General features: G+C 70.3%; 56 protein-coding genes and 1 pseudogene (1 of these 57 running past the window's edge). 19 read left to right on the top strand and 38 right to left on the bottom strand.

Going from position 1 to position 54,800, the window contains the following annotated elements:
• The first annotated feature begins 144 nt into the window (after nt 1-144).
• Nucleotides 145-1,067, top strand: a pseudogene (locus ACYVKZ_RS19560) (NADP-dependent oxidoreductase).
• Between the two features lie 116 nt (nt 1,068-1,183).
• On the opposite strand, the gene ACYVKZ_RS19565 reads toward ACYVKZ_RS19560, so the two are convergent.
• From ACYVKZ_RS19565 to ACYVKZ_RS19575, 3 genes are read right to left on the bottom strand one after another with little or no spacing between them, the layout of a single operon-like run.
• On the bottom strand, nt 1,184-2,530 hold the full coding sequence (locus ACYVKZ_RS19565; protein ID WP_460993951.1) for an ABC transporter substrate-binding protein: 1,347 nt from the start codon (nt 2,528-2,530) through the stop codon (nt 1,184-1,186).
• A gap of 43 nt (nt 2,531-2,573) precedes the next feature.
• On the bottom strand, nt 2,574-3,473 hold the full coding sequence (locus ACYVKZ_RS19570) for a carbohydrate ABC transporter permease (RefSeq protein WP_460993953.1): 900 nt from the start codon (nt 3,471-3,473) through the stop codon (nt 2,574-2,576).
• The gene (locus ACYVKZ_RS19575) at nt 3,470-4,420 is read right to left on the bottom strand and encodes a carbohydrate ABC transporter permease (protein WP_460993955.1); all 951 of its coding nucleotides are present in this window, start codon (nt 4,418-4,420) and stop codon (nt 3,470-3,472) included. The genes ACYVKZ_RS19570 and ACYVKZ_RS19575 overlap by 4 nt, the downstream gene beginning before the upstream one ends.
• 266 nt (nt 4,421-4,686) lie before the next feature.
• Between ACYVKZ_RS19575 and ACYVKZ_RS19580 the strand changes: the two genes are divergently transcribed.
• Together ACYVKZ_RS19580 and ACYVKZ_RS19585 are read left to right on the top strand one after the other, a co-directional pair.
• Nucleotides 4,687-5,748, top strand: coding sequence for a P1 family peptidase (locus ACYVKZ_RS19580; protein WP_460993957.1), 1,062 nt, complete (start codon nt 4,687-4,689; stop codon nt 5,746-5,748).
• Nucleotides 5,749-5,818: 70 nt separating this feature from the next.
• Nucleotides 5,819-6,727 (top strand): SRPBCC family protein, encoded by a 909-nt coding sequence (locus ACYVKZ_RS19585; protein WP_460993959.1) that lies wholly within the window; start codon nt 5,819-5,821, stop codon nt 6,725-6,727.
• An 8-nt stretch (nt 6,728-6,735) separates the two neighbouring features.
• On the opposite strand, the gene ACYVKZ_RS19590 is transcribed toward ACYVKZ_RS19585, so the two are convergent.
• Nucleotides 6,736-7,581 carry a type IV toxin-antitoxin system AbiEi family antitoxin domain-containing protein gene (locus ACYVKZ_RS19590; RefSeq protein WP_460993961.1) on the bottom strand — a complete coding sequence of 282 codons (846 nt, stop codon included), beginning with the start codon at nt 7,579-7,581 and terminating at the stop codon, nt 6,736-6,738.
• Between the two features lie 493 nt (nt 7,582-8,074).
• Between ACYVKZ_RS19590 and infA the strand changes: the two genes are divergently transcribed.
• The 6 genes from infA to rplQ all read left to right on the top strand — a co-directional run bounded on the left by infA (nt 8,075) and on the right by rplQ (nt 11,322).
• Nucleotides 8,075-8,296, top strand: coding sequence for a translation initiation factor IF-1 (gene infA, locus ACYVKZ_RS19595; RefSeq protein ID WP_011775571.1), 222 nt, complete (start codon nt 8,075-8,077; stop codon nt 8,294-8,296).
• Between the two features lie 67 nt (nt 8,297-8,363).
• Nucleotides 8,364-8,477 carry a 50S ribosomal protein L36 gene (gene rpmJ, locus ACYVKZ_RS19600; protein WP_011775570.1) on the top strand — a complete coding sequence of 38 codons (114 nt, stop codon included), beginning with the start codon at nt 8,364-8,366 and terminating at the stop codon, nt 8,475-8,477.
• Nucleotides 8,478-8,663: 186 nt separating this feature from the next.
• Nucleotides 8,664-9,041 carry a 30S ribosomal protein S13 gene (gene rpsM / locus ACYVKZ_RS19605; RefSeq protein WP_066499470.1) on the top strand — a complete coding sequence of 126 codons (378 nt, stop codon included), beginning with the start codon at nt 8,664-8,666 and terminating at the stop codon, nt 9,039-9,041.
• 36 nt (nt 9,042-9,077) lie between these two features.
• A complete protein-coding gene (gene rpsK / locus ACYVKZ_RS19610) occupies nt 9,078-9,482 on the top strand; it encodes a 30S ribosomal protein S11 (protein WP_043120112.1) in 405 nt (134 codons plus the stop codon).
• 187 nt (nt 9,483-9,669) lie between these two features.
• Nucleotides 9,670-10,683 carry a DNA-directed RNA polymerase subunit alpha gene (locus tag ACYVKZ_RS19615; RefSeq protein WP_307004479.1) on the top strand — a complete coding sequence of 338 codons (1,014 nt, stop codon included), beginning with the start codon at nt 9,670-9,672 and terminating at the stop codon, nt 10,681-10,683.
• Nucleotides 10,684-10,740: 57 nt separating this feature from the next.
• On the top strand, nt 10,741-11,322 hold the full coding sequence (gene rplQ / locus ACYVKZ_RS19620) for a 50S ribosomal protein L17 (protein ID WP_307004477.1): 582 nt from the start codon (nt 10,741-10,743) through the stop codon (nt 11,320-11,322).
• Between the two features lie 187 nt (nt 11,323-11,509).
• Here rplQ and ACYVKZ_RS19625 read toward each other — a convergent pair whose 3' ends face one another.
• Entirely contained in the window at nt 11,510-13,174 is a 1,665-nt protein-coding gene (locus ACYVKZ_RS19625) for a sensor histidine kinase (RefSeq protein WP_460993965.1), read from the bottom strand.
• 122 nt (nt 13,175-13,296) lie between these two features.
• Between ACYVKZ_RS19625 and ACYVKZ_RS19630 the strand changes: the two genes are divergently transcribed.
• On the top strand, nt 13,297-14,148 hold the full coding sequence (locus ACYVKZ_RS19630) for a response regulator transcription factor (RefSeq protein ID WP_460993967.1): 852 nt from the start codon (nt 13,297-13,299) through the stop codon (nt 14,146-14,148).
• Here ACYVKZ_RS19630 and ACYVKZ_RS19635 read toward each other — a convergent pair.
• The 9 genes from ACYVKZ_RS19635 to ACYVKZ_RS19675 all read right to left on the bottom strand — a co-directional run bounded on the left by ACYVKZ_RS19635 (nt 14,124) and on the right by ACYVKZ_RS19675 (nt 21,659).
• Nucleotides 14,124-14,531: an Hpt domain-containing protein gene (locus ACYVKZ_RS19635; RefSeq protein WP_460993969.1), complete on the bottom strand. Its 408-nt coding sequence runs from the start codon at nt 14,529-14,531 to the stop codon at nt 14,124-14,126. The genes ACYVKZ_RS19630 and ACYVKZ_RS19635 overlap by 25 nt on opposite strands.
• The gene (locus ACYVKZ_RS19640) at nt 14,528-15,421 is read right to left on the bottom strand and encodes a type II secretion system F family protein (RefSeq protein WP_460993971.1); all 894 of its coding nucleotides are present in this window, start codon (nt 15,419-15,421) and stop codon (nt 14,528-14,530) included. Before ACYVKZ_RS19640 ends, ACYVKZ_RS19635 begins: the two co-directional genes overlap by 4 nt.
• Before the next feature lie 9 nt (nt 15,422-15,430).
• Nucleotides 15,431-16,354, bottom strand: a complete 924-nt coding sequence (locus ACYVKZ_RS19645) for a type II secretion system F family protein (RefSeq protein ID WP_460994065.1) — start codon at nt 16,352-16,354, stop codon at nt 15,431-15,433.
• A complete protein-coding gene (locus ACYVKZ_RS19650) occupies nt 16,354-17,904 on the bottom strand; it encodes a CpaF family protein (protein WP_460993973.1) in 1,551 nt (516 codons plus the stop codon). Before ACYVKZ_RS19650 ends, ACYVKZ_RS19645 begins: the two co-directional genes overlap by 1 nt.
• Nucleotides 17,901-19,136, bottom strand: coding sequence for an AAA family ATPase (locus tag ACYVKZ_RS19655; RefSeq protein ID WP_460993975.1), 1,236 nt, complete (start codon nt 19,134-19,136; stop codon nt 17,901-17,903). The genes ACYVKZ_RS19650 and ACYVKZ_RS19655 overlap by 4 nt, the downstream gene beginning before the upstream one ends.
• Entirely contained in the window at nt 19,133-19,855 is a 723-nt protein-coding gene (gene cpaB / locus ACYVKZ_RS19660) for a Flp pilus assembly protein CpaB (protein ID WP_460993977.1), read from the bottom strand. Before cpaB (ACYVKZ_RS19660) ends, ACYVKZ_RS19655 begins: the two co-directional genes overlap by 4 nt.
• Nucleotides 19,856-19,904: 49 nt before the next feature.
• A complete protein-coding gene (locus ACYVKZ_RS19665; protein ID WP_460993979.1) occupies nt 19,905-20,969 on the bottom strand; it encodes a pilus assembly protein TadG-related protein in 1,065 nt (354 codons plus the stop codon).
• The gene (locus ACYVKZ_RS19670; protein WP_460993981.1) at nt 20,957-21,352 is read right to left on the bottom strand and encodes a TadE/TadG family type IV pilus assembly protein; all 396 of its coding nucleotides are present in this window, start codon (nt 21,350-21,352) and stop codon (nt 20,957-20,959) included. Before ACYVKZ_RS19670 ends, ACYVKZ_RS19665 begins: the two co-directional genes overlap by 13 nt.
• Nucleotides 21,353-21,452: 100 nt before the next feature.
• Nucleotides 21,453-21,659 (bottom strand): Flp family type IVb pilin, encoded by a 207-nt coding sequence (locus tag ACYVKZ_RS19675; protein ID WP_460993983.1) that lies wholly within the window; start codon nt 21,657-21,659, stop codon nt 21,453-21,455.
• 182 nt (nt 21,660-21,841) lie between these two features.
• Here ACYVKZ_RS19675 and ACYVKZ_RS19680 point away from each other — a divergent pair, with 182 nt between their 5' ends.
• Nucleotides 21,842-22,723 (top strand): tRNA pseudouridine synthase A, encoded by an 882-nt coding sequence (locus tag ACYVKZ_RS19680; protein ID WP_460993985.1) that lies wholly within the window; start codon nt 21,842-21,844, stop codon nt 22,721-22,723.
• 43 nt (nt 22,724-22,766) lie between these two features.
• Here ACYVKZ_RS19680 and ACYVKZ_RS19685 read toward each other — a convergent pair whose 3' ends face one another.
• The 11 genes from ACYVKZ_RS19685 to ACYVKZ_RS19735 form a co-directional block, all read right to left on the bottom strand.
• The gene (locus ACYVKZ_RS19685; RefSeq protein ID WP_460993987.1) at nt 22,767-22,934 is read right to left on the bottom strand and encodes a hypothetical protein; all 168 of its coding nucleotides are present in this window, start codon (nt 22,932-22,934) and stop codon (nt 22,767-22,769) included.
• Between the two features lie 233 nt (nt 22,935-23,167).
• Nucleotides 23,168-24,064: a hypothetical protein gene (locus tag ACYVKZ_RS19690; protein ID WP_460993989.1), complete on the bottom strand. Its 897-nt coding sequence runs from the start codon at nt 24,062-24,064 to the stop codon at nt 23,168-23,170.
• A 105-nt stretch (nt 24,065-24,169) separates the two neighbouring features.
• Nucleotides 24,170-24,364 carry a Flp family type IVb pilin gene (locus ACYVKZ_RS19695; RefSeq protein ID WP_460993991.1) on the bottom strand — a complete coding sequence of 65 codons (195 nt, stop codon included), beginning with the start codon at nt 24,362-24,364 and terminating at the stop codon, nt 24,170-24,172.
• A gap of 10 nt (nt 24,365-24,374) precedes the next feature.
• Nucleotides 24,375-25,250, bottom strand: a complete 876-nt coding sequence (locus tag ACYVKZ_RS19700; RefSeq protein WP_460993993.1) for a type II secretion system F family protein — start codon at nt 25,248-25,250, stop codon at nt 24,375-24,377.
• A 9-nt stretch (nt 25,251-25,259) separates the two neighbouring features.
• Nucleotides 25,260-26,201 carry a type II secretion system F family protein gene (locus ACYVKZ_RS19705; protein WP_460993995.1) on the bottom strand — a complete coding sequence of 314 codons (942 nt, stop codon included), beginning with the start codon at nt 26,199-26,201 and terminating at the stop codon, nt 25,260-25,262.
• A gap of 3 nt (nt 26,202-26,204) precedes the next feature.
• Complete coding sequence (locus ACYVKZ_RS19710; RefSeq protein WP_460994067.1) at nt 26,205-27,683, bottom strand: CpaF family protein; 1,479 nt, start codon at nt 27,681-27,683, stop codon at nt 26,205-26,207.
• Nucleotides 27,680-28,873: an AAA family ATPase gene (locus ACYVKZ_RS19715; protein ID WP_460993997.1), complete on the bottom strand. Its 1,194-nt coding sequence runs from the start codon at nt 28,871-28,873 to the stop codon at nt 27,680-27,682. Before ACYVKZ_RS19715 ends, ACYVKZ_RS19710 begins: the two co-directional genes overlap by 4 nt.
• A complete protein-coding gene (gene cpaB / locus ACYVKZ_RS19720) occupies nt 28,870-29,682 on the bottom strand; it encodes a Flp pilus assembly protein CpaB (protein ID WP_460993999.1) in 813 nt (270 codons plus the stop codon). Before cpaB (ACYVKZ_RS19720) ends, ACYVKZ_RS19715 begins: the two co-directional genes overlap by 4 nt.
• Nucleotides 29,679-30,725, bottom strand: a complete 1,047-nt coding sequence (locus tag ACYVKZ_RS19725; protein ID WP_460994001.1) for a pilus assembly protein TadG-related protein — start codon at nt 30,723-30,725, stop codon at nt 29,679-29,681. The genes cpaB (ACYVKZ_RS19720) and ACYVKZ_RS19725 overlap by 4 nt, the downstream gene beginning before the upstream one ends.
• 59 nt (nt 30,726-30,784) lie before the next feature.
• The gene (locus ACYVKZ_RS19730; RefSeq protein ID WP_460994003.1) at nt 30,785-31,204 is read right to left on the bottom strand and encodes a TadE/TadG family type IV pilus assembly protein; all 420 of its coding nucleotides are present in this window, start codon (nt 31,202-31,204) and stop codon (nt 30,785-30,787) included.
• Between the two features lie 77 nt (nt 31,205-31,281).
• Nucleotides 31,282-31,482 (bottom strand): Flp family type IVb pilin, encoded by a 201-nt coding sequence (locus ACYVKZ_RS19735; protein ID WP_460994005.1) that lies wholly within the window; start codon nt 31,480-31,482, stop codon nt 31,282-31,284.
• Nucleotides 31,483-32,026: 544 nt separating this feature from the next.
• Between ACYVKZ_RS19735 and rplM the strand changes: the two genes are divergently transcribed.
• The 3 genes from rplM (at nt 32,027) to ACYVKZ_RS19750 (ending at nt 35,642) form a co-directional block, all read left to right on the top strand.
• Entirely contained in the window at nt 32,027-32,470 is a 444-nt protein-coding gene (gene rplM, locus ACYVKZ_RS19740; RefSeq protein WP_066499416.1) for a 50S ribosomal protein L13, read from the top strand.
• A 38-nt stretch (nt 32,471-32,508) separates the two neighbouring features.
• The gene (gene rpsI / locus ACYVKZ_RS19745) at nt 32,509-33,009 is read left to right on the top strand and encodes a 30S ribosomal protein S9 (protein ID WP_307004443.1); all 501 of its coding nucleotides are present in this window, start codon (nt 32,509-32,511) and stop codon (nt 33,007-33,009) included.
• Nucleotides 33,010-33,299: 290 nt separating this feature from the next.
• Nucleotides 33,300-35,642, top strand: a complete 2,343-nt coding sequence (locus ACYVKZ_RS19750; RefSeq protein WP_460994008.1) for a coiled-coil domain-containing protein — start codon at nt 33,300-33,302, stop codon at nt 35,640-35,642.
• Nucleotides 35,643-35,716: 74 nt separating this feature from the next.
• Here ACYVKZ_RS19750 and ACYVKZ_RS19755 read toward each other — a convergent pair whose 3' ends face one another.
• Nucleotides 35,717-37,120 (bottom strand): phenylacetate--CoA ligase family protein, encoded by a 1,404-nt coding sequence (locus tag ACYVKZ_RS19755; protein ID WP_460994010.1) that lies wholly within the window; start codon nt 37,118-37,120, stop codon nt 35,717-35,719.
• A 105-nt stretch (nt 37,121-37,225) separates the two neighbouring features.
• On the opposite strand from ACYVKZ_RS19755, the gene glmM reads away from it, so the two are divergent.
• From glmM to ACYVKZ_RS19770, 3 genes are all read left to right on the top strand, one after another.
• On the top strand, nt 37,226-38,575 hold the full coding sequence (gene glmM, locus ACYVKZ_RS19760; RefSeq protein WP_460994012.1) for a phosphoglucosamine mutase: 1,350 nt from the start codon (nt 37,226-37,228) through the stop codon (nt 38,573-38,575).
• Nucleotides 38,576-38,591: 16 nt separating this feature from the next.
• On the top strand, nt 38,592-39,134 hold the full coding sequence (locus ACYVKZ_RS19765; protein WP_460994014.1) for a DinB family protein: 543 nt from the start codon (nt 38,592-38,594) through the stop codon (nt 39,132-39,134).
• 120 nt (nt 39,135-39,254) lie between these two features.
• Nucleotides 39,255-40,331 (top strand): methyltransferase, encoded by a 1,077-nt coding sequence (locus ACYVKZ_RS19770; protein WP_460994016.1) that lies wholly within the window; start codon nt 39,255-39,257, stop codon nt 40,329-40,331.
• Between the two features lie 21 nt (nt 40,332-40,352).
• Here the strand turns inward: ACYVKZ_RS19770 and ACYVKZ_RS19775 are convergent, their stop codons facing one another.
• The 5 genes from ACYVKZ_RS19775 to coaA form a co-directional block, all read right to left on the bottom strand.
• On the bottom strand, nt 40,353-41,255 hold the full coding sequence (locus ACYVKZ_RS19775; protein WP_460994018.1) for a glycosyltransferase family 87 protein: 903 nt from the start codon (nt 41,253-41,255) through the stop codon (nt 40,353-40,355).
• 248 nt (nt 41,256-41,503) lie between these two features.
• On the bottom strand, nt 41,504-41,899 hold the full coding sequence (gene mscL, locus ACYVKZ_RS19780; RefSeq protein ID WP_460994020.1) for a large conductance mechanosensitive channel protein MscL: 396 nt from the start codon (nt 41,897-41,899) through the stop codon (nt 41,504-41,506).
• Nucleotides 41,900-41,996: 97 nt separating this feature from the next.
• Nucleotides 41,997-43,130 carry a glutathione-independent formaldehyde dehydrogenase gene (locus ACYVKZ_RS19785; RefSeq protein WP_460994022.1) on the bottom strand — a complete coding sequence of 378 codons (1,134 nt, stop codon included), beginning with the start codon at nt 43,128-43,130 and terminating at the stop codon, nt 41,997-41,999.
• Between the two features lie 80 nt (nt 43,131-43,210).
• A complete protein-coding gene (locus tag ACYVKZ_RS19790) occupies nt 43,211-45,535 on the bottom strand; it encodes a transglycosylase domain-containing protein (RefSeq protein WP_460994024.1) in 2,325 nt (774 codons plus the stop codon).
• Nucleotides 45,536-45,584: 49 nt separating this feature from the next.
• Nucleotides 45,585-46,550 carry a type I pantothenate kinase gene (gene coaA, locus ACYVKZ_RS19795; RefSeq protein ID WP_460994026.1) on the bottom strand — a complete coding sequence of 322 codons (966 nt, stop codon included), beginning with the start codon at nt 46,548-46,550 and terminating at the stop codon, nt 45,585-45,587.
• A gap of 74 nt (nt 46,551-46,624) precedes the next feature.
• On the opposite strand from coaA, the gene glmS reads away from it, so the two are divergent.
• Entirely contained in the window at nt 46,625-48,514 is a 1,890-nt protein-coding gene (glmS, locus tag ACYVKZ_RS19800; protein ID WP_460994028.1) for a glutamine--fructose-6-phosphate transaminase (isomerizing), read from the top strand.
• A gap of 150 nt (nt 48,515-48,664) precedes the next feature.
• On the opposite strand, the gene ACYVKZ_RS19805 is transcribed toward glmS, so the two are convergent.
• The 4 genes from ACYVKZ_RS19805 to ACYVKZ_RS19820 form a co-directional block, all read right to left on the bottom strand.
• A complete protein-coding gene (locus ACYVKZ_RS19805; RefSeq protein WP_460994030.1) occupies nt 48,665-49,588 on the bottom strand; it encodes a polysaccharide deacetylase family protein in 924 nt (307 codons plus the stop codon).
• Nucleotides 49,589-49,652: 64 nt separating this feature from the next.
• A complete protein-coding gene (locus ACYVKZ_RS19810) occupies nt 49,653-50,216 on the bottom strand; it encodes a mycothiol transferase (RefSeq protein ID WP_460994032.1) in 564 nt (187 codons plus the stop codon).
• 192 nt (nt 50,217-50,408) lie between these two features.
• Complete coding sequence (locus ACYVKZ_RS19815; protein ID WP_460994034.1) at nt 50,409-50,630, bottom strand: hypothetical protein; 222 nt, start codon at nt 50,628-50,630, stop codon at nt 50,409-50,411.
• 39 nt (nt 50,631-50,669) lie between these two features.
• Nucleotides 50,670-51,245 carry a hypothetical protein gene (locus tag ACYVKZ_RS19820; RefSeq protein WP_460994036.1) on the bottom strand — a complete coding sequence of 192 codons (576 nt, stop codon included), beginning with the start codon at nt 51,243-51,245 and terminating at the stop codon, nt 50,670-50,672.
• Between the two features lie 478 nt (nt 51,246-51,723).
• Between ACYVKZ_RS19820 and ACYVKZ_RS19825 the strand changes: the two genes are divergently transcribed.
• Nucleotides 51,724-52,515: a dioxygenase family protein gene (locus ACYVKZ_RS19825; RefSeq protein WP_460994038.1), complete on the top strand. Its 792-nt coding sequence runs from the start codon at nt 51,724-51,726 to the stop codon at nt 52,513-52,515.
• Between the two features lie 61 nt (nt 52,516-52,576).
• Here the strand turns inward: ACYVKZ_RS19825 and ACYVKZ_RS19830 are convergent, their stop codons facing one another.
• The 3 genes in view from ACYVKZ_RS19830 to ACYVKZ_RS19840 are tightly spaced (at most 9 nt apart) and all read right to left on the bottom strand, a layout consistent with a single transcriptional unit that may run on beyond the window.
• Complete coding sequence (locus ACYVKZ_RS19830) at nt 52,577-52,789, bottom strand: hypothetical protein (RefSeq protein ID WP_460994040.1); 213 nt, start codon at nt 52,787-52,789, stop codon at nt 52,577-52,579.
• Nucleotides 52,786-54,315 (bottom strand): glycosyltransferase family 2 protein, encoded by a 1,530-nt coding sequence (locus ACYVKZ_RS19835; protein ID WP_460994042.1) that lies wholly within the window; start codon nt 54,313-54,315, stop codon nt 52,786-52,788. The genes ACYVKZ_RS19830 and ACYVKZ_RS19835 overlap by 4 nt, the downstream gene beginning before the upstream one ends.
• Before the next feature lie 9 nt (nt 54,316-54,324).
• On the bottom strand, nt 54,325-54,800 hold the 3' portion of the coding sequence (locus tag ACYVKZ_RS19840) for a class I SAM-dependent methyltransferase (RefSeq protein WP_460994044.1). 307 nt of this gene lie beyond the right edge of the window; only the last 476 of its 783 coding nucleotides appear in the window; its start codon lies beyond the right edge, outside the window; it ends in the stop codon at nt 54,325-54,327.

The following is a 54,800-nucleotide window of genomic DNA, read 5'->3' on the forward strand; positions in this document are numbered from 1 at the left end:
CGGCACCCTCTACCAGCCCCCAACCGCCGCCGCGGCTTGACGAAAACCATAGAGGCACCCCCCGGGGAGGGACCCTGCTGGCGCCCGCCGCAGGACCGCGGCCCGAGGGAATACCGGCCGGTAGCCCCGGCGTTGGCGCCGGGTATGAAGGCCATCGCATACGACCGTTTCGGATCCTCTGACGTCCTGGCGCTCCAGGAGCTCCCCGACCCGCACCCTGGCTCGGACTCGGTGCTCGTGCAGGTGAAGGCCGCGAGCCTGAACCCCGTGGACTACAAGGCCCGCGAGGGCTACCTGCAGGGAGTGATCGACACCGTCTTCCCGGCGGTCCGGGATGGGACGTGGCCGGCGTGATCGTCAAGGCCGGCCTCGACACCCCCGAGTTCGAGGTCGGGGACGAGATCCTCGCCTATGCCCGCAAGGACGTCATCTCGGGCGGCACCCTCGCGGAGCTCGTCGAGGTCCCCGTGCGGACCGCCGCGCGCAAGCCCGAGGGCCTCAGCTTCGAGGACGCGGCCGCGCTCCCGCTCGCGGGCCTCACCGCCCTGCAGACCGTGCGCCGGGCCGGGGTCTCCGCCGGCTCGACCGTGCTCATCCACGCGGCCGCCGGCGGCGTGGGCTCCTACGCGACCCAGCTGGCCGTCCTCGCCGGCGCCCGGGTGGTGGGTACCGCCTCTGAGGGCAACCACGAGTACCTGCGCTCGCTCGGCGCCGAGCCCGTCGCGTACGGCGAGGGCCTGGTCGAGGCGGCGCGCGGCCTCGCCCCGGAGGGCTTCGACCACATCCTCGACTTCGTGGGGAACGGCGCCCTGGACACCGTCCCGCAGCTGCTGCGCGCGGGCGGGACCGTCGCCTCCATCACCGACCCCGCGGCCCGCGACGAGTACGGCGGCCAGTACATCTGGGTCCGCCCGAACCCGGAGGACCTCGCCGAACTGGCCCAGCTCGCCGCGGACGGCAGGCTCAAGGTCGAGGTCGCGGACGTCGTCGAGCTCGCCCAGGCCGCCGACGCCTACCGGACGCTCGAGGGCGGCCACGTGCGGGGCAAGCTCGTGGTCCGCCCCTGACGTAGCGCTGCCTGCCCGACGCACGACGGCGCCGCTCACCGTGGAAGGCGAGCGGCGCCGTCGTGCGTCCCCCGGTGGTGTGGAGAGGCTTCGGGGCCGCTCCACGACTGCCCGGGTCAGGACTTGAGCTTGGGCTTCACGTCCTTGTCGTAGATGCCCTGCAGGGTCTTCTTGAGGTCGCCCATGGTGGACTTCACGTCCGCCTGCTGGGTGACGATCTTCGCGACAGCCTTGGCCATCTCCTGGTCCGCGCCCGGCAGGAACACGCGGGCGTTGTCCTGGACCTTGGTCACGGCGAGCTGGTCGATCGCGGTCTGGATCTGCGGGGTCTTGGCCAGCACGGCGGTCATGTCCGCCGACTTGTTGACCGGCATGTAGCCGGTGGCCCCGGAGAAGGCCGCGGCGTTCTCGGGCTGGCCCACGAACTTGATGAACATGGCCGCGGCGAGCTGCTGCTCCTTGGAGATCCCGGAGGGGATGCCCAGGCCCGCGCCGCCCGTGGGGCACACCGGCTTGGTCGCCTTCGGGCCTCCGGGGAGGAAGCCGACGCCCACGTTGAACTTGGCCGTCTTGAGCACGCCCACGAGGGAGCCCGTCGAGGAGATGGTGGCGGAGGCGATGCCACCGCCGAAGTCCGCCGAGGAGTCCTTCGAGGACACGCCCGCCCACTTGTCCTTGTACACCGAGTCCTGCACCCACTGCATCGCGGCGACGGCATCGTCCGAGTCGCAGGTGATGTCCCAGCCCTTGGACCAGCCCGAGCCCCAGCCCCAGAGGTTGTTCTGCAGGGTCCAGCCCGCGTAGTCGGCCAGCGCCGGGTACATGTACGCGTACTGGGCGCCCGAGGCCGCCTTGATCTTCGAGGCCCAGTCGCCGAACTCCGACCACGTGGCCGGGGCACGGTCGGGCAGGCCGGCGGCCTTGAAGTGGTCCTTGTTGTAGTAGAACAGCGGGGTGGAGCGGGCGTACGGCATGGCCCACTGCTTGTTCGCGTACTGGTAGTCCTGCACGAGCGAGTCGCGGTAGTCGCTGAGCTTGATGTCCAGCTGCTTGATCGCGGAGTCCATCGGGATGATATTGCCGTTGATGTAGTAGCGGAACCACCACACGTCCGAGAGCAGCACGACGCCCGGCAGGCCCGAGTTGGCGGCCTGCGCGGTCTGGAACTTCTGGGCGATCTCCTCGTAGTTCGCCCCGGCCGTGACGAGGTTGACCTTGATGCCCGGGTTCGCCGCCTCGAACTTCGCCACGAGCTGCTTCTCGATGTCCTCGGACTTGCCCGGGTGGCTGGACCAGAAGTCGATCGACGCCGCCGGCTTGACGTCCTTGAAGTCGATGTCCGCGACCGCGGAGGTCGCGCTGCTGCCGGAGGTGTCAGGGCCGCCGCAGGCGGCGAGGGCCGCCACGGACGCGCTCGCGCCGGCGAGGCCGAGGAAGTGCCGACGGTCGAGTCGGAATGCCATTGCTGTGCCTTTCGTAGGTGCTTGAGAGTGGTGGAGCTTCTGCCTAGCCGGTGACGGAGCCCTGGGTGAGGCCGGCCACGATGTAGCGCTGGAGCATGGCGAAGACGATGAGGACGGGCACGATCACGAGCACCGCACCGGCCATGAGGATGCCCCACGACCCGGTGCCGCTCTCCGAGTTCTGCAGGAGCGTCAGGCCCACCGGCAGAGTCATGACCTCGGGCTTGTCCGTGATGATGAGCGGCCAGATGTAGTCGTTCCACTCCGAGACGATGGTCACGAGGGCCACCGTGGCGATCGAGGGGACCGACACCGGGACCACGATGCTCCAGAGCCGCTTCCAGTGGCCCGCGCCGTCGATCTCGGCGGCCTCGAGGATCGAGGCGGGCAGGGTCATGAAGTGCTGGCGCAGGAGGAAGGTGCCGAACGCCGTGCCGAGCCCCGGCAGGATGATGCCCCAGAGGGTGTTCTTCCCGCCGATGCTCGCGATGAGCACGTAGTTGGGCAGGATCGAGACCTGCGAGGGCACCATGAGCGCCACCAGGATGAGGATGAACACGAGGTTCTTGAACGGGAAGCGCACGAACACGAGCGCGTACGCCGTCATGATGGCCAGGGTCACCTTCACGACCGCGCCGACCGCCGTGACGATCGTCGAGTTGAGGAAGAACCGCGCGAACGGGACGGTGGTCATAGCCGTGTTGTAGTTGTCGAGGTTGATCGACTGGGGGAGGACCTTCAGGTCCGTCGTGACGATCTCGCCGGGGCTCTTGAACGAGCTCACGACCATCCACAGCAGGGGCAGCGCCACGATGAGGGTGGCGATGACCAGCGGGACGTAGCCGCCGGCGATCGTGCGGATGAGGTTCTGGGACGAGAACGGGCGCGGGCGCTCGGGCTCGCCGGCGGTCTCCGTGACGGTGACGGGTGCGGGGGCGGTCATGCGTAGTGCACCTTCCTCTCGACGAAGCGGATCTGCACGACCGTGATGACGAGCAGGATCACGAAGAGGATCACCGAGATCGCCGCCGAGTACCCGGCCCGGTTGTAGGAGCCGAACGCCTGCATGTAGGCCTCGTAGATGAGGGTGCTCGTGCCGTTGCCGAGCGGGGTCATGATGCGGATGAGGTCGAACGCCTGCAGGCTCGACAGGATCGTGGTGATGAGCAGGAAGAACGTGGTGGGGGAGAGCAGGGGCAGGCTGATGCTCAGGAAGCGGCGGGTGGCCCCGGCGCCGTCGATCGCGGCGGCCTCCATGACGTCGGCCGGGAGGGACTGCAGCCCGGCGAGGTACACGACCGCGCAGTAGCCGAGGTTCTTCCAGATGTAGACGATGATCACCATGGTCAGCGCGAGCTGGGGGTCGTTGAACCATTGCGGGCTCGCGACGCCGAAGGTGCGGAGGAACCACGCGAGGGCGCCGTAGCCGGGGTCGAAGATGAACATCCACACGAGGCCCACGCCCACGCCCGAGAGGACATAGGGGGCGAACACGGCGGAGCGGGCGAACGTGGTACCGCGGACCTTCGCGTTCAGCGCGAGCGCCACCAGCAGGCCCAGCACCATGGACAGGCCCACGGTGAGGACAGTGAAGATCGCGGTGGTGCCGAGGACGCGCGGGGCGTCGTCGCTGCCGAAGAACGTGGCGTAGTTCTCGAAGCCGATGTTCCTCGCGGTCTTGGACCCGAGGGTCCAGTCGAGGAACGAGTACTGCAGGTTCGCGAACAGGGGCCGGTAGGTGAACACGGCGATGAGGATCAGGTTCGGCAGCGCGAACGCGAGGAAGACGAAGAAGTCGCGGCGGCTGCGGCCGGAGAAGCGCGAGCGCTTCCGCTCGGGCCGGGAAGTGGAGGAGGCGCCCTGGCGACGCTCCAAGGTCGACTCGCTCATGGATGAATCCTGCAAGCGGGATGGGACATTGACAAGCATTCCTTCAAGATCTGGGTATGGGCGTGAAACCCCCGCGTAGTAGTGGACCACGGGCCGGCGGCGGCTCCGGCCGGAATCCGCCCCGCCCCCGGGCGAATTCCGTCCCGCGTATCCAAGAGTTCACACTGCGTTAGCGTAATGAGTGGGACACACCACACCCAAGGGCCGCGCCGGGAGTGTGGCCCCGGCTGTTGAGCCGGGGCAGGGGCCAGCGTTGAATGGGGCCCATGGGTTCCCTTCTCGATGTCCCCGGCCTCCGGGTCGGCCACGCCCAGCGCTCGGAGGACGGGTGGCTCAGCGGAGTGACCGCCGTCGTGCTCCCTCCCGGCAGCGCCGGCGGGGTCGATGTGCGCGGCGGCGGCCCGGGCACGATCGAGACCGACGCCCTCGACCCGTCCACCCTCGTGCAGACCGTGGACGGGATCGCCCTGTGCGGCGGAAGTGCCTACGGCCTCGCCGCGGCGGGCGGCGTGCAGCTATGGCTCGAGCAGCAGGGACAGGGGCACCCCGTGGTGGGCGGGGTGGTGCCGATCGTGGCCGGTGCGGTGATCTTCGACCTCGGCCGCGGCGGGGACTTCGGTGCCCGGCCGGACGCGGCGATGGGCTTCGAGGCGGCGGCCGCGTGCGTGGGCCTCGAGGACGCGCCCGACGGCGGGCTCCGCGGCTGCGTCGGCGCCGGAACCGGGGCGGCGGTGGGCCGCGCCATGTACAAGGGCGGCGTGGGGATGGCGTCGGTGCGGGTGCCCGGCGGCGCCGTGCCCGGGCCGCCCGGCGGCGCCCCGGTGGTCCTGCCCGAGGGGATCGTGGTCGGCGCGCTCGCCGTGGTGAACGCCGCCGGCGTGCCGGTCTTCCCAGGAGCTGCAGGGGCCGGCAAGCTCGGCGACGCCGAGGGCGAGGCGGAGGTTGCCCAGGAGGCGGCCTCGGCCGGCGAAGGCGGTGGCGTGGGAGGGGTCGCCGCTCCGGGCGCGCTGAACACGACCCTCGTGGTGGTGGCGACGAATGCGTCCCTCACCCCGGCCGAGTGCAAGCGCCTGGCCACCGCGGCGCACGCCGGGCTGGCCCGCGCGCTGGACCCGAGCCACACGCTCGTGGACGGCGACACCGTCTTCGGGCTGTCGACCCGCGCAGTCGAGTTCGACCGCTCCTCGGAGGCGGGGCGCGTCGTCGGCCTCATGTCGGTGCAGGTGGCGGCGGCCAACGCGGTCCGGGAGGCCATCCTCGACGGGGTCCGCTCGGCGACGCCGGTGACCACGCCGGCCGGGACATGGGAGCGCTTCCCCGTGCCGTGACCTTCTCCTCTGGGCCGGCCGCGCCCCCGCCCGGTTGACTGGGGGGCAAGGATTCGCGCCGGGAGAGGGGATGGGAACGATGGTCGAGAACCTCGTGAAGACGGTGGAGATCAACGCGCCGGTGGACACGGTCTTCACCTTCCTCAGCGACCCGACGCGATGGATGCTCGCGTTCCCCGGCGACAGCGAGGTCACGGACGTCCAGATCACCCCGGACGGAGTCGGCACGTCGGCGAAATGGGCGGCGAAGATCTTCGGGCTCCACATGTCCGTCACCCACGAGTACCGGGAGGTGGTCCGCAACCAGCGGATCGTCTCGAAGGCCACAGCCGGCCCTGTCCTCACCTTCTCCCTCGAGCCCCGGGGCGCCGGAACGGTGCTGAGTGTCGAGCAGGGCTTCGACATCGAGACGCCGCTCGTGCGGGTCCCGCTCCAGGCGCTCTTCACCCGCTGGGCCGAGGACGACATCGAGGGCCTGGCCGCCAACATCAAGAGCCTCGTGGAGACCGGCCAGAAGGCGGTCCTCGAACCCGAGAAGAAGCTCGTCCACACGCTGACGTGGTCCGGCGCCGTCAGCATCCACGCACCGGTGGAGCGCGTGTTCGACCTCGTCAAGGACCCGGCCGTGTGGCTGGGGCCGTACGTGCGGATCTCGGACCTCCGCGTTGCGCCGGAGGGCGTGGGAACAACCTTCGAGGCCTCCTGGCGCGTCCTGGGCATCCCGCTCCGGACCACCCACGAGTACACGGAGTTCGTGCCGAATGACCACTTGACCTCGAAGGCCGCGCTGGGTCCGGTCTTCGTGGTCGCCGTCGCTCCGGAGGACGGTGGCACCCGCCTGAGCATGCGCTCGGATGTGCTGCCCGCGAACTGGGCGGACGCCGCGGTCGACTCACTGGTCATCAAGATGTCGGAGCGCAGCCAGGAGGAGCTGTTGGCCGGCATCAAGGCCAAAGCCGAGGCCGGGGCCGGGCTGTAGGCGGCGCGTCAGTAGACGGGTAGGTTGCCCTGGGCCAAGCGGGCGGCGACGACCGCCCCGACGCGGGCCACCATCTGCTCCGTCCGATGGACCACCTCGCCGTAGCTCACCCGGAGTGTCGCGAAGCCGCGGGCCTGGGCGGCCCCGTCGCGCAGGTAGTCGCTATACCGGCTCTCGGGCTGCTGGTGGGTCTTGCCGTCGATCTCGAGATCCAGGCAGCGCTCGACGATGTGGTCCATCGACCCCACGCTGTCCACCGCGACCTGCGGCTCGACCAGGAATCCAGCCCTCCGCAGGTGCTCCCGGGCCAGGGTCTCCGCGAGGGAGTCGGCGCCGCGGTCCACCATGGCCAGGACCGCGCGGGCCGGCCCGTTGCGCGGCCCGGTGAGCAGGCTCTTGAGCAGCTCGCGTGACAGCCCCTTCTGCAGGGCGGATTCGACAATGACCAGCGACTCCATCTCCGGCAGGCAGTGCAACGCGTGCATTGCGGTGTCGAGGATCGAGGTGGTCCGGCTCCGCGGGCTCGCAGGCGCCCAAGAACCCCGGTGTACCACGGCCCGGTCGGAGGCCAGCCTGCCGTCCGGCCTCAGAAGGTGGACCTCTCTGTGGTCCTCGAGCACCCAGAGCCCCTGCCGCCGCGCCGCCGAGACGCACGTGAGCAGCGAGTTGGTGGCCAGGCAGCGGACCAGCAGCGGATCGGCGTCGTGCAGTGCGACGATGCCCCGCGCCGGGCGGAGCACGCTCCCGTCGCGGAACGCCGAGGCCAGGGCGCCCCGGCTCACGCCCGCCGCGAGCAGCTCGGAGCGGCGCGCCACGCCCTCGTGGGCGCGGAGGGCATCGACGACTCGATCCATGCGTCGATTGTCGCCGGGCGGCCAAGGAAAGTGGCCCCGGCTCGGGCGGTATGTGGAAACAAACGCCTCTTGCCAGTCCGAGCGTCTGAAGTCCTTCCCATCTTTGCTGCAGCCGTCCCCGGCTTTGGGGCTTGTGCCGGGCGGATCCGGCAGGAGAAGGCCGGTCTCTGCGGGCCTTTCCACCGTCGGTGGCGGCCAGCACGGCCCAAAGCAGGGGAGGAGTGCCAGCAAGGGTGGTGAGGAGTGCGCAGAAGGGCGGGGAGGGGGCGGACAGCCGGGCCAAGGGCAGGAAACGCGGACCCCTCCGGGAGCCAGGGTGGGCACGGCGTGTACCATGGGCGGATTTAACTTCCGCGGCCACGTGGCGTACAGTTGTGTGTTGGCTGTCGGCCCTCCCATGCCCATTTGGAGCGTGCGGGCCCGCCAGTCGTCAAACCATACACGTCCGCCGGGGGCCCATTGCGCCCGGCGGCAGAGAAAGTTAGCGGAGGCTATGGCCAAGAAGGACGGTGTCATCGAGATCGAGGGTGTCGTGACTGAAGCGCTGCCCAACGCAATGTTCCGCGTTGAGCTGACGAACAAGCACGTCGTACTCGCTCACATCTCTGGCAAGATGCGCCAGCACTACATCCGCATCCTCCCTGAGGACCGCGTCGTGGTGGAGCTCAGCCCGTACGACCTGACCCGCGGCCGGATCGTCTACCGCTACAAGTAAGCAGCCGCGCCCGGGGGCACCCGGGCGTCAATGCTGACCACCTGCAGAACACGCAAAGGACACAGCCATGAAGGTCAAGCCGAGCGTCAAGCAGATCTGCGACAAGTGCAAGGTGATCCGCCGCAATGGGCGGGTCATGGTGATCTGCGAGAACCCGCGCCACAAGCAGCGCCAGGGCTGATCCCCTCCCCGCGAGGGAGAGGATCAGGCCGGGCAACGCCCACGCAATAACTAGAGAAGGCAGCACAAGCTGCGCTGGGACGAATGGGCCCGGACAGCTGACCCCCGGCCCGGAGGCTGGGGCCGCTCGAGAACGGAGCGGGTGTCCTGCCTACGACCTCCGGATAGCACAAGGAGAACCGCCGATATGGCTCGTCTCGCTGGCGTTGACATTCCCCGCGAAAAGCGGCTGGAAATCGCGCTCACTTACATCTACGGCGTGGGTCGCACCCGTGCGAAGGAAACGCTCGCTGCCACGGGCATCAGCGCGGATGTCCGGGTCAAGGACCTGACGGACGCTGAGCTGGTCCAGCTGCGTGACTACATCGAGGGCAACTACAAGGTTGAGGGTGACCTCCGCCGCGAGGTGGCCGCCGACATCCGCCGCAAGGTCGAGATCGGCAGCTACGAGGGTCTGCGCCACCGCCGGGGCCTCCCGGTCCGCGGCCAGCGCACCAAGACCAACGCTCGTACCCGCAAGGGCCCGAAGCGCACCGTCGCAGGCAAGAAGAAGGCCGGCCGCTGATAGCGGTCACCCAAAACTTTAGGTAGGAGAAGCTACATGCCCCCAAAGACTCGTGCGACGTCGGTCCGCAAGCCGCGCCGCAAGGACAAGAAGAACATCGCGCTCGGTCAGGCGCACATCAAGAGCACCTTCAACAACACCATCGTGTCCATCACGGACCCGTCCGGTGCTGTGATCTCCTGGGCTTCGGCCGGTGAGGTCGGCTTCAAGGGCTCGCGCAAGTCCACCCCGTACGCCGCGCAGCAGGCCGCCGAGTCCGCCGCGAAGCGTGCCCAGGAGCACGGCCTCCGCAAGGTCGACGTATTCGTGAAGGGCCCGGGCTCGGGCCGCGAGACCGCCATCCGCGCGCTGCAGGCCGCTGGCCTCGAGGTCGGGTCCATCCAGGACGTGACCCCGAGCGCGCACAACGGCTGCCGCCCGCCGAAGCGCCGCCGCGTCTAACAGGTTGCCGGGGCCGGCGGGGCCGGTCCGCCCGAGGCGAGCCCACGGCGTCGTGCGTCACAGACAACGCACGACGGCGCGGCTCGCCTCCCGCGGCCTGCCCCGCCCGGCTTCATTACTTAGTTCAGACCTTTTCCATCCATCTGTGTTGCGTCATATAGCGGATGCTTCCTGAAAGGAAAACCCAGTGCTCATTGCACAGCGCCCCACCCTGTCTGAAGAAGTAGTATCCGAGAACCGCTCCCGCTTCGTCATCGAGCCGCTGGAGCCGGGCTTCGGCTACACCCTCGGCAACTCGCTGCGCCGCACCCTGCTGTCCTCGATCCCGGGGGCTGCCGTCACCAGCATCCGGATTGACGGCGTGCTGCACGAATTCACCACGGTTGAGGGGGTCAAGGAGGATGTCACCGAGATCATCCTGAACCTCAAGAGCCTCTCGATCTCCTCCGACCAGGACGAGCCCGTCGTCGCGTACCTGCGCAAGCAGGGCCCCGGCGTCGTGACGGCCGCGGACATCGCCCCGCCGGCCGGCGTGGAGATCCACAACCCGGATCTGCACATCGCCACCCTGAACTCCAAGGGCAAGTTCGAGCTCGAGCTGACCATCGAGCGTGGCCGCGGGTACGTCTCCGCGGCGCAGAACAAGTCCGCGGACGCGGAGATCGGCCGTATTCCGGTCGACTCGATCTACTCCCCGGTGCTGAAGGTGACCTTCCGCGTCGAGGCGACCCGTGTCGAGCAGCGCACCGACTTCGACAAGCTCATCGTCGACGTGGAGACGAAGCCGGCCATCAAGCCGCGCGACGCCGTCGCGTCGGCCGGCACCACGCTCGTGGAGCTGTTCGGCCTCGCCCGCGAGCTGAACACCGCCGCCGAGGGCATCGAGATCGGCCCGTCCCCGACGGACGCCGCGCTCGCTGCGGACATGGCCCTCCCGATCGAGGACCTGGACCTCACCGTCCGTTCGTACAACTGCCTCAAGCGCGAGGGCATCCACACGGTGGGCGAGCTCGTGGCCCGTTCCGAGGCGGACCTGATGGACATCCGCAACTTCGGTGCCAAGTCGATCGACGAGGTCAAGGCCAAGCTCCTCGAGCTCGGCCTCTCGCTCAAGGATTCGCCGGTCGGATTCGATCCCCTCGCTGCGCGCGCTGCCGCGGGCGACGAGGACGATGCCGCGTACAGCGACGACGAGCTCTAAGAAGAATTTGCCCGCCGCCGGTGAGAGCCGGCAGCGGTCCACAACAGGAGAAACGACATGCCTGCACCCACCAAGGGTCCGCGTCTGGGCGGTGGCCCGGCGCACGAGCGCCTCATGCTCAACAACCTCGCCGCTGCGCTCTTCGAGCACAAGCGCATCACCACGACCGTGACGAAGGCCAAGCGCCTCCGCCCGGTCGCCGAGCGCCTCATCACGTTCGCGAAGCGCGGCGACCTCGCCTCGCGCCGCCGTGTCCAGGCGGCCATCTCGGCCCGCACGAACACCAACAAGGGCATCATCCACGAGCTCTTCACCGAGATCGCCCCGCAGCTGTCGGAGCGCAACGGTGGCTACACCCGCATCACCAAGATCGGCAACCGCAAGGGCGACAACGCCCCCATGGCTGTCATCGAGCTCGTGCTCGAGCCGGTCTCGGCGAAGCAGGCTGTGGTGAAGGAGGCCGAGAAGGCCGCCGAGAAGAGCGCGCCGAAGGCCGACGCCACCGTCGAGGCCCCGGCCGAGGAGACCGCCGCCGAGGAGACCGCTGCTGAGGCTCCCGCCGAGGCCGAGGTCACCGAGGCTCCGGCCGAGGACGCCGCCGAGGCTCCCGCTGAGGAGAAGGCCGACGACGCCAAGTAGTCGCCTTCCAGCCGTCCCGCACCGCCGGGGCGTCTGATCGGTTCAGGGCCCCCGTTCCCCCTCCAGGGAACGGGGGCCCTGCTGCGTCCCGGGCCGGGACGGCTGGGACGGTGGGGCCCGGACCGGTGATGCGGTGACGGTGAGCCGGGGGAGGGGCCTACGGGGGAGGGGCCTACGGGGGAGGGGCCTAGCTGGGCCCGGCCATCGGGAGGACGAGCGAGAAGACGCTGCCGGCGCCGGGTTCGCTCTGGACCTCGAGTCGGCCGCCGTGGCGCTCGGCGACCATCCGCGTGAAGGACAGGCCGAGGCCCACCCCGGGGATGTCGAGGCCCCGGGCGGCGTCGGTGCGGAAGAACCGGTCGAAGATGTGCGGGCGGTCGTCGGCGGAGATGCCGATGCCGGTGTCGGCGACCTCGACCGTGGCCCAGCCGCAGGCCGCGGCCGCGCGGAGGGTGACCACGCCGCCGTCGGGGGAGTACTTGACCGCGTTGGAGAGCAGGTTGTCGGCGGCCTGCCCGATGCGCAGCGGGTCCGCCTGCACCCACAGGTTCGGGGGGAGGTCGACGACGAGGCGCACCCGCGCGGCGTCGGCCGCCGTCTGCACGGCCTCGGCGCGGCCGGCGAGCACCGCGGAGAGGTCGGTCCGGGTGGGCCTGATCGGGAGGGTGACCTCGGAGGAGGCCATGAGGTCCCGGGCGAGGTCGACGAGGCGCTCGGCGTTGCCCTGCGCGACCTCCAGCCGGCCCCGCGCCGCGGCGGGGAGCTCTGCCTCGAGCGCGAGGTCGAGGTTGCCGAGCACCGAGGTGAGCGGGGTGCGGAACTCGTGGGCCACGGTGCGCACGAGCTCGGCCTTGTCCTCGGCCGTCTGGGCCAGCTGGGTCACGTCGGTGTAGGAGACGACGGCGCCCCCGCGGTCGCCGTCGACCGGCCGCGCGACCACTTGGAGCGCCCGGGCGCGGGGCCCCCAGCCGAGCCACACCATCTCGCCGTCGATCGCCTCGCCGCGGGCGGCGCGGTGGAGGACCCGGCGGTCCGGATCGACGCGTGCCCGGCGGTCCTTCGTGAATACGGGGAAGGCGCGGTCGGCGATGTCGAAGTCCGCCGGGGACTCCCAGCCCACCCCTTCGAGCAGGGCGCGGAAGGCTTCGTTCCACCGCACGGGCCGCCCGCCCGCGTCCACGGCGACGATCCCGACGCTCGCGGCGTCGAGGATCGTGGCCAGGAGGGCCTCCTTCTCCATGGCGTCCTCGAGCAGCTGCTTGAGCTTGGCCTGGTGCGCCCGCAGCTGCCGCTCCTGCAGGCGCAGTCCCGCCCCGGCGGCGCGGATCGCGACCGCGACGGTGAGCATGAGGAGTGGCAGCAGGAGGGCATCGGTGAAGGCGGCGTGGCCGGCCGCGCCGGGGGCCAGCAGCGTGGGCAGCGTGATGAGGAGCGGGCCGACGAGGGCCGTGGACAGGGCGATGCGGGCCGAGAGCGCCGAGCCGGCGATCCAGATCACCGGGAACACGGCGAGGGCGCCGGTGCCGGTGAGCGCCCCGTGCGGGCCGCCGTTGCGCAGCAGCCACACGGAGACGAGGTCGAGGGCCGGGATCCAGAGGGCCGCGCCGGCGCTCAGCTGCTCCCATGGCAGGACTAGGCACAGGACCGCGGCCACCATCTGCGCGAGGATGCCGGCGGCGAACAGCGGGGCGGCGGCGGCGTCTGCCCAGGCGCTGGGCGCGGCGAGGGCGATGACGGCCACGGCCACGGCCACGGTCAGCGGCAGCTGGCACAGCAGCACGCGTGTGCGCGCCCCGACCCGGTCCACATAGCGGAGGACCTTGCCGGCGGTGGCCAGCTCCTTGACAGACACGATCCCTCCCGGATACGTGAGACGTCCCCCTTCACTTATTTATCACGCATGACGGATACTGTGACACTAGGGCATCGTGTCGATGACACTTTTGTCGCTTCCCGGTCGTATGGAGGGTCGCTGTGAACGGTCTGGGTATTGCGCTGGTGGTGGAGGATGACGAGGATGTGCGCGGTCTCCTCGAGGATGTGCTGGGCCACGCGGGTTTCGACGTGCGGACGGCCTCGACGGGACGGGAGGGCGCCGAACTGGCCCGCACCGAACACCCCACCGTGGTCACGCTCGACGTCGGGCTGCCGGACATCGACGGCTTCGAGGTCCTCCGGCGGATCCGGGGGGCGAGCGACGCCTACGTGGTGATGGTCTCCGGCCGCGACGAGGAGCCGGACGCCCTGTTCGCGCTCCAGTCCGGGGCGGACGACTACCTCACCAAGCCGTTCCGTCCGCGCGAGCTGCGGGCCCGCATCGGGGCGATGCTGCGCCGGCCCCGGGCGGCCCACTCAGGGCACATTGCCGCGCCGTTCACGGACCCCCGGTCAGCCCAGACGGCCCACGCCCACGGGTGGATGCCCCGGCCCGAGGCTGCGCCGAGGCAGCAGGACTCCGTCCGGCCCTACCCCGCGCCGACGCCGCCCCAGCCCGGCGACCGTCTGCTGCGCAACGGCGCCCTGGCCCTGGACCCGAACACCCGGACGGCCTCCGTGGCGGGGACCGAGCTCGAGCTCACGCGCAGTGAGTTCGACCTGCTGCACTCGCTCCTTCGCGCCGGCGGCCGGGTGCTGACCCGGGCGGAGCTCGTCCGCGTGGCCCGCGGAGACAGGTTCCGCGACGACACCTACGTCAGCGAGGCGGACGAGCGCGCGGTCGAGGTCCACATCGGGAACCTGCGCCGCAAGCTCGGCGACGACCCGCGCGCCCCGCGCTGGCTCCTGACCGTCCGCGGCGTGGGCTACCGGCTGCGTCCGGCCGGCTGAGTGCGCTGACCGAGCGCGGCGGCTGCGGCGGCCGGCCCGGCGGGGAGCCCGCGGGCCAAGACCACAGCGGTGACGTCCCCGCACGCAAGGGCCTGCGGCAGCAGGGGCCTCGCGGCCCGGGTGCCGTCCGCCCGCACACGCCCCACGATGCGGTCCGCGGCGTCGGCGAGGCGCACTGCCCCGGCCATGGACGCCGCGGTACGCAGGCTCAGGGCGGCGTCGACCGCGGCGGCCGCGTCCTCGAGGGCGAGGGCCGCGGCGAGCCGCGCGCGGCGCTGCGGCCACAGGCGCACGACGCCGCGTGCGAACCTCGCGGCGGCGGGCTCGCCGATCTCGGCGGCGAGCCTCGCCAGGACGGCAGCGTCGAGGAGCGGGAGCATCATCGCATCCCCTGCAGGGTGGCGATTGTGTTGATGACGGCGGGGCCGAGGATTGCGATGAACAGCACGGGGAAGATGAAGAACAGCAGGGGGAAGAGGACCTTGACGGGCAGCTTCATGGCCTGCTGCTCGGCGCGCTGGCGACGCTTGACACGCATGGCCTTGGCCTGGACCCGGAGCACCTGGGAGATGGCGATGCCGTAGGCGTCGGCCTGCACCACTGCCTGGACGAAGCTGCGGACCTCGGGGACGGTGGACCGCTCGGCGAGTCCGAGATAGGCGGCGCGGCGTGTGCGTCCCACCTGCATGTCCTGCAGGGTACGGGAGAGCTCCTGGGCGAACGGCCCGCGCCCGGCGGCGGCGGCCCGCGCCACGGCGGCCTCGAAGCCGAGGCCGGCCTCAACCGAGATGAGCAGCTGGTCGAGCGTGTTCGGCAGCTCGCGCTGGATGGCCGTCTGCCGCTCGAGGCCCCGGCTGTAGAGCAGCAGGTCCGGGATCGCGTAGCCGAAGACGGGCAGGACTACGGCGACGAGCCGCATGATCGGCAGCTGGCCGGTGGAGAGCATGAAGGCCGCGCAGCCGATCCCGGCGGCGGCGAGCGCGGGCTTGGCGGCGAGCAGCCTGCCCAGGGGCAGGGAGGAGGGCCGTCCGGCCCGCGCCAGCAGGGTGTCGAGCCGGCGGACGTAGGAAGCTGGGGTGAGCCGGCGGCCGAGGGCCTCGAGCGCCCCCGCGAGGCCGGGGCCCTGCTGGGGGGCCGCGGGCCCGGCGGCGAGGCCGCGGGACAGGTTCGTCTGGATGGCGCGCGCTTCGCGGCGGTCTGTGGAGAGAACCGCCCACAGCAGGGCGGCGACTGGGAGGGCCACGAGCGCCGCGGCCAGGAGCGGGACGGTCACGAGGTCCTCCTAGAACTTGATGTCGATGATCTTGCGCAGCCAGAGCGCGCCGATGCCCATGAGCACCACGGAGGCGCCGATCATGGCCCAGCCGAGCGGGCTCGTGAGCAGCGGCGTCATGTAGTGCGGGTTCACAGCCATGAGCAGGGCCACGATCCCCACGGGCAGGGCCATGAGGATGTAGGCGGAGAACTTGCCCTCGGCAGCGAGGGCCGCGATGTGGCCCTTGATCTCCCCGCGCTCGCGGATGGTCTCGTTGACCTGGTCGAGGACCTCGGCGAGGTTGCCGCCTACCTCCCGGTTGATCTGGATCGCCTGGGCCACCCAGACGAAGTCCTCACTGGCCATCCGCACCGAGGTCTCCTCGAGCGAGGCGAGTAGGTCCCGGCCCAGAGCGGTGTCCCGCACCACGCGGCGCATCTCGTGGGCGGTGGGCTCGGGGCTCTCGGCCGCGGCGGCGTCGATCGCGCGCAGGATGCTGTGCCCCGCCCGGAGCCCGCCGGAGAGCAGGTGCAGGGTGTCGGCGAGCTGGCCGTCGAAGCGCTTCCGCCGCGCGGCAATCTTCGAGCGCACCAGGACGCGCGGCACCACGGGCACGATCAGCGCCGCGAGGATGCCGAGCGGCAGCAGCCCCGCGACCGCGCCGAGGAGGAGGAAGGCCAGCATCGCGCCACCAACCACGAGGACAAGGTCGGCCTGGCGGACGTTCAGGCCGGCGAGCTCTAGCTGCTCGGGGGAGACGAGCCGGAGGCGGTGCCCGGTCAGCCAGCCCTGGAGCGCGTCGGAGGCGCCGCGGCCGGCGCGGCCGAGCGCGGAGCCGCGGGGCGCCGTCGTGGGCCGGCGGCGGCTGGCGGGCAGCGCGGGGCTGCCGGGGCGCAGCGCGAGGATCGCGGCGGCACCGCCTCCTCCGAGGATGAGGCCGCAGCCGAGCATCAGCTCCACGGTCCCTCCTTCGTGCCCTGGCTGCCCGCGGCGCCGGGTGCCATGAGCGGGCCGAAGATGCCCGGGCGCACGTGCAGGCCCAGGTCCTCGAAGCGCTCGAGGAACCGCGGCCGCACCCCTGTCGGCACGGGCCGGCCCAGGAACCGGCCGGAGGGATCGACCCCGGCGCCGTAATCGAACACGAACGCGTCCTGCAGCGTCACGACGTCTCCTTCCATGCCCTGCACCTCGGTGACGTGCGTGATGCGGCGGGTGCCGTCGCGCAGGCGGGAGATCTGCACGATGAGGTTGACCGCGGAGGCGATCTGCTCGCGGATGGCCCGCAGGGGCAGGTCCATGCCGGCCATCAGCACGAGGGTCTCGAGGCGGGCGATCGCGTCGCGGGGAGAGTTGGAGTGCACCGTCGAGAGGGAGCCGTCGTGGCCGGTGTTCATGGCCTGGAGCATGTCCAGCGACTCGCCGCCGCGGACCTCGCCGACCACGATGCGGTCGGGCCGCATGCGGAGCGAGTTGCGCACGAGGTCGCGGATCGTGACCTCGCCCTTGCCCTCGGTGTTGGGCGGGCGGCTCTCGAGCCGGACCACGTGCTCCTGCTGGATCTGCAGCTCCACTGCGTCCTCGATGGTCACGATCCGCTCCCCGTGGGGGATGAAGCCGGAGAGGACGTTGAGCAGGGTGGTCTTTCCGGTGCCGGTGCCGCCCGAGACGATGATGTTGAGCTTGGCCTCGACGCACGCGTGCAGCAGCTCGGCCATGTCCGGGGTGAGGGTTCCGAAGCCGATGAGATCGCGCACCGTCAGCGGGGTCTTGCCGAACTTGCGGATGGTCAGGGACGAGCCGCCCACGGCAAGCGGCGGGATCACGGCGTTCACGCGGGAGCCGTCGGCCAGGCGGGCGTCCACGAGCGGGGACGATTCGTCGATGCGGCGGCCCACGCGGGAGACGATCCGCTCGATCACTGCGCGCAGCTGCTCCTCCGAGGTGAAGCGCAGCTCGGAGAGGGCGAGGTGGCCCTTGCGCTCGGTGTAGATCTGGTCGTGCCGGTTGACCATGATCTCGGTGACCGCGTCGTCGTCGAGGAGCCGCTGGAGCGGCCCGTAGCCGAGCACGTCGTCCTCGACCTCGCGCAGGAGCCGCACGCGCTCGGGGGCGCTGAGGGGTACGGGCTCCTCGTCGATGATGTGGGTGAGCTCCTCGCGGGCAGCGCTGCGCAGATCGTCGTCCGTGGCCTCCGTGTCGCCGAAGCGCTGGCCCATGCGCTCGAACAGGGCGGTGGCGGCGCGCTGCTTGAGCCCGGTGAGGGCGTCCTGGGCCACGGCCGGTGCCGCGGCGGGGGCGGAGGACCCAGGGGCTGCGGACGACGGCGCGGCTGCGGCGCGTGCCGACAGGCTCGCCCACGCGGACCCCGCCACGGCAGGGGCGGCCGGGGGCGCGGGAACGGCGGCGGCGGTCGCGTCCGCGGCCGCCGAGTCCGCTGCGGGGGCCTGGGCAAGGGCGAGGCCGCCGCCCTCGGCGAGGCTGAGCCGCTCCGAGAGCTTCACGCGACCACCACTCGGCGGTGGGCCCGCCGGCGCGCGGCGGCCTTGGGCTTGGCGGTGGGGGAGATCCGCTCCACGACCTGGCCGAGGGCCGCCGTGGCCCGGTCCTTCCGCGAGGCCTGGAGGACGGGGATGCCGCGGTTCGTCGAGAAGGCCACGAGCTTGGAGCGCGGGACGCTCACGTCCACGGGCACGCCGATGGTGGCCTCAACGTCGCGGACGCTGAGTCCGGACTTCGCGTCCGCCATGTTCAGCACGAGGTGGCGGACCTCGGGCAGGAGGCCGAGGTGGCCGAGGACGTCGAGGCTCGAGCGGAGCCCCCGGACGCCGGGGACGTCCATGCCGGTGACCCAGACGCCGTCGGTGCAGTGCTCGAGGGCCGCGAGGGTGCACTCTCCCAGTCCCGGGGCCGTGTCCACGATGACGTAGTCGAACTGGGCGGCGAGCTGGCGGAGGAGGTGGCCGACCTTCTCGGGGGTGATCGCATCCGCCTCCACGGGGCTCTTGGGCGCGCACAGGGCGTACAGCCCGGCGGGGTGGAGGGTGAGGAAGGCCTTGAGCACCAGCGCGTCCCGGGCGGCGGCCGCGGAGACCGCGTCCGTGACAGTGTGCTCGGGATCGAGGTCCAGGCCCGAGGCGACGTCGCCGAACTGCAGGTCCAGGTCCACGATCACGACTCCCATGGGGGCGGCCTTGGCCAGGCCGACGGCGATGTTGGTGGCGAGGGTGGTCTTGCCCACGCCGCCCTTGGGAGAGAAGACTCCGATCACGCGGCCGCGCGGGCCGTCCACGACGCCGGTGGCGGCGTCCGGGCCGGTGCCCTCGGGACCGGCGGCGCCGGCGCGGCGGCGGCCCTCGGTGGCCTGGACGGAGCGCTGCAGCACCACGCGCAGCTGTTCGGCCTCAACCTCGGGGGAGACCACGTCACGGATCCCGGCGCGCATGGCCTGGAGCATGAGATCGGCGTCGGCCTCGGCGGCGAGGAGGACGGCGACGGCGGGGTAGCGGACGTCGAACACCGTGGCGAGGCGCAGCGCACCGTCGAGCGGGACGCCGGGGCCGAGCACGAGGGCGTCCGGCTGCGCCCCGCCGAGCCGCGCGAAGACCTGCTCCGGCTGCTCGGGGAGTTCCGCGGTGGCGACGGTGTAGAGGGCGCCCGGGAGCGCGCCGTCGACCGCGGAATGCATCCGCTCGGCGAACTCGGGGCTCGGGGAGATCAGGACGAAGCCGCTCACGGGTAGACCTTTCCTCGGTCGATGGGTCCGGGGCCGGGCTGGGCAGAGCCTGCGGGCTGCTTGCTGAGCCAGATCTTGCCGAACTCGCTCGCGAACACGATCCGCGAGGCCTGGGAGGCGTTCGCTGCGACCGTGATGATGAACGGCGTGGTCGGCGTCACGGTGGCGGACTCGGTGGTCTGCGGGGCGCGCTGGACCGAGGTGACGAGCATCCCGGCGTACGTCAGGCTGGTGCTCTCGGGGCCGCCGGAGGGCACGGCGCCCTTGTCGAAGGAGAGGAAGAGGCCCACGGTGTCCCCGGCGGCGAGGCGTCCGCCCACGGCGCGCTGGGCGTCGAGTTGGAAGGAGACCTCCTGCAGGCCCGCGGGGACGGGGACGGTGCCCGGCTCAGCGAGGGCCTGCGGGGTGGCGAGCCGGTCCGCGAGGAGCTGCTCGCCCTCGGAGAGGTCGGCGGTGGTGACCTTGCCAGCGGTGCCGTCCAGGGACCGCAGCGCGGTGGGGGCGATCGCCTCTGCGGGGAGGGTGCGGAGCTGGAGGGAGTCCTTGATCTTCTCTGCGGCGGTCCCGGCGGGGATGGGCTTGACGACCACGAGGACCTGGGTGGGCTGCAGGCCGGCCATGGCGCGGGCGTCCGCGCCGTTGGCGTAGGCGAGGACCAGGATGACGCCGAGGATGGCCGCCGCGAGGGCGGCGGCCCCGGCAACGAGCCTTGACTTCACGATGCTCCTGACAGGTGCGAAAGGGGTGGGCGAGAGAGGGTGGAGGGCACTAGGGGGCCAGCCGGACGACGGTGGCCCCGAACGAGGTCGGCGCGCCCAGCTGGTAGGCGTTGGAGAGCGAGACGTAGGTGATGAACTTGCCGATGATGCCGCGGCACGAGCCGGTGCACCACAGCGAGGACGGCACGGCGGAAGACGTGTTGTTGAAGGTCGAGGGCAGGGAGTCGTTGCCCGAGAACTTCCAGCCCTGGACGCTGAAGGCCGCGAAGGCCGACAGCGTGAAGACCACGTTGTTGCCGGTGCCCGTCACCTGGGTGAAGACGGGCAGGAGCGCGGTGGGCGGATTCCCGGCCTGGATCGAGGCGGCCCAGCCCTGCAGGAGCGCATCGCAGTTCGCAGGGGCGCTGTTGCCCGGCTCGGTCTGGGCCGTGGCGATGTTGATCGTGGCGCCGCACTGGCCCGGATCCTGGGTCAGCCAGCCGAAGCCTCCCGGGACCACCGAGCCCGAGGGCCCGTAGTTGCAGCCCGGGTTGATGTTCGTCGAGTGGCTCTGCAGCCGCTGGAAGCCGCCGTCGACGAAGCCCTGGACCTGGCACACGGAGAAGGTGATGGGGAAGACCGCCGGCCCGGCGCTGGGACTGCCCCACACGGCCTTGGCGCGTGCGCCGACCGCGGCGCTGTCGATCCCGAGAGCGCGCGCGAAGTACAGCGCGACCGATCCGGGCTGGGAGCCGGGCTGGAGCGGCTGCGTCTGGGCGGTGACGCTGCGGGCGGACGTGTCGACGGCGAGGCTCGCGATCCCCGCCTGGCCGCCCGCCGCGTTCTGCTGGGTCAGGCCCGTGGCGAGCGGGGAGGTGGACGTGCACGCGGTGTCGGCGGGGTTGAGGGCGCACCGCTGGGCCACGCCGAGGGCGGCCGAATCGGCGCCGTTCTGCAGCTGCGCGTGCTCGGCGTAGAGCATGCCGCCGTCGACGGCGAGGGCACCCACGGCGAGCAGCACCACGAGGAGGAGCGCCGTGAGGACGGCGACGGCTCCGCGCTCGCCGTCCCGGCCGGCGTCGTGCGCCGCGGTGCCGCGGACGGTGCGGGGCGAGGGAAGGGTCAGCCGCCGCACAGCATGACCCCCTTGCCCTGCAGCGGGAAGCTTCCGAAGAAGCCGGTTCCCGTGAGCGTGTAGCTGGCGGTGAACGTGATGGTCGTGGCCGGCGGCGTGGGCTGCCCGGGAGGCGGGCAGGCCGCGGGGGAGATCGTGAACGCCGAGTCGGGGAGGGTGGCGCCGAGCGGGGCTGCGGCGCTGCGGGCCGCGGAGAGCGCCGCCGTGGTCCCCTGGCCCAGGGCCATGGTGCGGGCGCCCTCGCGGGCGGCGTAGGTGAGGGTCTGCTGGGCGCTGAAGGCGCGCCCGAAGTCGATGATGCCGAGCAGGAGCACGAGCAGCACCGGCAGGACGATGGCGAACTCGACGGCTGCTGCGCCGCGCTCGCTGTCGCTGGTGCGCATGCTGGCTCCTCTCAGGGCTGGTGCTTCTGGGGTGGTGGGGGCGTGCTGGTGCCCGCCCGGGCCGGTGGCCCGGGCGGGCGGCGCTGCGTCGGACCTGGGCTCAGGCGGCGGGCTTCGGCGTCAGCGAGATGCCGTTGAACAGGTTGTTGAGGTTGCCACCGAGCGCGCTGACGGCGCCGATGATGACGACGGCGATGAGGGCGACCATGATCCCGTACTCGACGGCGGTGGCGCCCTGCTCGCCCGAGAGGGCGCGCTCCTTGAGCTTGAGGCCGGCGACGTGCAGGGTGGCGATGATGGAAAGCATCCTGTGCTCCTGTGGGGTGTGGTGGTTGTCGGCTGGTCCGATCACCAGCTCCACCATCGACGTTAGGGAGCCGGCTCGCGCCGGGGTACGGATCTGGGACGAAACTTGCGGAAGCCTCGCACTCGGGGCCGTTCCTGCGCTTCCGCGGGGGAGTTTCTGCGCGAATCCTTAGACTGGTCGCCATGACATCCGAGCCCTCCACGGTGCGCGTGCGCCTCGATCTGGCCTACGACGGCGCTCCGTTCAGCGGGTGGGCGGTGCAGCCCGGGCTCCGCACGGCACAGGGGTCGCTCGAGGAGGCGCTCGCCCTGATCCTGCGCCGGCCGGTCCGCGTGGTGGTGGCCGGCCGCACCGATGCCGGCGTGCACGCCCGCGGGCAGGTGGTGCACCTGGACCTCGCGCTGGGGGAGTGGGACGGGCTCGCGCGGCGCTCGTCGGATGCGCCCGAGGAGGTCCTCGTCCGGCGTCTGCGCGGGGCGCTGAGCCGGGTGCTCGGGGAGGAGACGGGTGCGCTCGAGGTGCGCAGCGCCGTCGTGCCTCCCGCCGGGTTCGACGCGCGGTTCTCGGCGCTGTGGCGGCGCTACTCGTACCGGATCGCGGATAGGCCGGAGGACTGGGACCCGGTGCTGCGGGGGATCACGCTCTGGCACCGAGCTGGGGTGGACATTGGGCGGATGAACGCCGCCGCGGACCAACTCCTGGGGCTGCAGGACTTCCTTGCTTTCTGCAAGCCGCGTGAGGGGTCCACCACCGTGCGCACCCTGCAGGAGTTCGCGTTCGAGCGGACGGCCAGCGGCGTGGTGGTCGCCCGGGTGCGGGCCGACGCCTTCTGCCACAACATGGTCCGGGCCCTGATCGGCTCGGTGCTGCGCGTGGGGGAGGGGCTCGAGCCCGTGGGGTGGCTGCACGAGCGGATGCTCGCCCGGGTGCGGGATGCGAAGACGCGGCTGGCGCCGGCGCATCCGCTCGTGCTCGAGGAGGTCGGGTATCCGGAGTCCGGCGCGGAGATGGCCGAGCGGGCCGAGCTGACGCGGGCGCTGCGGGAGGAAATCCCGGGCGGCTGAGCGGAGTCGAAACCCAGCTCGGCGGTTGAGCGGAGCCGAGACCCTACGCGATGAGGATCTGCATTCCGACGTTCAGGCCGAGGAATACCCAGCCCATCATGGCGAAGTGCTTCAGCCGCGGGGCAGGCCATTTCGCGGCCAGCCAGAGTCCGAGGAGCAAGCCGTTGATCGCCGTGCCGTAGGAGATGAGCGCGATGATGACGGCCCTCACGGCAGCAGCCCCGTAATGGCGCCAGCAGAGGTCTGGGTGTCGCGGCCCATGTCTTCTCCATCCAGAAGAGCGCGGCCTCGGGGTAGCCTGCCCAGATGTCCCAGAGGTGATGCCCAGCGTAAGCGCTCGCTCGTCCGGCGGGCAATGGCCGAGACGGCAGTGAGGAGTTCCCTCCCGACTCTGGGCATCGGGAGGGAACTCCGGCGTGGAGGGGACCTTGCCGGTCCGGCGGCCTACACGAGCAGCTCTTGGAGCGCCTCCTGCAGGCCGGGCAGGCGCGCGGTACCGGCGAAGCCGTACGCGCAGGTGTTGCCGATGCGCTCGAGGGCCGCGGACGCCGTGAGCAGGTGGACCCCGTGCTGGGACAGGCTCGCCCGCCCGGCTATGGTCCTCGCACCATGGACCACGACGATGGGGACGACCTCGACCTCGGGACCGAGGATGAGCCGGAGTTCGTCGGCGGCCTGGTACAGGGGCAGCGGGACTGGCTGGCCGGCCCGATCCGTGCGGACGAGTGTGTCCCGGGCGCTGGGGGCCCACTGCCAGGTCCCGCCGGCGAGGTGGACCGAGTCCAGGAGGAACACGGCGTTCCCGCAGGCCACGGCGTGGTCGGCGCAGCCATCGGCATGGGGGAGCCCGATCCGGTGGAACACCGCCGGGCCGGGCAGCGCGAGGAGCAGGTCCAGGAGCACTGCGGTGGCCCGGGCAGGCCGCAGGGCAGGGATCGGGGATCCGGGGCGCACGGAGCGTGGCGAGGCAACGTACGGGATGCCGAAGATCCGGTCCGCCCGCGCGGCCCTGGCGGCAGCGGCCACGTTGCGGCGCCGGGCCGCCAGCGCCCGCCGTGCGACCTCCCTCGTGTAGAGCCCCACACCGGCAGCGCCGCACAGGGCGATGAGCAGGACCGGGCGCCACGAGATGGTCCCACGGGCCCACAGCAGGCTCGAGCCGATGGCGATCCCGCCGACGACGGCGGCGAGAGCACCGGCCTTGGCCAGCGCCCGCCGGGTGATCCGTCGGTTCCGGTCCCGGACCGCCGGCGGCACGCTGGCGGCGCCGCCGAACTCGCGGTACCAGGCCCAGTCGACTGGATGGACTTGGGGGACGTGGACACCGATGTCGCTGTTCATGGCACCTCCTGGATGGGTTGGGGTCCCCTCCCGATTCTGGGCATCGGGAGGGGACCGGCTTGGGCACCCCCGCGGGCCAGCTGCATGGCCCGCGGGGGCACGATTTCACGGCAGTGCTGTCTGGATTGCCTGCGAGAGGGAGATGAAATAGTCCCCGAGGCTGAGGCCGAAGGCCGCAAGCCCGAACACCATCACCAGAACGAGGAACCCCAGGAGGATGGCGTACTCGGTTGCGGTGGCACCTCGCTCAGAGCTGGTGGCTGGCGTGCCAGCGTTGATGTGGTCTAGTCCGTTGCCCATCTCTGACCTTTCATGAGAAGAGGTGCATAATGCCGAGGATCATCGGTCCGAGGACGATGACGAACAGGGCCGGCAGGATCGAGAAGATAAGGGGGAAGAGGATCTTCACCGGGATCTTCATGGCGTGCTCCTCGGCCCGCTGCTTCCGCTTGACGCGCATCTCCTTGGCCTGGACCCTCAGGACGTTGGCGATCGCAATGCCGTACTGGTCGGCCTGCACGATCGACCTGATGAATGAGCGCAGGTCAGGGAAGCCGGCGCGCTCGCCAAGGTCCAGGTAGGCCTCTCGGCGCGAACGTCCCACTCGGATGTCTTGCAGGGTGCGCACGAATTCGTCGGCGAGCGGTCCGGTGCTGTTCTCGGCTGCCTTCGCCATAGCGGCCTCGAATCCCACGCCGGCTTCCACCGAGATGAGCATCTGATCGAGCATGGTGGGCAACGCGAGGTTCATCGCTGTCCGCCGCTTCTGGGCAGTGTTCTTCAGAAGGATGTCGGGCAAGAAGAAGCACAGAGCCGTGGCTGCGACGAGAAGGAGAAACATCTGGGGCCCTGGCGAGCGAAGGAAGACCAGGAGCCCGAGGGCGAAGCCGACGAGGGCGAGAACTGGCTTGACCACGAGCACGCGGTCGAGAGGCCACCCCTGGGGGCGGCCGGCCCCTGCAAGCTTCTTGTCGAGCCAAGCCGCATACCCCGCTGGCGTGGCCCTTCGGACTGCGAGAGCAAGTCGATCGGAGGCGCTGACGGCGGAGCGCTTCGGTCCCTTGGCCAGCCCGAGGTTCTGCTCGATGGCCCGGCGGAGGCCGCGGTCTGGCGAGGCGACGCTCCAGGTGAGGAACGCCGCTGGAATCACAATCGCGAGGATGGACCCGAGAGCAATGAGTGACATGACGCCTCCTTAGAACTTGGGCTTGATGAGCCGGCTGAGCCAGAAGGCGCCGACTCCGAGGAGGACCGCTGCTGCGGCGAGCATCAGCCATCCGATCGGGGTGGTGAAGAAGGTCGACGCATAGTGCGGATTCATGAAGCAGAGCGCGATGAGCATGACCACAGGAAGGCACAGCAGCACGGCGGCGGAGATCCGTCCCTCTGCGCTGATCGCTCGGACCTGCCGCGCCAGCTGGGCACGTTCGCGGATCGTCTCGTTGACGTTTTCCAGCACCTCGGCGAGGTTCCCGCCGACCTCCCGGTGCGTTTCGACAGCCTGCGCCGTCCAGAGGAAGTCCTCGCTCTTCATCCGGGTCGAGGTGGTCACGAGGGACTCCACGAGGTCTCGCCCGATGCGGGTCTCGTTGATGACGCGCCGCATCTCCTGGCTCATGGGCGGTTCCGCCTCGTCAGCGAGACCGTCGATGGCGCGGAGGAAACTGTGGCCCGCCCGAAGGCTGCCAGCGAGCGACTGGATGGTGTCGGGTAGTTGCTCCGCGAAGGCCGCCTGCCGTCGCGATGCTCTGATGTTGAGCCATACGAGAAGTGCTGCTGGCCCCATCATGGCCAACAGGAGTGCGAGACCGAGACCGGCCAGGATGAAGCCGAGGATTCCCGCGACCACTGCCGCGGCTCCACACATAAGAAGGAAGTCTCCGATGCCGATCTTCAGGCCAGCCTGCTCGAACTTGTCGGCGGTGAGAAATCGGAAGTCTCGACCCTTGAGCCGGCGGTTGATGGCTGCGACTGCGGTGTCGGTGACCTTGGTCAGTGCCGAGTCGGCTCCGACGGTCTCCGGCCGGCGACGCTCAAGTGGCACTGTACGACGAGCCTTGAGCAGAACTGCGGCGCCGGCCGCGAGGGCGACGTAGATGCAGATAAGGCCCGCGATGAGGACGATTGGCGATTCCATGGCCTACCTCCTCGATCCTGTGAGACCAAAGATGGACGGGTTGATGCGGATGCCCAGATCTGTGAACCGCTCGACGAATCGCGGGCGCACACCGGTGGCGATGGGCTTGCCGAGGAAACGGCCGTTGGCGTCGATGCCAGCTCCGAAGTCGAAGACGAAGGCGTCCTGGAGGGTCACGACGTCGCCCTCCATGCCCTGCACCTCGGTGACATGGGTGACCCTGCGGGTGCCATCACGCAGGCGGGTCAGCTGGACGATGAGGTTCACCGCCGAGGCGACCTGTTCGCGGATGGCGCGCAGGGGCAGGTCCATGCCGGCCATGAGCACGAGGGTCTCGAGGCGCGCGATGGCGTCGCGGGGCGAGTTGGCGTGGACGGTAGATAGCGAACCGTCGTGGCCGGTGTTCATGGCCTGCAGCATGTCGAGCGTCTCTCCGCCGCGGACCTCGCCGACCACGATGCGGTCGGGCCGCATCCGGAGGGAGTTCCTCACCAGATCGCGGATGGCGATGGCGCCCCTGCCCTCGATATTGGGCGGCCGGCTCTCGAGCCGGATGACATGGTCCTGTTGAAGCTGAAGCTCTACTGCGTCCTCAATGGTCACGATGCGCTCGGTTGAGGGGATGTAACCGGACAGCACGTTGAGCAGCGTGGTCTTGCCCGTGCCGGTGCCGCCGGAGACGATGATGTTCATGCGTGCCTCGACGCATGCTCGGAGGAGGTCCGCCATCTCGGGAGTGAGGGTTCCGAGCTCCTGGAGCTTCTGGACAGTGAGGGCTTCACGGGAGAACTTGCGGATGGTGAGCGCTGAGCCGTTCACCGCGAGCGGCGGGATGATCGCGTTGACGCGTGAACCGTCGGCGAGCCGTGCATCAACCAGCGGCGACGACTCATCAATGCGGCGTCCAACGCGGGAGACAATCCGATCGATGACCCGGCGCAGCTGCTCCTCGGAGGTGAAGGTCGTCTCTGTGGGAAAGAGCTTGCCATTCCGCTCGACGTAGACCTGGTCCGCTCGGTTGACCATCACTTCGGTGACGGCCGGGTCGTCGAGGTACCGCTGGATCGGTCCTAGGCCCAGAACGTCGTCCATGATCTCGTCGAGGATCCGGTCGCGCTCTCCGGAGGTCAGCGGGACCTGCTGGTCGGATACCACCGACCGCAGTTCGCCGCGGACGTACTCGTGGAGTTCGTCCTCGCTCAGTGAAGAGTCGGCGATGCGACTGCCGACCCGATCGAAGAGTTCGGCGGTCGCTTTCTCCTTCAATTCCCGCAGGGCCTGGCTCGCGGCGACGCTTCCGTGGGTGGGCGGTGCAGTAAGGCGTGCGTCGGCGTCTGCGGCGGCCTGGGCCTCGATTCTGACGCCTAGGCTGGCCGAGTGCTTGTCGGTGTCGTCTGTTGCGGCAGGAGCAGACTTCGGGACGGCTGGGGGCGGGACCTCGGCGTCGTCCTGCGCAGCGCGGAGTCGGTCGATGAGGCTCACTGGAACACCACTCTCTTGTGAAGTCCACGGCGGTTGGAGTCGGTCCACGTGGGCTTGAAACGCTCCACCAGCTTCGCCAACGCCTTGACCGTCGAATCACGCGGCCCGTCCTGAAGGGCCGGAACGCCCCGGTTCGTCGACATGAGCACAGCCTTGGAACGAGGAAGGACGACATCGACCGGGATGCCGAGGGTCGCTTCGACATCCTGGACCGTGATCCCGGATCGACGGTCGGCCATGTTGAGGACCACGTGCCGACGCTCGGGGAGCAGGTGAAGTTCCGTGAGGACTTCGAGGCCGGTTCTCAGTCCGCGGACGCTCGGGATGTCCATGCCGCAGACCCACACTGCGTCGGTGGCCTGGTCGAGGACGGCGAGTACGTGGTCGCCTAGTCCCGGTGAGGTATCGACGACGACGTACTGGAACTCGGCGGCGAGCCGGGCCACGAGCTCTTCGACCTGGGCCGCCGAGATCCGCTCGGCGTCGGCCGGGTTGCGGGGGGCGCAGAGCGCATAAAGGTTCGTTGAGTGATGCGTCAGATACGTCTTGAGCGAGAGCGAGTCCATAGGGCCGTTGACTGCATCGAGCACATTCCGTTCCGGATCCAGCATGAGACCGCTTGCGACGTCGCCGAACTGGAGGTCGAGGTCCACGACCACCACGGACATGGGGGCAGCCTTGGCGAGGCCCACCGCGATATTCGTCGCAATCGTCGTCTTGCCGACGCCGCCCTTGGGTGACATCACGGCGATGACCCGGCCTCGTCCTTGTCCGCTGGCGGAGTCCGGCACCGGCCCCGCGGACAGGCGGCGTGATGCTGCGGTAGCCGCATCCTCAAGTCGTCCTCGGAGCTCGTCCGCGGTGGCCTTTGGATCAACAAACTCACGGATACCGGACCGCATCGCCGCGGCAACGAGTTCTCCAGCGGGCTCGGCGGCGTACGCCATGCTCACGTGCGGATAGCGGACGTCGACGGCGGCCGCGAAGTTCACCACGTCCTCGGCCCGAAGGTCGGGCCCGAGGACCAAGACCTCCAACGGTTCACCGACGAGCTGGTCGAAGACATCGTCGATCGAGGAGGGCAGGAAGTTCGCCTGGAACGCCTGAAGGGAACCTGGAAGGCCAGCGGCTGCGAGCCGTACCCGGTGGTCGAAGTCCTGGTCCTGCGTGATCAGTGCGAAGCGGCTCATCGGAATACCTTCGTCCGGTCGACGACGCCGGAGTTGTTTTCCTGCGAGCTAGCCGGCTCCTTGGTCAGGTAGACCTTGCCGAACTCTGTCGCGTAGACGATCCGCTCGGCGTCGGCCGCGGGTCGTGCGAGCGTGATCAGATAGTCGCCTCCAGACTGAGAGGAGCTCTTGCCGCCGCTCAGCGCACCTCCGCTGCTACTGCCCTGGGAGCCTGAAGGCTCCTCGGCGTTGGCACCGCTGGAGAGCTGCACGGCCGTGACGAGGACCTTGTGGTAAGCGAGCTGCGTCTGGGCCGGCGCGTTGTCGTCCTTGGGCAGGGAGAGCAGGACGCCGACCGTGTCACCTGGAGCGAGAACGCCCCCAATGACGCGCTCGATCGGGAGGCGAACGGTCAGCTCCTGCATGCCTGATGGGACCTCGGCGCGCCCCGGGGTCTTGAGGGCAGCGGGATCCACGAGGCGGCTCGTGATGAGCTGTTCGCCGGGTTCGAGGGCCACAGCAGTGACCTTGCCCTTGAGTGTGGCGAGGTCCGTGACCGGGTCCGCGGGGATGGCAGCCTTCGGAATGGGCTTCAGGGCCACGGCGGCGGTGACGGCGTCAGCTGGCGCACCTGCCGGGATAGGCTTCTGGACGACGTAGACGTCTTGCGTCTGCACATCTGCCAGGGCGCGACGGTCCGCGCCGTTGACGTAGGTGAGGAGGAGTACGGTTCCGATGATTGCGACAATCAGCGCAGCCACGCCTCCCAGTAGGCGGGTCTTCATGGTGATGCCTTTCTGTAGTGGGCGCTCCGGTGCCGCGGTGGTCACTTCAAGAGCGTGATGATCGTGGTCCCGAAGTCCTGACCGCCTCCAGGACCAGCCTGTGCGGAGTCGATGGAGTCGAAGCGGATGAATTGGGCGATGACGCAGCGCTGGCTGGCCGGGCTGTTGCAGGCAAGGTTGTTCGCAATGGTGTTGTTCGGTACGAGGGTTGGGTAGGCGGCCTTGAGTTCAGAGGCCTTGTCCCGGAACTCGTAGGAAGGATCGGAGTTTCCGAAGTGCCACCCGTAGACCTGGAGAGTGGCATAGCCGAGGATTGTGAAGCTTGCGCCGTTCCCACCGCCGCTGGCTTGGCTGAACACCGGGAACAGCACGTCGATCTTCCCGCCAGCCGTGAGGGTGGACTTCCAACCGGTGAGCAAGCTCAGGCAGTTGCCTGGCGGGTCGTTGCCGGTATCGCTACCGGCCAACCCGAGGATCGTGCCGGCGGTGCAGCTTCCGGCGGGCGAGGGGTCGAGCCAACCCCATCCGCCCGGGACACTGTGGCCGCCGGGGCCCGTGCACGTCATCGCCGGCTTATAGCTGAACTTCTGGATTGACCCCGCCGGGGCACCAGCGGAGAGATCGAAACAGGCATCCGAGAGGGCGAGCGGGAAACCAGAAGCGCCGCCGGGAGTGTTGCTCATGGCAACCGTGGCAGATGCGCCAACCGTGGTTGGTGCCACGGAGCCGAAGGCGCGCAGTGCGTTGGCGAACATCGGCGTGAGGAATCCAGCGTGGGTGGTGCCGTCCTCCGTGGAGGTCGTCACGGTGACCCGGCCGGGCGTGGAGAAGTCGACGTCGGCCACCTTGCTTGCGCCGTCATTGGCGTTGCCATTGGCCAGAGGTGCCGCCCAGACTGTCCAGGAGCTGCCGTCGGGCGCGGTCGCGGTGCTTGAGCAGGTGCCCTTTGGGTAGCAGGCCTGCGCCACAGCGAGCGCTGCCGAGTCTGCTCCGTTCTGAAGCTGGCTTCGCTCGGCATAGATCTGGCCCACGTCGACGGCGACTGCGCCGAGGCCTATGACGACAATCATGAGCACAGCGGCCAGCACACCGACTGCTCCCCGTTCGTTCTCGCCACCCATTCGGTCGGCCCAGAGCTGACAGCGCCTCATCCCCCGCACCTCATCGCACTCGTGCCCCTGACCTGGGTCGGCATCGTCACGTCAAGGAAGGGCGGCAGACTAAAGCCGGTGAGCGTTGAATAGGGGAAGGTGGCAGAGGCCGTGACGGTCTGTGCGGGGACCGCAGCAGGGTCGCAGGTGGCGGGCCCGGTGTAGGTGAAGTTGAGGCTGCTAGCGTTCAGGGACGGGGCGCCGGCGCGCCCGGCGGCTGTCGCCGCGGTGGTGTCGTGACTGATCGCGTAGGAGCGTGCCGCTTCTCGTGCCGCCTGGCTCACGCTGATCTGGATGCGAAAGTAGTTCGAGAACTCGATCACCCCCATGAGTACCGCAAGGAACAGCGGCACGACGAGCGCGAACTCGACGGCGGCGGCTCCTCGCTCCTGTGCACGCGATGTCCGTTTCGGCATCTCTGGCTCCTTGTCCTAAAAGTGGTGTGCGGGCCGGCCGGGGGACCGGCCGGCCCGCACACCAAGAGGGCGGCTTCTTACTTCCAGCTGCTGACCGTGGTTCCGAGGTCGGTAAACCAGCTGTTGAGTGCACCGCCGAAGGCAGTAACGCCACCGACGAGGACGAGCGCGATGAGACCGACGAGCAGCGAATACTCCGTGGCCGTAGCGCCCTTTTCCTTCTCGCCGCTGACGATGGAGTTCCAGAAAGAAAGAACGGAAACGTAGAGCTTCTCCATGACAATGTCCTTTTCGTGAGGTGGAGCAATTGGTGAAAAAGGGGTCTTTGTGGCGGGCCACCCCCGGTATTCCTGCCCGTGCCACAAATCTCCCACCCCCAGGAGGCCGGCACCATAAGGGTTGATACGTAAATACGAGTGTTTTGACAACGTGTGAATACCCCTGCTCGACTCCCCGATGTACCTGACCGCCACCCGCCGCACCCCGTGCCGGGTACTCAGTGAGGGGCCTCCGGGCTACTTGGGCGATGGACACGTCCATTCCGGCGGGTGAGTACACCTCTGAGCCGCCCCTCTGGAGGCGCCAGGTGGCCCGCTTTGACCCGGCACGCCGCGCCGGGCTAGTCTTGATAGTCGTTGTGCGTGTCCTGACTCGATGGAACGCGCCTCGGGAGTGTCCAGTTGCAGGACGCCGGCTTCCGGGCGCATTCGAGATGCAAGGGATAACTGGTCTGGGAGCCCTCACCTCTGGTCCGGTAGCGCACCGAAGCACGGGGTGTATCTCACCGGCACCCCACCAGACCAAGAAACGAAGGCAATAACTGTGCGTACGTACACTCCGAAGCCCGGCGACGCCGACCGTCAGTGGCACGTCATCGACGCCACCGACGTCGTTCTGGGTCGTCTTGCCAGCCAGACCGCAACGCTGCTGCGCGGGAAGCACAAGCCGACCTTTGCGTCCCACATGGACATGGGCGATTTCGTCATCATCATCAACGCGGACAAGGTGGCCCTCACCGGCGCCAAGCTCCAGCAGAAGCGCGCCTACCGCCACTCGGGCTTCCCGGGCGGCCTCACGAGCGTGACCTACGCCGAGCTGCTCGAGAAGAACCCGGTCCGCGCCGTGGAGAAGGCCGTCAAGGGCATGCTCCCGAAGAACAAGCTGGCCGCCCAGCAGCTGTCCAAGCTCAAGGTCTACGCGGGCCCGAACCACCCGCACGCTGCCCAGCAGCCCAAGACCTTCGAGATCAACCAGGTTGCCCAGTAGTCCTGGCCACTACTCAAGAATTCATCAAGGAGAACACTGTGGCTCAGAACGAAGAGCTGAACACCGCGGCTGAGGAGAACCTCACCAGCTACACGTCCGAGAGCGCCCCGGCCGCGGCCGAGACCGCCCAGCGCGAGCGTCCGGCCCTCACCGTTGCCGGTGCGGCCGTCGGTCGCCGCAAGGAGGCCGTGGCCCGCGTCCGCGTCGTCCCCGGCTCCGGCCAGTGGACCATCAACGGCCGCACGCTCGAGAACTACTTCCCGAACAAGCTGCACCAGCAGGAGGTGAACGACCCGTTCAAGCTCCTCGACCTCGAGGGCGCCTACGACGTGATCGTCCGCATCCACGGCGGTGGCCCCTCCGGCCAGGCCGGCGCTGTCCGCCTCGGTGTCTCGCGCGCTCTCAACGAGATCGACGTCGAGAACAACCGCCCGGCCCTGAAGAAGGCCGGCTTCCTGACCCGCGACGCCCGCGTGGTCGAGCGCAAGAAGGCCGGTCTCAAGAAGGCCCGCCGTGCTCCGCAGTACTCGAAGCGCTGATCCCAGCCCTTCCGAAAGGCCCGTCCCGCATTTCGCGGGGCGGGCCTTTTTGGTTGCCATGACCCTCCCTCCAAGTAATTGCGAGATCCAAACAGGTACCGGGCAAGTACCGTCCAGCGAATAGATCAGGTACCGCCGCGCGCCAATCCAGTGGTGCTATATCTCCTTGACGCTAATAGATTGGCGGTAGCGCTACGGACCGCATTCGGCGGATCGGAATTCGGGGGGAATTCGAATCCGAGCGCCCTCCGAGCCATTGCGCTCCTTTTTCGCACCGCCTCGGAGGAACCATGAATCAGCCCAAGCACCGCCGTTCCCGCCTGCGCGCCCTCTCGGCCGCCGTCCTCGTCCCGGGCATCACCTGCGCCCTCGTGGCCGTGGGCCTGCCCGCGGAGGCCGCGCCGCCGGTCGGAACGCCGGGGGTCTGCAACGGCGTCGTCAATCAGCTCGCGCACCGCGGCACCGTCCAGGAGAACCTCCTCAAGGCGGCCACGAAACGCAACGCGGACGCCATCGCGGCGCTCCAGTCACAGAAGGCCACGCTGCAGAGCCAGGCGGACGCGCTCACCGATGAGATGGCCGGGCTGAACGCGACCATCAAGCAGGCCGACGACGAGCTCGCGGCGCTCGACGGCCAGATCCAGACCGCCCAGGCGAACCTCGACTCGCTGACGGCCCAGCAGAGCAGCACGCAGCAGCAGATCGACAAGGCCAACTCTGCCCTCGCGGCGCTCCAGTCCCAGCAGGCCGACGTGACGACCCAGCTGGCACCCCTGCAGGAGCAGCTCACCGCGGCCCAGGCGGCCGCCGCTGACCTGAAGACCCAGGCCGGCGCCACGCAGGCAGCGCTCGATGCGAAGAACGCTGAGATCGCCGCCGCGAACACCGAGCTCGCCGCCCTGCAGAAGACCGCAGACGATGCCGGGGCGGCCCTCGCCGCGAAGCAGGCCCAGATCGACACCGCGACCGGCGACCTCACGGACCTGCAGGCGGCGGCGCAGACCGCAGCCTCGAACGTGACTGCCGCCGAACAGGCCGTCGCGGCCGCCCAGACCGAGCTGACGCGGCTCCAGGGCGTCGCGGACACGGCCCAGGCGACGCTCGACGCGCAGCTCAAAGCCGTCTCGGACGCCAAGGCGGACCTCGCTGCGAAGCAGAAGGCCGCCGCCGACGCAGCGGCCGCCGTGGACGCCAAGAAGGCCCAGATCGCCCAGGCCCAGACGGACCTCGCCGCGCTGCAGGCCGCAGCCCAGCAGGCTGCGGACGCCCTCGCCGCCAAGAAGGCGCAGATCGCCCAGGCCCAGACGGACCTCGCCGCGCTGCAGGCCGCAGCCCAGCGGGCTGCGGACGCCGTCGCCGCCAACACCAGGGCCATTGCCGATGCGCAGGCATCGATCGCGAGCCTCCAGACCCAGCTGACGGCGGCCCAGCAGGCGGTGACCGCCAAGCAGGCTGAGCTCAGCGCGGCCCAGGCCACCCTCGCGTCCCTGCAGCAGCAGAAGACCCAGCTGCAGAGCGACATCGCCGCCCAGCAGGCCATCGTCGACTCCTACCCGTCGACCTCCAATGCCAAGAAGAAGTTGGATGCGCAGGCACAGCTCGCCAAGGACCAGACCCAGCTGACCAGCGTGAACAACCAGATCACCACCACCAGCGGCCAGATTGCGGTGCTCCAGGGGGACCTCGCTACCCTGCAGGCGAACGTCACCACGCTCAACGCCCAGCTGCTCTCGGCCCAGCAGACCAGCAGTGCACTCCAGCAGCAGGCCGCCCCGCTGCAGGCAGCCCTCGACTCCGCGAACACCGCCGTGGCCTCCAAGCAGGCCGATCTCGCCACCCTCCAGGGCCAGCTCCCCGCCCTGCAGTCCTCCCTCGACGTGGCCAACGCAGCCGTCTCGTCCAAGCAGACCGAGCTCGCGGGCCTCGAGACGGACTTGGGGACGCTGCAGGACGCAGCGGCCGGCGCGCAGGCCGCCGTGGACGCACAGGCCACGGTCGTCGCGAACCTCGAGGCGGCGCTGCCGGGCCTGGCCGACAACCGGGACGCGGCCCTGGCGGACCTCGCGGCGCAGCAGGGCGTGCTCACGCAGAAGCAGTCCGACCTGGCCGCCGCCAAGGACGCCCTGGCAGCTGCGCAGCAGGCTGTCACCGACAAGCAGGCCGAGCTCGCCACGCTGCAGGGCCAGCTCCCGGCACTCCAGTCCGCGCTGGACCAGACCAACGCGGCCGTGGCCTCGAAGCAGAGCGAGCTCGCCCAGCTCAACGCGGCCAGCGACGCGCTCGTGGCCCAGCTCAAGGACCTGAACGCCCGGATCGCCACCGCCGAGCAGGGCGTCCTGACCCTGCAGAGCCAGGTGGCCCCGCTCCTGACCCAGCTGGACGGGCTGAACCAGCAGATCTCGGACACGGAGCAGCAGATCGCGTCCCTTCAGCAGCAGTCCGTGAGCCTGGACTCCCAGGTCACGGCGGCGCAGGCGACGCTGCGGGACCTCCAGTCCCAGAAGGGCAGCAAGGCTGGCGCGATCGCCCTCCAGAAGACCGTGGTGGCCGGCCTCCAGTCGCAGCTCGCCGCCGTCCAGTCCCAGATCGCCTCGATCGACGGGACCATCGCCAACGGCGGCTGCCTCGCCTGACGCTGGGCCCGGCGGGGCGTGACGCACGACGGCGGGAGGGCGCCTCAGGCCCCTCCCGCCGCCGCATGCCGGGGCTACGTCGCGCCGGCAGCCGTCGGCCCCGCCGGAGCGTGGAGCACGTGGCGCAGCTTCCCGCCCTTGGGATTCAGGCGGATCGGCTCGGGGTCGAGCGCAAGGCCCACGCCGGGAAGCCCCTGGCCATCGAGATGGGAGCGCAGGCGTGCAAGCACCTCCGCCTCCACCGAGTGCTGCTCGTGCCCGGGCAGGATCTCGACGCGGACGGCCAGGGCGTCCGGACCCGTCTGCAGCACCTGGAACCGGTGCACGCCGGGTGTCTCCTCCACGACCGTGCCCAGAGCCATGGGCAGCAGGGCCACAGTGCCCGCGCGTCCCTCGAACCGGAGGACCTCATCGGTGCGGCCCTCGATGCGGACGGTGGGCAGGGGGCTCCCGCAGCGGCACGGCTCCGCGCCGAGGCGCACGGAGTCGCCGAGCTCGTAGCGGATGATCGGCTGGACGAAGTTGGCCAGGTTGGTCAGCAGCACCGAGTGCGAGAGCACCCCCGCCGGGACGGGCCTGCCCGCGCTGTCGATGGGCTCGAGGATGAACCAGTCCGCGTTCACGTGCTGCTCGCCATAGCGGCAGGGGAGGGCGAGCGGGCTCGCCTCCGAGGCGCTGTACAGCTCGAGCAGCGGGCAGCCGAACACCGCCTCGATGCGGCGGCGCACGGCCGGCAGCAGCTGCTCCCCGCCGCAGGCCACGAGGGCCGGGGCGACGCGCAGCCGCCCGGCCGCCTGTTCCTCGGCCAGCACCTCCAGCCCGCTCGCGTACGACTCGAGCATCGCGGGCCGGTAGTCGTTCAGCTCCTGGACCAGCTGCGCGACCGGCTCCAGCACGGAGAAGAAGCGCACGTACCGGCGCCGAAGCGGCACCGAGCGCACCCGGCGCGTGTACATGACGGCGGTGAGGAAGTGGCCGCCGGAGGCGAAGACCGCGGCCCCTCGGATCCCCTTGGCCAGCATGCGGAGCAGCACCTGCCGGCTGATGTACGGCGGCCGGCCGTACGCCAGTCCGTTCATGACGGCGAGGGCGCGGGAATCCTGCACGAGGAGCGTCGGCTCGCCGGTCGAGCCCGAGGTGGTGAAGACGACGTAGCGGCCGAGGAAATCGGTCCCGATCGTGTCCTGACGGGCGGTGAAGCGCAGGAGCGCGTCCTTGGTGACCCCGGGATCGGTCACCCACGCGTCGAAGCGGCCCATCAGCTGGGCCTTGGTCACCGGCGGCAGCGACCCCAGGCCTGCGCCCTGCGGGAGCCCGGCGTACAGCTCCGCGTAGAAGGCCGAGTGGGCGCGGGCGTGCCGCAGCAGGGCCGCGAGGCGCTCCCGCTGCCGCGCCTCGATGGCGGCGCGCCCGCCCCGCAGCGCCCGCCGCGCGTCCCGCAGGACCCCGAACGCGGTCAGGCGGCCGGATCTGCGCATGAGGCAATTCTCGGCGGGGCCTGCGGCGCGCAATAGGGCCGGTTGGAGTGAGGGTTCCGGCTCCGCCCGACCACCGGGTTTCCTGCGCCCAGTAAACTAGGGCGGGTGACTAGGCTCTTCGGTACTGACGGCGTGCGCGGGCTGGCCAACGGCCTCCTCGACGCCGAGCTCGCCCTCAAGCTCTCCCAGGCGGCCGCCGTCGTCCTCGGCCACCAGCAGGTGCCGGACGGCACCCGGCCGCGCGCCGTCGTCGCCCGCGATCCCCGAGCCTCCGGCGAGTTCCTCGGTGCGGCCGTCGAGGCCGGCCTCGCGAGCGCGGGCGTGGACGTGTACGACGCCGGCGTGCTCCCGACCCCCGCCGCCGCCTACCTCGTGGCGGACCTCGGCGCCGACTTCGGCGTGATGATCTCCGCGAGCCACAACCCGGCCCCGGACAACGGCATCAAGTTCTTCGCCCGCGGCGGCCAGAAGCTCCCCGACGAGGTCGAGGACCAGATCGAGGCCCTCCTCGCCAGCGAGCCGCACCGCCCCACCGGCGCCGGCGTGGGCCGCATTCAGCGCTTCTCCGACGCGGAGGACCGCTACATCGTCCACCTGCTCACCACCCTCCCGCACCGCCTCGACGGGCTCACCGTGGTGCTCGACTGCGCCAACGGCGCCGCATCCGGCTGCTCGCCGCAGGTGTTCAAGGACGCCGGCGCCGAGGTCGTGGTGATCGGCGCCGACCCGGACGGCCTGAACATCAACGAGGGCGTGGGCTCCACCCACCTCGAGAAGCTTCAGGCCGCGGTCGTGGAGCACGGCGCCGACCTGGGCGTGGCCCACGACGGCGACGCCGACCGCTGCCTCGCCGTGGACCACGAGGGCACCGTGGTGGACGGCGACCAGATCATGGCGATCCTCGGCCTCGCCCTCAAGGACGCCGGCAAGCTCCGCGACGACGTGCTCGTTGCCACCGTGATGAGCAACCTCGGCCTCAAGATCGCCCTGCGCGAGGCGGGCATCACCATCCGCGAGACCGCCGTGGGGGACCGCTATGTGCTCGAGGAGATGCGCGCCGGCGGCTACTCGCTCGGCGGCGAGCAGTCCGGGCACGTGATCTTTTCCGACTTCGCGACCACCGGCGACGGCGTGCTCACGGGCCTGCAGATCGCGGCCCAGGTGGCGCGCACCGGCAAGACGCTCAAGGAGCTCTCGGCCGTGATGACCCGCCTCCCGCAGGTCCTCATCAACGTCAAGGGCGTGGACAAGGCCCGCGTCTCCGCGGACCCGGGCGTGGCGGCCGCCGTGGCCGACGCCGAGGCCGAGCTCGGGGAGACCGGCCGCGTGCTCCTGCGCCCCTCCGGCACCGAGCCCGTGGTCCGGGTCATGGTCGAGGCCGCCGACGAGGAGACCGCCCAGGCCATCGCCACTCGCCTGGCCGAGGTGGTCCAGAACCAGCTCGCGCTCGCGTAGCGGTACGCTCGCTCGGGTGACTGACCTCGACGACCACGGCCGGCCCGAGCCCCCGCTCGACGTCGCTGAAGCGGACACGCTCCTCGGCTTCCTCGACTTCCACCGGGCCACGCTCGAGTGGAAGACGCGGGGCCTGACCGACGAGCAGCTGCGCACCGCGCTCGCGCCCTCCAGCATGACCCTGGGCGGCATGCTCAAGCACTTGGCCCTCGTGGAGGACCACTGGTTCACCGAGGTGGCGGCTGGCACGCCCGAGCCGGAGCCGTGGGCCAGCGTGGACTGGGCTGCGGACCGAGACTGGGAATGGCACAGCGCCGCCCAGGACCCCGGCGATGCGCTCCGGGCCCTCTGGGCCGCCAGCGTTGCCCGCTCCCGTGCGGTGACCGACAGGCTCCTGGCGGAGGGCACCGAGGCGCTCGGCCGCCTCCACGCCCGGCCCACCGGCCAGACCCAGTTCTCCCTGCGGTGGATCCTGGTCCACATGGTCGAGGAGTACGCGCGCCACAACGGCCATGCGGACCTCCTCCGCGAGGCGATCGACGGTTCCGTGGGGGAGTAGGCCGCCGGCGGCCGTCTCTTCCTGCTCACCTTGGGGTCCTCGGAGGCAGGGGGAGCGGCGTGTCGCCGCCCGACACGCCGGTCCGGGCCGCCACGGTGAGCAGAACGGTACGCTCGCCTCATGCGCACGCCCCCGCCTGCCGCCGTCCGGGCCGTCCAGCGCCTCAGCAGGGCCCTCACCCGGGCCGGCGCCGCCCTCCAGCCCCCGCAGGCGCGCTTCCTCGAGGTCTCCGGGGGCGTCGCGGCCATCGCGCTCATGCGGGCGGCCGTCCGCACCCGGCTCGTCGAGCCCCTCGCCGCGGGACGCCGCACCGCCGCCCAGGTGGCACACGAGCTCGGCCTGCACGCCGACACCGCCCACCGGGTCCTCCGCGGCCTCGCCGTCTACGGCCTCGTGACCCTGGACCGCCGCGGCGCCTTCCGCCTCACGGCCACCGGCAGGCTCCTGCTCGAGGAGCACCCCCTGTCGATGGCCGGCTGGGTGCGGTACGCGACCTCAGACGCGGTGCTGGCCGGCTGGCTGCGCCTGCCCGAGACCCTGGCCGACGGTCGGCCGGCCTTCAACGCCGCCGCGGGCAAGAGCCTCTGGGATCACCTCGCCGAGCACCCGGACGAGGAGGCCGGCTTCGCCCGCACCATGCACGAGCTCACCCTCCTCGCGGCCCCGCTGATCGTCGCCGCCTACCCGTGGCCGGAGCGGGGGACGGTGTGCGACGTGGGAGGCGGCGTGGGCGCGATGCTCGCCTCGGTCCTCGCCGCCAATCCCGCGCTCGACGGCGTGCTGGTGGACCAGGCCGGTCCCCTCGCGGCGTCGCGGGAGTACCTCGCCGGCCGGGGCGTGGGCGGCCGGGTGCGTACGGTCGAGGGGGACATCTTCGCCGGCTTCGAGGCAGCCGCGGACGTGTACCTGCTCAAGGACGTGCTCCACGACTGGGACGACGACCAGTGCCGGCAGATCCTGCGCACCGTCCGGGCGGCGGCCGGCCCGGGCGCCCGGGCGCTGGTCCTCGAATGGCTCCAGGAGCCCAACACCGCCGAGTTCCCCGTCTCGATCTCGGACGTCATGATGCTCGCCCAGACCGAGGGCCGTCAGCGTTCCGCGGCCGAGCACCTCGCCCTCGGGAGGGCGGCCGGCTTCCGGCCCGGGCGCGTCCTGGACACGGGCGCCTATGGGATCGTCGAGCTCGCGGTCCGATAGCCGGCATCCTTCACAGATCCACTACCTGTGGGGGGTGTTCGCACTCAAGCAGATCGAAGCCCTTCCTTCCATCAGCAGGATGCGTGGAATCGCGGTGAGAACCATGAGCGGGATTGGCCAGACGAGGACGGGCGTGGCAAGCATGACAGCGATCGGTACGAGAAAAGCCCATCCTGGTCGTGCTGCGACATAGGTTAGGAGTACTGCGATTGTGCAGCGAATGATGAAGCTCAAGGTGCTATCCGGGGTATGGGTCTGGTTCGCAGCTAGAAATTCGATCCACTGGCGCCATGCCTGTGGACCGAAGATGCATGAGACTAAGACGATGAGGGCTGTGGCGCTAATTCCCACAAGCAGTCCTTTCCAGTCGCGCCGGGCGATGTACCAGACGAGTCCCACGCCCGTTGTGACCTTGGTGAGTATGGGGAACGCCCACACGCCGGGCACACGCAACCCAAGCACCACTGACATGGCGAGCAGCAAATAGATGTTGCCCACGACAAGCTCGGGAAGGCTTGTGATGAAGACTGGCACGGCCCACCGGAGCGGCAGGGGCTTCACGAGCCAGACGAGTGCGGCCGCCTCAATCAGCACCCAGACGGTGCAGAAGGCGGGCCAGGGCAATTGCCCAAGGGGCCTGATGACGTCAGCGAAGATGGGAGAGTAGAGAAATGCGTCCTCTCGCCCCGGAGCGGTCCCATATTCCAAGGGCCCTTGGACCGCGGCCCAATATGCGTGAGCGTCTTGCCCCCACCGCCCTCCAGTCGCAAAATTGCGGATGCACTGTGCCAGCGCTGCGAAGCTGAAGGGCCAGATAAGCAGTTGTGCGGCTTTGGCAAGGAGCGGAAACTTGAGCGCGAAAACTCCGGCCATTCCGAACTCGTGTCTTATGGACTGCGGCCCCCACACCGATTCAATCGTCACGCGGACATCCTTGCATACACCCCGCAGGACAGCCCATGCCAAGAGCTTCCGAGTCGGTGAAAGGAGCTGGCGGCTGAACGCGATTAGACGTTGGTCGAACTCGCAGCTCGCCTGGCGGGCGTGAGCAGCCCGCAGGTGTGTCGGCGACCGCGTTCCAGGTTGCGGCGGCGGTCCCCTGAGGCGATGACGACGCCGGCCCCCCACCTCCGCGAGGTGAGGGGCAGACGCAGTGCGCGGGGAGAGGCGGGTCAGAGTTCGCGCTGGGGCGCCTTGAGGGCGTCGCGGATCTCGGTGAGGAGGGCGATCTGAGGGTCGACGGGAGTCTCCTCGGCCTGCTCCTTGATGCCGAGCTTGCGGTTGCGGCGCTCGATCAGCTTGTTCATCGGGACGATGATCACGAAGTAGATCGAGGCCGCGATGAGAAGGAAGTTCACGATCGCGGTCAGCAGGACCCCGAACTTCACGGGGCCGACCACGAGGAAGTTGTCGAAGTTCGGCTGGTTGACCAGGACTGAGATGGCGGGCATGAGGACGCTCTTGACGAGGGCATCCACCACCCCGCCGAACGCGGCACCCATGACGACGGCGACGGCAAGGTCAATGACGTTGCCCTTCATGATGAAGGACTTGAATCCGTTGAGCATGGGCTTCACCATAGCCCCCTCGCCGTCGCCGTCCAGTGAACGGACGGTGACGTTTCCGCCACGGCGGTTGCCCGCGGCGGTTCCGCTGCCGGTGCCGCTACGGGTGGAGCAGCACCTTGGTGTAGCCGTCCTCGCGGGCGTCGAACTTGGCGTAGGCGTCCACCGCGTCGTCCAGGGCCACCTCGTGGGAGACGATCCAGGACGGCGCCGCGCGCTCGGCGGTGATGAGGTCGCGCAGCTCGCGGTTGTACCTCTTCACCGGGCACTGGCCGCCCGCCAGGCTGATGCCCTTGGTGAAGGCCTGCCCGTACTCGAAGGGGAGCCGGCCCTGCTTCGCGAGGCCGTAGGCGGCACCGGGGTCCTCGGGGACGTAGACGCCCACCACCCCGATGTGGCCGGTGGCGCGGACCACCTCGATGAGGTTGTCCAGTACCATCTCGGGGTGTTCCTCGCCGGCCGGGTCGTGGGCCTGGTAGCCCACGGCCTCGACGCCGCAGTCCACGCCGAAGCCGTCCGTGGCGTCCATGATTGCCAGGCCCGGGTCCACGTCGGCGAAGTTCACGGCGGTCGCGCCGATGCGCGTGGCGAGGTCGAGGCGGTCCGGCTCCTTGTCCACCACGAAGACCCGCGCGGCGCCCTTGAGCAGGGAGCTGTAGGCGGCCATGAGGCCCACGGGCCCGGCGCCGAACACGGCGACGGTCTTCCCGGGGGAGACCTGGGCCATCGTGGCGCCGTGGTAGCCGGTGGGGAAGATGTCCGAGAGCATCGTGTAGTCGTTCTCGTGCTCGTTGCCCGCCGGGAGCCTGAGCAGGTTGAAGTCCGCCCACGGGACCCTCAGGAGCTCCGCCTGGCCGCCCCAGTAGGGCCCCATCTTCGGGTAGCCGTAGCCGGCGCCCGGGTCCCCCGAGGGGTTGGCCCGCAGGCACGCCGACGTCCAGCCGTCGTTGCAGTTGCGGCAGGTGCCGCAGGCGAGGTTGAACGGGACTGACACACGGTCGCCGACCTTGATCCGGTTGACCGCGGGTCCCACCTCCTCGACGATGCCCATGTTCTCGTGGCCGAGGACCATCCCTGAATCGAGCTGGGCGCGCCCCTCGTAGGGGTGCAGGTCTGAGCCGCAGATGTTCGCGGTGGTGATCCGGATGACCGCGTCGAGCGGCTCCTCGATCCTCGGATCATCGACCTGCTCCACGGCCAGTTCCCGCGGTCCCTTGTACACGACTGCCTTCATGAGGACTCCTCCTGCCTGTCGGTGCGGTTGTCCTCAGGGCACCATCCCCGGCGCGGACCGGGCCAAACATGGCTGGCGCGTCAGCCGTTCCCGTTCCCGTTGCCGTTCCCGGGGCCGGTGGTGCCGGTGTCGGTGCCGTTGGCCGGGCTGGGGGTGCCGGAGCCGCCGTCGGTCGTTCCGGTGCTGGGCGGGGTGCCGGAGCCGCCGTCGGTCGTTCCGGTGCTGGGCTGGGTGCCGGTGCCGCCGTCGGTGGTCCCGGCATCGCCGGTGATCAGGTTCTGCGGCGGGGTGTCGAAGTCGCCGTGGTCGTAGTACTGGGCCACCTGCTGCATGTAGGTGGCCCACTGCGGGCCGGCGATGTACGCGCCGTCGACCACCGGGTAGAACTTTCCGTTCACGGTGACATCGCGGCCCATCCGGGCGCTCGGGCCGTTGAGGGCCTCGCCGAAGTACGACGCCGTCGCGAGCCCCCGCGTGTAGCCCACCACCCACGTCTGGCTGTTCTCGTTGTTGGTGCCCGTCTTCATGGCGTCCGGGACATCCAGCTTCTGGGGGATGAGCAGGCCCGAGCCCTTGGTAGCCACGTCCTGGAGGACGTTCGTGGCCGCGGCCGCGACGTCCTTGCTCAGGGCGCCCGGCTGGCACTGGCTCGTCTGGCCGCCGATCTTCTGGCCCTTGACGTCATCCACCTCCGTGATGGACATCGGGGTGCAGTAGGTGCCGCCGCTGGCGAAGGTCGCGAACGCGTTGGCCATGGTCATCGGGGCGACGTTGGTGCCGCCGAGGAGGTTGCCGAGGGTGGAGAGGTCGAGCTTCTTCCCCGACCCCGCGCCGTCGTGCATCCCCATCTCATCCGCGGCGCGCTGGATGTCGCAGAAGTCATTCAGGTCCGCGGCCGAGGCGAACGTGGCGGTGTTGATCGAGTTGTAGATGCCGGCGCGCACCGTCATGGGGCGGTAGTAGCCCTCGGAGTCGTTCTGCAGGTCGATGGAGCCCGGGACGGTGCTGTCGAAGACGCCGTGGACGGGCCCACAGGTGGACTTCCAGGGGAAGTCCGGCCCGTAGCGGCGCCGGGAGGCGTCCACGATCTGGTTGGTGGGCTTGCCCTCCTTCAGCCACGCCGCGAGGGTTACCGGCTTCATCGTTGAACCTGGCTGGTAGCCGCCCGCGCCGCCGAGGTCGGCGCCGTTCGCGTCCGTCGAGTCGACGTTGAAGTTGTAGGACGTGACGAACCCGGAGCCCTGGCCGTCCACCATCCGGCTGTTCTGGGCCATGGCCAGGACGTCCCCGGTCCCCGGCTGGACCGTCACGAGCGAGGAGCCCCACTTGTCGGGGTTGGATCCCGCGGTCGTATCCACCTGCGCCTGGGCCGGGCCCTGGAGGCGCGGATCCAAGGTGGTCTTGATGGTCAGGCCGCCGAGCATGACCTTCTGCAGCCGGGCCGTGGTGTCCTTGCCGTACGCGGGGTCGTTGAGGATCTGGTGGAGCACGTAGTCGCAGAAGTACGGCGCCGTGGAGTAGGGGCAGCCCTGCCTGGGCGGGTTCAGCTTGAGATGGATCGGGGACTTGACCGCGTCGTCGTGCTGGCTCTTGGTGATGTAGCCGTGCTGGAACATGGCGTCGAGCACGAGGTTGCGCCGGTCCTTGGCCCGGTCCGGGTGCTGGGAGGGGTCGAAGTACGCGGGCCCGTTGACGAGGCCGGCGAGGAGCGCGCCCTGGGTGAGGCTCAGGTCCTTCGCGTCTTCGGAGAAGAAGTACTGGCTCGCGGCCTGGATCCCATAGGCGTTGGCGTTGAACGGGACGATGTTGAGGTAGCCGGCCAGAATCTGGTCCTTCGAGAACTTCTGCTCGAGGCCGATCGAGAGCTCCATCTCGCGGAGCTTGTCGCTGACGCTCTTCTGCCCGTTGAGCACGATGTCCGCGCTCTGCCCCTGGGCGATGAGCTGCTCGTTGAGGGCGTTGGTGACGTACTGCTGGGTGAGCGTCGAGGCGCCCTGCCGCCCGCCGCCGGCGTCCGTGACGAGGGCGCGGAGGATGCCCAGGGGGTCCACGCCGCCGTGCTGGTAGAAGCGGTAGTCCTCGATGGCGACGATCGCGTTCTTGATGTTCGGCGACATCTTGTCCAGTGGCACGTCGGTGCGGTTCTCGCTGAAGAGCGTGGCGATCACTGAACCGTCCGCTGCGACGATCTTCGACGCCTGGCCCGGCTGCGCCTCGGTCAGGTTCGACGGCACCGCGGTGCTCAACGTCTGGGTGGCGCCGCTCGCCGCGTTCCCCGTGAGGGCGACGGCGGGGGTCATGAGCCCGGCCACGAGGACGCCGCACAGCCCGCTCACGGCGAGGAACGCGAGGATCCTGCCGAGGGTGGTGGTCGTGTCGAAGTACTTCTTGCTGCCAGAGGACATGCGGTGTAGCGTATGCGGCCCGCCTAAATGCCAGCTGTGAGGGCCGGGATCACACCTTGCGCAGCAGCATCCTCCGGATGGAGTGGTCCGCGTCCTTGGTCAGCACGAGCTGGGCGCGGCCGCGGGTGGGCAGGACGTTCTGGATCAGGTTCGGCTCGTTGATGCGCTTCCAGATGCTCCGGGCCGTGGTGGCTGCTTCGTCGTCGGACAGCGACGCGTAGCGGTGGAAGTAGCTCTCGGGCTGGGCGAACGCGCCCGAGCGCAGCTTGAGGAACCGCTCCACGTACCAGTGCTCGATGTAGCTCGTCTTCGCGTCCACGTAGAGCGAGAAGTCGAAGAAGTCGCTCAGCGCCAGCCCGGTGGTGCCGTCTCCGCGGGGCCGCGCGGGTGCCAGGACGTTCAGGCCCTCCACGATCAGCACGTCGGGCCGGCGGACCACGACCTCCCGGCCGGGCACGATGTCGTAGGTCAGGTGCGAGTACCAGGGCGCCCGCACCTCCTCGGCGCCGGACTTGATCTCGGCGACGAAGCGGAGGAGCGCGCGCCGGTCGTAGGACTCCGGGAAGCCCTTGCGCTCGAGGACTCCGCGGCGCGTCAGCTCGGCCAGGGGGTACAGGAAGCCGTCGGTGGTGACGAGCTGCACGTTCGGCGTCGACGGCCAGCGCTGGAGCATCTCGCGCAGCACGCGGGCGATCGTGGACTTGCCCACGGCCACCGACCCGGCCACGCCGATCACGAACGGCGTGCGCTGCGTCGACTCGCCGAGGAACGTCTGGGTGGCAGTGTGCAGCTCGCCCGAGGCCTCGACGTAGAGGGAGAGGAGCCGGCTCAGCGGCAGGTAGACGTCGCGGATCTCCCGCAGGTCGAGGGGATCGCCGAGCCCGCGGATGCGGTCGATGTCGTCCTGGTTGAGGGGCTGCTCCATGCGGTCCGCGAGGCGGGCCCACGTGGCGCGGTCGAGCTCGACGAACGGGGACGCGCCATCGCCGGCGGACTCGCTTCTCTGCAGACTCACCCGTGCATTCTGCCAACTGAGGCGGCACTGCGCGAACTGCCGGGGTGGGCGGGCGCGCCGGTAGGATGTGACGCATGTGTGGAATCGTCGGCTATGTCGGTACCGCCCGCGCGCTCGCAGCCGCGGACGGGAACAGCAGTCACAGTGCCCTTGACGTCGTGATCGAAGGCCTGCGGCGCCTCGAGTACCGCGGCTATGACTCCGCGGGCGTGGCCGTCGTCGCGGACGGGGCCATCGAGTCCCGGAAGAAGGCCGGGAAGCTGAAGAACCTCGAGAAGGAGCTCGCCGAGCGTCCCCTCCCCGAGAGCGTCACCGGGATCGGGCACACCCGCTGGGCCACCCACGGCGGCCCCACCGACGCCAACGCGCACCCGCACCTCGCGGACGGCGGCCGCCTCGCCGTCATCCACAACGGCATCATCGAGAACTACGCCTCCCTCAAGGCCGAGCTGACGGCCAAGGGCATCCCGTTCCTGTCCGAGACGGACACCGAGGTCGCCGCCGCCCTGATCGGCGACTACTACCGCGGCGAGGCCGACGGCGACATCGCCCGCGCGATGCAGCTCGCCTGCCAGCGGCTCGAGGGGGCCTTCACCCTGCTGGCCGTGCACGCGGAGCAGCCCGGCGTCGTGGTGGCGGCACGGCGGAACTCGCCGCTCGTCGTCGGCCTCGGCGACGGGGAGAACTTCCTCGGGTCCGACGTCTCCGGCTTCATCGACTACACCCGCCGCGCCGTGGAGCTCGGCCAGGACCAGATCGTCACGATCACCCCGGACACCTTCGAGGTGACCGACTTCTTCGGCGCCCCCGCGTCCGGCAAGGAGTTCGAGGTCTCGTGGGACGCCGCCTCGGCCGAGAAGGGCGGGTTCAACTCCTTCATGGAGAAGGAGATCAACGACCAGCCCGCCGCCGTGCACGACACGCTCCTGGGCCGCTCCGACGCCTCCGGCCGCCTCGTCCTCGACGAGCTGCGCATCGACCCGGAGGAACTCAAGCAGGTCAACAAGATCATCGTCCTCGCGTGCGGCACCGCGGCCTACGCGGGCCTCGTGGCCAAGTACGCGATCGAGAAGTGGTGCCGGATCCCCACCGAGGTCGAGCTCGCGCACGAGTTCCGCTACCGCGAGCCGATCGTGGACGCCCACACCCTGGTCGTCTCCATCAGCCAGTCCGGCGAGACCATGGACACCCTCATGGCCGTGCGCTACGCCCGCGAGCAGGGCGCCAAGACGGTCTCGATCTGCAACACGAACGGCTCCACGATCCCGCGCGAGTCCGACGCCGTCCTGTACACGCACGCCGGCCCCGAGATCGCCGTCGCCTCCACCAAGGCGTTCCTGGCGCAGATCACCGCCGCCTACCTCCTGGGCCTGTACCTCGCCCAGCTGCGCGGGAACATCTTCTCCGGCCAGATCCGGGACGTCCTCGCGGACCTGAACAAGATCCCCGAGAAGATCCAGACCGTGCTGGACGCGGCCGGGCCGCTCCGCGAGCTCGCCCGCAGCATGAAGGATGAGAAGTCCGTGCTGTTCCTCGGCCGCCACGTGGGCTACCCGGTGGCACTCGAGGGCGCGCTCAAGCTCAAGGAGATCGCGTACATCCACGCCGAGGGCTTCGCGGCCGGCGAGCTCAAGCACGGCCCGATCGCCCTGATCGACGAGGGCCAGCCCGTGTTCGTGGTGGTCCCGTCGCCGCAGGGCCGCGACTCGCTGCACGCCAAGGTGGTCTCCAACATCCAGGAGGTCCGCGCCCGCGGCGCCCGCACCCTCGTGATCGCGGAGGAGGGCGACGAGGCCGTGCAGGCCTACGCCGAGTACGTCTTCTACGTCCCGCAGACCCCGCCGCTGCTCATGCCGCTGCTGACCACCGTCCCGCTGCAGATCTTCGCCGCGGAGCTCGCGTCCGCGAAGGGCTACGACGTGGACCAGCCGCGCAACCTCGCCAAGTCCGTCACGGTCGAGTAGCCACCCCCGTTTCGGGTACGCATCTCGTCGCCCTTTCGGGCTTCCGGGTACGCAGGCCCTGAAGTACGACGACGGCCGGTCACCTCCCGCTGGGAGGCGGCCGGCCGTCGTCGTCCGCGGAGGCGGGGCACCCGAGGCGCGCCGGCGCGGTCAGATCAGCGCATCGAGGGTGACGAAGGTGAAGCCCTCCGTGCGCATCTGGTCGATGATGCCGGGGAGGGCGGCGGCGTCGAGGGTCGATCCGTCGTCGGGGTTGGAGCCGACGTGCATGAGCACGATCTCGCCGGGCTGGATCGCGTTCATGACCCGCTGGATCACCGACGGCGCCCCGCGCGTGCCGCCCACCGTGCCCTGCCAGCCCAGGGAGTCGACGGTCCAGCGGATCGCCGCGTACCCGCTCGCGTTGACCGCGGCGATGGTGCGGGCGTTGCGGGCGCCGGAGGGGAAGCGGAAGAACGGGCGCGGGTCCACCCCGTCGGCCCGGATGGCCGCCTGGGCCGCGGACAGCTCGGCCGCGATCTGCGCGTCGGTCAGGGTGGTCATGTCGGGGTGGGTCATCGAGTGGTTGCCGACCCGGTGGCCGCCCGCGGAGATCTTGGCGACGTCGGCCGGGTGCGCCTTCGCCCACGCGCCCGTGAGGAAGAAGGTCGCGGGCACGTGCTGCGCGGCGAGGGTCGAGAGGATGGACGCGAGCCCGGCGTCGTTGGCGCCGGCGTCGAAGGTCAGGGCCACCACCTTGTCCTGGGTGGGGATCCGCTCGATGTCCTGCCCGCGCAGGTTCGGCGGCAGCGCCAGCGGGGGCAGGGGCGGCCCCGCCGTGGCGGTGGGCTTGGGCGGCGGCTTCGAGGGGGTGGCGGGCGTGGACGGCCCGCTGCCCGTGGGGGTCGGAGTCGGCGCGGCGGACCCCGTGGGGGTGGGGGACGCGGTGGGCGAGCCGGATGCGGTGGGCGGCGCGGCCGGCGTCGGCTGCGAGGTGGAGCGGGTCAGGGTGATCACGAGCGCGGTGGCGGCGAGGACGAGCACAACCGCGGCCACAATGATGACCGTGAGCCGTCGCCTGCCGAGTGCCGCCATGTGCAACCCCCTCGGTCACGACGGTACGCCCGCGGCGGCGGGGGCGCGAGGGACTTTGGTCGGCTCAGCCGAGGACCAGGCCGCGGACGTAGGCGGCCTGGCCCACGTGCTGGGTCGCGTCGTTGAGCAGGCTCACGAGGCGGACCGCCGCGGTGACCGGCGGGGACCAGCGCTCGTCGACGATGCGTCCGAGGTCCTCGGGGGCCAGGGCCTTGACGACCTCGGTGACGCGGGCGTGGACGGCGTCGTGGTAGCCGCGCAGGACTTCGGCGTCCACGGCCGGGAAGGCCGCGACCTCGTCGCTGGACTGCCCGTAGCCGGTGGCCCAGTCGCCGTACGGCAGGGCGAACCGCTCGCGCCACTGGGCCCAGAGCTGGCCGGGGGGGACCTCGCGGGCGCGGTTCTTGGGCGGGTCATTGCCCTCGAGGACGTGGGCGAGGGCGGCGATGTGGTCGTCCTCGACGCGGGTGAGGTGCCACACGAGCCAGGCGACGTGGTTGGCGTGGGGGCCGGGGCGCTGGAGCAGCTGCTCGGGGGAGAGGCCCAGGAGCGCGTGCTCCACCGATTCCTGCACCCTGCCGAAGCCGTCCAGCAGGAGGTCCGTGGCCCAGTTCTGGTCTGCACTCATGCTGCCCACACTATTCCCCGGCGCCCGAGGCCGGGAGGGGCTCGGGCGCGTGTGGCCTGTCCCTTCCTCCTGCGCGATTCTGCTCATGCTCGTTCCGTGGTCGCCGAGTCGCCCGGCGTGTCGCGCGGGAACGCGCGGGGGCGGCATGCGGGCGTGAGCACCATCGCTCGGAGGCCTTGGACTCGTAGGCCCTCATGGCAGGAAGCGCGGCCAGAGCTCGAGGACCCGCGCGATCTCATCCACCACGGATTGGCGGTCATACCAGATGCGCTCCGGCAGGTAGCGCAATGTCGGCTGGCCTTGGAGGAGGGCGGCGTTCATGCGGTAGCGGTCCTTGGCGAACGACTTCCTGTCGCCGTGGTACTTGAAGCCGTCAATCTCAACAGGCAGGACGCGCTCGATCCTGAAGTCCACCGTGCCGACGCCGGGGAGCCAGACCTGAGTCTCGACCTCCTACCCCTGTGCGAGGAAGAGCAGCCTGGCTTCGACCTCTGGCTGGGACTGGGCCTGCCTGTCCGCGTCGAAGATGACCTGGGCCAGCACCTTCCGGGCGCGAGCATCGGCCCGGCTGTCGAGTGCTGTCCAGAGCGTCTCGCGCGTCACCCGTCCGGCTCTCGCAGCAGATTCCACCATGCTGACTGCCTGGGGCGCGTCCAAGCAGCCCATGGCATGGATCAATGCGTCCTCTACCGACACCAGTGGCAGGTCGTGGTGTGGGGGAAAGAGCAGCTTCCGGTGGCTCACGCAGCCTTGGGCGCGCGCATGACGGGTGGCGAGATGCCGGCGGTCGGGGGCAGACCGGATCCACAGGCCGTGATAGCTCGCGGCCGAGCCGCACGTGATGAGGCCGTCACGCATGAGGGCGAACAAGAAGTCGGGATTCGCATCCTGCAATGCCCAGAGTCCCTTGCGGGGCCTGAGCGCGCGCCCTTCGAGTGATCCGATCTCGCTTCTGGTGAAGCCGGCGCGGAGCAATGCTCCTGTACGGGCAACGCCGCCCAGTGATCTGAGGTAGTCGATGGGATCCATCCCTCCACTTCAGTCCTCAGGCGGCCGGGCTGGGCGAGCGCATTCGCGCCATGTGGACGACGCGCCCGATACACGCTGCGTGGAGGACAGATGGAGAGGTCATGTGCGTGCGATCTTGCTCACCGAGATGGGCGTGGCAGCGGAATAGGCGGCGTGTTGGGTTCGGATGCGCGGGGGCTTGGCGGCACAGTGAGCAGAACCGAACGGCCGTTGTCGGCGCCGTGCTGCTGGGACTGGGCGAATGTGGGGAGCAGGCGTACGGTTCTGCTCACCGAGCTGTGAGCGGAGCCTGGCTGTGCGGCGCGTCGAACACGGCCACGCCGAGGCCCACGCCGACCGTGAGCAGAATCGCTCGGCTGCTTGGCCGGAGGCTGGAGCGGGCGCGGGTGGGGGTTGGGGGCCGGAGCGGACGGGTTGGGGCGAGACGGGCCATGGATTTTTACTTGAAGTATCAACTAAACGGCCTTACGCTGGATGCATGACCGCAGCCCAGCCCCCCGTCCTGTTCCTCAGCCACGGCGCGCCACCCCTCGCCGACGACGCCACGTGGACCCGCCAGCTCCACGAGTGGTCGGGCACGTTCGCCAAGCCCAAGGACATCCTCATGGTCTCGGCGCACTGGGAGAACGCGCCGGTGACCCTGAGCGCCACCGAGCGCCCGCAGGAGCTCGTCTACGACTTCTGGGGCTTCCCGCAGAAGTACTACGACGTGCGCTACGAGGCCCCGCTCGCCCCCGAGCTCGCGAACGAGGTGGCCCGGCTGACCTCCCAGCACGGCCACCATGTGGAGCGCGATGAGACCCGCGGCCTCGACCACGGCGCGTACGTCCCGCTCAAGGAGCTGTTCCCGGAAGCGGACGTCCCCGTGGTGCAGATGTCGATGCCGACCCTGGATCCGCGGGGCCTGTTCGAGCTGGGCCGGACCCTGGCGCCCCTGCGCGACCGCGGGACGCTGATCGTGGGCTCCGGCTTCACCACGCACAACCTGCGCTGGTTCAACCCGCACGCCGGCGCCGACGCGGCACCGCCCGCGGCGTCCTCGGAGTTCGACCACTGGGCCGAGGAGGCCATGTCCCGCGGCGACGTGGACTCCATCCTCGACTTCATCCACAAGGCGCCGGCCGCCCGCGAGGCGCACCCGCGCTCGGAGCACTGGGCCCCGCTGTACGTGTCCCTCGGCGCCGCCTCGGAGTCGGGCGGGATCGACGCGAAGACCGCGATCGAGGGCTTCTGGTTCGGGCTGTCCAAGAGGTCCTGGACCCTCACCTAGGTCACTGCAAAGGAGCGCCGCGACCCACAAGCCACCCACGGCTCCCCGGAGCAGCCGGACCCTAGACGCGCCCGTCGGGGTAGATGCTGCGGGTCTCGGCGCGCTGGTACCGGCGCCGCCAGGGCAGGCGAGGGCGGGGGAGCACCCGGGCCACAGCGAGCACCGCGTACATGAGGGTGTTGAGGGCCACGAAGGTCGCGAGCACGTTGACGAACGGACTCTGCAGGATCGACTCGTCGAACAGGAGGCCCAGCGGCGCACGCAAAGGACTCATCGCGCCGCCTCCCCGCCAGCCTCGGCAGCAGCGGCGGCCGGCACACCGGGGGCAGCGGCAGCAGGGGCGCCGGGAGCGGCCCCCACACCAGCAGAACCAGAAGGGCCCTCGGCCCCCGGCGGCCGCACGAGGTGCTTCCACGCGGCCTTGCGGCCCGCGGTGATGTCCGCGATCCCCTTGAGGTACACGACGTTGAGGAACATGTCGAAGACGAGCTCGGGGAACAGGCAGGCGGCGAGGAGCCGGGCGCGCCAGCCCCCGCCCCATGCGGTGACGAGCCGCTCGAGGGTGAACCAGAACCCGAGCCCGAGCCAGAACGGGAACCAGATCCACGTGTCCATGGACAGGGCCATCAGGGCGATGAGGGACAGGTAGGTCCCGAGCGCGATCACGCTGTAGCCGATCCCGAGCTGCTGGAACCAGTACCGCGCGGTCTGCGGCGTGACGCCGTAGGCGCCGAGGTTCTCGAGCGCCCCCCGCTGCCAGCGCAGCCGCTGCGCCCAGAGCATCCGCCACGTGGGCATGAGCTCGGTCTCCACGGAGCACTCGGGCGGCGACACCATGAGCGCCCCGAGGGACTTGAGCGCAATCGTCAGCTCGTTGTCCTCGGTGAGCGCGGCCGTGTCGTACACGTCGCCGTGCCGGCCGGGGAGCTGCGTGCCGCGGGCGTCGGCGACGGCCCGCAGGGCCACGGGCCGGAACACGGACGCGGTCCCGGTCAGCACGAAGACGCGCCCGCGCCGCCGGCGGATCTCGCGTGAGTAGCGGATGTACTCGTTGCGCTGGAACTGGCCGATCAGCCCGTGCCCCTCCTCGCCGTAGAAGAGCCCGCCCACGGCCACGAGGGCACGGTCGTCGGTGAACCGCCGCACCGCCTCGGCGAGGTACTCGCCGCCGAGCTTGGTGTCCGCGTCCATCACCATGACCACGTCGTTGTCTCCGAGCCCGGGCAGCATGGTGCGCAGCGCCTGGTTGAGCGCGCCGCCCTTCTTGTCCGTGTTGCCCTCGGTGGTGAACACCTCTGCGCCGGCGGTCCGCGCGATCTCGGCGGTGCGGTCGGTGCAGTTGTCCGCGACCACGATCACCCGGTCCGGACGGAGGGCCTGGGCGTCGAGCGAGGCCAGCGTCGCGGGCAGCGAGGCCTCCTCGTTGTGTGCGGGGATGAGCACGGTGACGGTCACCGGCCCGGCGAAGACGCCGCGGGTGGCGGCCATGATGGTCTTCGGCGCCAGCGGCTTTGCCTGCACGTGCGCCGAGGCCCGGCGCGAACGGGTGGCAATGGCCCGGTCGAGGAGTGCAACGCCCGCCCCGAGCAGGATCGCGGCGGCCACGGACACCAGGACGACCCGCCAGTGCGGCGCGTGGGCGTCGTAGAAGACGTTCCACACCCCGCCGATCGAGACCTTGGCGGGCTGCCAGAGCGGCGGCGGCTGGCTCGCGGCCACCCCCCACCACAGCAGCAGCGCGGCGCCGGTCACGGCCGCGACGATCAGGAGGCCCACGAGCCTCTGGAACCATCTCCCCATGGGGGCATGCTACCGGGCGGAGGCGACTGCCCAGTAGGCGGGGACCCGGAGGTGGCTGCCGTCGGCGGGCAGCGCGAGCGCGAGCGCCGTGGACCCGTCCGCCTCGAGCCGCCACTGGTCCTCGGGGAAGGCGCGCGCCCGCTCGTCGGGGCCGAAGTGGCCCGGCTGCGGCAGCGTGCGGATGGCCTGCGCGAGCGGGGCCGGGATGGACCCCCCGCTCGCCCCGAGCGCGCGCAGGTAGCCGAGGCCGCCGCCGGGCACGTTCGTCTCGACGAGGTACACCCGTCCCCGCCTCCCCACGAGCGTGCGGAGGCCCGCGGCGAGGGCGCGCTGCTTGGCCGGGGTGAGGACGTGGAGCACCCCGCGCACGACGGCGTTCGCGTCCCCGAGCTCCCCGTGGAGCCGCTCGCTGGTCTCGGGATCAGTCGCGTCGGCGGCCAGGAAGTCGACGCGCCCCGGCTCCCCGTGGTGCCTCGCGGCGAGGT

This window comes from Sinomonas soli (assembly GCF_054782415.1).

What these genes read in the sequence shown, in the direction of transcription:
- ACYVKZ_RS19565 (WP_460993951.1), bottom strand. Translation starts at nt 2,530, where the DNA reads ATGGCATTCCGACTCGACCGTCGGCACTTCCTCGGCCTCGCCGGCGCG.
- ACYVKZ_RS19570 (WP_460993953.1), bottom strand. Translation starts at nt 3,473, where the DNA reads ATGACCGCCCCCGCACCCGTCACCGTCACGGAGACCGCCGGCGAGCCC.
- ACYVKZ_RS19575 (WP_460993955.1), bottom strand. Translation starts at nt 4,420, where the DNA reads ATGAGCGAGTCGACCTTGGAGCGTCGCCAGGGCGCCTCCTCCACTTCC.
- ACYVKZ_RS19580 (WP_460993957.1), top strand. Translation starts at nt 4,687, where the DNA reads ATGGGTTCCCTTCTCGATGTCCCCGGCCTCCGGGTCGGCCACGCCCAG.
- ACYVKZ_RS19585 (WP_460993959.1), top strand. Translation starts at nt 5,819, where the DNA reads ATGGGAACGATGGTCGAGAACCTCGTGAAGACGGTGGAGATCAACGCG.
- ACYVKZ_RS19590 (WP_460993961.1), bottom strand. Translation starts at nt 7,581, where the DNA reads ATGGATCGAGTCGTCGATGCCCTCCGCGCCCACGAGGGCGTGGCGCGC.
- infA (WP_011775571.1), top strand. Translation starts at nt 8,075, where the DNA reads ATGGCCAAGAAGGACGGTGTCATCGAGATCGAGGGTGTCGTGACTGAA.
- rpmJ (WP_011775570.1), top strand. Translation starts at nt 8,364, where the DNA reads ATGAAGGTCAAGCCGAGCGTCAAGCAGATCTGCGACAAGTGCAAGGTG.
- rpsM (WP_066499470.1), top strand. Translation starts at nt 8,664, where the DNA reads ATGGCTCGTCTCGCTGGCGTTGACATTCCCCGCGAAAAGCGGCTGGAA.
- rpsK (WP_043120112.1), top strand. Translation starts at nt 9,078, where the DNA reads ATGCCCCCAAAGACTCGTGCGACGTCGGTCCGCAAGCCGCGCCGCAAG.
- rplQ (WP_307004477.1), top strand. Translation starts at nt 10,741, where the DNA reads ATGCCTGCACCCACCAAGGGTCCGCGTCTGGGCGGTGGCCCGGCGCAC.
- ACYVKZ_RS19635 (WP_460993969.1), bottom strand. Translation starts at nt 14,531, where the DNA reads ATGATGCTCCCGCTCCTCGACGCTGCCGTCCTGGCGAGGCTCGCCGCC.
- ACYVKZ_RS19645 (WP_460994065.1), bottom strand. Translation starts at nt 16,354, where the DNA reads ATGCTCGGCTGCGGCCTCATCCTCGGAGGAGGCGGTGCCGCCGCGATC.
- ACYVKZ_RS19670 (WP_460993981.1), bottom strand. Translation starts at nt 21,352, where the DNA reads ATGCGCACCAGCGACAGCGAGCGCGGCGCAGCAGCCGTCGAGTTCGCC.
- ACYVKZ_RS19675 (WP_460993983.1), bottom strand. Translation starts at nt 21,659, where the DNA reads ATGCTTTCCATCATCGCCACCCTGCACGTCGCCGGCCTCAAGCTCAAG.
- ACYVKZ_RS19680 (WP_460993985.1), top strand. Translation starts at nt 21,842, where the DNA reads ATGACATCCGAGCCCTCCACGGTGCGCGTGCGCCTCGATCTGGCCTAC.
- ACYVKZ_RS19690 (WP_460993989.1), bottom strand. Translation starts at nt 24,064, where the DNA reads ATGAACAGCGACATCGGTGTCCACGTCCCCCAAGTCCATCCAGTCGAC.
- ACYVKZ_RS19695 (WP_460993991.1), bottom strand. Translation starts at nt 24,364, where the DNA reads ATGGGCAACGGACTAGACCACATCAACGCTGGCACGCCAGCCACCAGC.
- ACYVKZ_RS19700 (WP_460993993.1), bottom strand. Translation starts at nt 25,250, where the DNA reads ATGTCACTCATTGCTCTCGGGTCCATCCTCGCGATTGTGATTCCAGCG.
- ACYVKZ_RS19705 (WP_460993995.1), bottom strand. Translation starts at nt 26,201, where the DNA reads ATGGAATCGCCAATCGTCCTCATCGCGGGCCTTATCTGCATCTACGTC.
- ACYVKZ_RS19715 (WP_460993997.1), bottom strand. Translation starts at nt 28,873, where the DNA reads ATGAGCCGCTTCGCACTGATCACGCAGGACCAGGACTTCGACCACCGG.
- ACYVKZ_RS19730 (WP_460994003.1), bottom strand. Translation starts at nt 31,204, where the DNA reads ATGCCGAAACGGACATCGCGTGCACAGGAGCGAGGAGCCGCCGCCGTC.
- ACYVKZ_RS19735 (WP_460994005.1), bottom strand. Translation starts at nt 31,482, where the DNA reads ATGGAGAAGCTCTACGTTTCCGTTCTTTCTTTCTGGAACTCCATCGTC.
- ACYVKZ_RS19750 (WP_460994008.1), top strand. Translation starts at nt 33,300, where the DNA reads ATGAATCAGCCCAAGCACCGCCGTTCCCGCCTGCGCGCCCTCTCGGCC.
- ACYVKZ_RS19755 (WP_460994010.1), bottom strand. Translation starts at nt 37,120, where the DNA reads ATGCGCAGATCCGGCCGCCTGACCGCGTTCGGGGTCCTGCGGGACGCG.
- ACYVKZ_RS19770 (WP_460994016.1), top strand. Translation starts at nt 39,255, where the DNA reads ATGCGCACGCCCCCGCCTGCCGCCGTCCGGGCCGTCCAGCGCCTCAGC.
- mscL (WP_460994020.1), bottom strand. Translation starts at nt 41,899, where the DNA reads ATGCTCAACGGATTCAAGTCCTTCATCATGAAGGGCAACGTCATTGAC.
- ACYVKZ_RS19785 (WP_460994022.1), bottom strand. Translation starts at nt 43,130, where the DNA reads ATGAAGGCAGTCGTGTACAAGGGACCGCGGGAACTGGCCGTGGAGCAG.
- ACYVKZ_RS19790 (WP_460994024.1), bottom strand. Translation starts at nt 45,535, where the DNA reads ATGTCCTCTGGCAGCAAGAAGTACTTCGACACGACCACCACCCTCGGC.
- glmS (WP_460994028.1), top strand. Translation starts at nt 46,625, where the DNA reads ATGTGTGGAATCGTCGGCTATGTCGGTACCGCCCGCGCGCTCGCAGCC.
- ACYVKZ_RS19805 (WP_460994030.1), bottom strand. Translation starts at nt 49,588, where the DNA reads ATGGCGGCACTCGGCAGGCGACGGCTCACGGTCATCATTGTGGCCGCG.
- ACYVKZ_RS19810 (WP_460994032.1), bottom strand. Translation starts at nt 50,216, where the DNA reads ATGAGTGCAGACCAGAACTGGGCCACGGACCTCCTGCTGGACGGCTTC.
- ACYVKZ_RS19820 (WP_460994036.1), bottom strand. Translation starts at nt 51,245, where the DNA reads ATGGATCCCATCGACTACCTCAGATCACTGGGCGGCGTTGCCCGTACA.
- ACYVKZ_RS19825 (WP_460994038.1), top strand. Translation starts at nt 51,724, where the DNA reads ATGACCGCAGCCCAGCCCCCCGTCCTGTTCCTCAGCCACGGCGCGCCA.
- ACYVKZ_RS19830 (WP_460994040.1), bottom strand. Translation starts at nt 52,789, where the DNA reads ATGAGTCCTTTGCGTGCGCCGCTGGGCCTCCTGTTCGACGAGTCGATC.
- ACYVKZ_RS19835 (WP_460994042.1), bottom strand. Translation starts at nt 54,315, where the DNA reads ATGGGGAGATGGTTCCAGAGGCTCGTGGGCCTCCTGATCGTCGCGGCC.